Below are 56,544 nucleotides of genomic sequence, written 5' to 3'. Positions count from 1 at the left end.
AAATGGCACGCTTTTAGCATTTTATGACTTAGAAACTTATAAAACACAGGGGAATTATAGATGGAAATTACAATTATTGGTGCAGGTATGGCGGGTCTAACTACAGGCATCGCACTAAAAAAATTCGGACACCAAGTAACCATCTATGAACAGGCAGAACAAATTTTACCGGTGGGTGCTGCTATTTCGTTATGGTCTAACGGTGTGAAATGTCTAAATTATTTGGGTTTGACAGAGCAAGTTGAAAAGCTTGGCGGCAAAATGGATAACCTTGCTTATATTGATGGTCTGACGGGCGATGTGATGACCCAGTTTAGCCTTTATCCATTGATTGAAGAAGTCGGGCAACGACCATATCCGGTATCACGTGCGGAACTTCAGAATATGTTAATGGATGAATTTGGTCGTGAAGATATTCATCTAGCTAAGAAAATGATTTCTTTTGTTGAAGAAGGAGAGCGTGTAAAAATTCAATTTGCAGATGGTAGCGAAATAGAATCTGATCTATTGGTGGGTGCAGACGGTACACACTCAATTACTCGTGCCTATGTTTTAGGTGAGCAAGTTGAGCGACGCTATGCAGGCTATGTCAATTGGAATGGTCTCGTTGATGTCTCAGACGATTATGCCGCAGCAGATCAATGGACAACGTTTGTAGGTGAAGGCAAACGTGTTTCACTGATGCCAGTGGCGAATAATCGTTTCTATTTCTTTTTTGATGTGCCGTTAGCTGTTGGTCTTGAAAATGATCGTAGCCAATACAAAGCTTTATTCAAACAATACTTTAAAGGATGGTGTGAGCCTGTCCAAAAGTTAATTGATGCAGTCGATGTGCAAAAGACCAATCGTGTAGAAATTCACGATATCGAACCATTTGCCGATTTTTACAAAGGTCGAGTGGTGATTGTAGGTGATGCAGCGCACAGTACAACACCTGATATTGGTCAAGGCGGCTGCCAAGCGATGGAAGATGCTATCTATTTGGCACGTTCATTGCAAATTAATACCTTAGGTTTACAAGATTCTTTACGTCGCTATCAGAACAAGCGTAATGAACGTGCCAATGAGTTGGTACTTCGTGCCCGTAAGCGCTGTGATGTGACACATATGAAAGATGAAGCGGTGACCCGAGAGTGGTATGAAGAGTTACGTAAAGAACAAGGCAATCATATTATGAAGGGAATTATTAGTAACATTGTCGGTAATCCACTCGACTAAGCTGTAAGACACAAAAAGAAATGTAAAACTAAAAGGTTAGCTTTCAGCAGCCAGTGTGAATATTCACACTGGCTTTTTTTAGCTATTTAGAAACATTAGATTGAAGAGCAAAGGATTAAATGTTTAAGGAAGTTGCTTTAATTGCAATTTGATTTCTTCCATTTTTTCGACCAATAAATTTACCATTATTTGTGAAAGACGAGATGTTTGACGTTTTGAAGCGACGCACAGTGCAATGGTTAAACGATGCATACCTTTTTCACGAATGGGCTTAAATACGATCTTTTTCGAGTTTAAAAGTGGTAATGCATCCATATATGACATTAAGCCAATGCCTAATTGTTGTTGAATTAATGATGTTATCATTCTAATGTCATTACATTCTATCTTTTGTATAGGATTAAATTTGTGATGTTTATAGAGTGTATGTACATAATCACTGATGACTAAGGGCTCACTTGGCATGATATGACGCTCATTTAAAGTGTCAGATAAATAGATTTTATCCATGCCGGCTAAGGTGTGATGTGGTGATAAAACATAGCCTAAAGGAATTTCAATAAAGGATAAGATTTCTAATTGATTGTGACTTTTAGGATTTAAGATAATGCCAAAATCTAATTCTGCATCAATGATTTTTCTCGATATTTCTTCACTGCTATTCATACTGATATTGAGATTAATCCATGGATAGCTTTCAGCCATGCGTTGAATACAATCCACGACAAAACCATCATTTAGGGCAGAAATAAAACCCATTTCAATATTGCCGCGACTTAATCCTTGAATTTCATCAAATCGAATTCGAGTCAGCTGATATTCTTTTTGCCATTTAAGCAAATCAGCATAAAGTAATTCACCTGCTAACGTTAGCTTCAGCCCCTGCGGTAAACGCTCAAATAAAGCAACGCCTAACTCTTCTTCAGCAAGAACAATTTGCCGATGCACTGCAGAGACTGAAATAAAAAGCTGTTCTGCGGCTTTACGTAAACTGCCAGTACGGGCAACAGCCATAAAATATTCAGAAAATCGGGAAAAGGTAATCGACATACAGCTATTCAATCTCACGGGCAGTTTACAAAGTACTTATCCATGCTTAAGCGATTTTCATGCCATAACTTTTGATTTTTTCAATTCATTCTGCTTTTGTGTTCTAAAAAACAGAACATTGTATGCAAATCATTCTAATAGACAGAAATGCTATCCAAACGTATTTTTGACTTAGAAAAGAACGAATTAGCCCTAGTTACATGGCATAAAAGTTCTGCAAATAATGCGAATGTAGAGATTTAAAAATGAATGCGATTCCTGTACTGAATTTATTTACCCAACCACAATGCAGTTCATTTGATGCAAACGATTGGAATATTTTAGCGCAGCATTGGTACCCAGTTGCACGTACACAGGACGTTTCAGAACAACCGCAACAAGTACAATTACTTGATGTGAAAATGGCATTGTATAAAACTGAAAGTGGAAAAATTCATCTCGTGCGTGATATTTGCCCGCATCGTGGTGTGCCATTAACCAAAGGCTGGGTGAAAGGCGAAGAAATTATTTGCCCATACCACGGCCTACATTATAACGGTGAAGGAAAGTGTGTAAAAATTCCTGCACAGCCGGAACTTACACAAATTTCAGATCGTTTTTCACTGACCAAATTTCCAGTTGTAGAAAAATATGGACTTATTTGGACCAGTTTATTTAACCGCGATGTATCGAAAGCCAATTTTCCAGATTTAGACACGTGGGACAGTGAAGAACATCAGTCAATTCTCCCTCCATTTGTCGATATTGCTGGATCAAGTGGCCGTCAGCTTGAAGGCTTTATTGATGTTGCGCACTTTGCATGGGTACATAACCAAAGTTTTGCTGATCGTGAAAATCCTAAAGTACAAAAATATTCGACCGTTCGAACGGATTATGGCTTACATACAGAGTATGTGAGTGATGTCAGTAACTATCCGCATGGCTTACAACATTTAGCACCAGATGATTTTTTATGGAAACGTACTTTCGATGTCTATCCACCATTTTCAGCTATTTTGACTATCGACTTTCCTGAAAATGGCTTACTTAAAATTTTAAATGCGTGCTGTCCAGTTTCGCACAATAAAACGCGATTATTCGTTCCCTTAACTCGTAACTTTGATACTACAGGAGACTTACAGGCAGTTTATGATTTCAATGCACAAATCTTCGCTGAAGATCAGGACATGGTGGAAAGCCAAAAACCAGAAGAACTTCCTTTAGATATTTCAATGGAGGCACATTTTGAGGCAGATCGTTCATCAACCACTTACCGCCGAATTTTGGCAGAGTGGGGATTGAGCAAACGCTATACAGTTTAAAATGGCTTTGTTGCACAAAGATTTAAAAGATAACACTCTGCTCATTTGAACAGAATTCAAGTGACAACTTGGGTATGAGGACGACCTAATTCTGTAAATTTGTTCAATACGGCTATGCGTGCATGAATCTCATTCACCTGACTAGAAAAACTCCTTGCTGTTAATTTATCACCTAATAGTTTGATGCAATGCATCTTGGTTTCAACTAAACTTCGACGATGATAACCAGACCATTTTTTCCAAAGCGTTCTTCCTAAACGTTTAACTGTTTTCAGTAACTCATTCCGCTCTAAAGATCTCAATTTCTGATCTTTCCATGGTTTTGCATTTTTTCTTGGCGGAATGAGCGCATGTGCATCTCGATCTAGAATGACTTGTCTGCAGTGCTTCGTGTCATAAGCACCATCGGTATAGACCGAATCAATTCGTTCATCTAAGGGAATTTGAGCAAGTAAATCACCGAGTACTTGCGAATCGCTCACATTATTTGTAGTAAGCTGTACTGCACGTATTTGCAAGGTTTCAGCATCGATGCCAATATGAAGCTTACGCCATTGGCGACGATATTCAGGTCCATGTTTCTTACGTTTCCACTCACCTTCACCTAGAAACTTTGGTGGTGTTTCAAAAAGTATGCTGAAACAAAGCAGGTTGAATTTTGATAAAATAGAGAAATGCGAATAACTCTAGAAATCAAATGTCCAACCTGCCTCAGTGACAGTATAAAGAAAAATGGCATCAAAGTAGATGGGAAACAAAACTATCAGTGCAAAGACTGTAAACGTCAGTTTATTGGTGACCATGCTCTGAGCTATCTAGGATGTAATTCAGGCATTACTCGAAAAATATTACAGTTGATGGTCAGAGGTAGTGGTATACGAGATATCGCTGAAGTTGAGCGAATCAGTATCGGTAAAGTTTTACGTACTTTAACCGAATCGACCTACCAAATTCAGCCTAAACAAAGTCATTATGAGTCTCTTGAAGTTGATGAGTTTTGGACTTTTGTGGGAAATAAAAATAATAAACAATGGCTTATTTACGCCTACCATCGAGAAACAGGTGAGATTGTTGCTTATGTTTGGGGTAAAAGAGACTTAGCTACAGTTCAACGATTGAAGACAAAGCTTAAACAATTAGGTATTCACTACACCCGAATTGCAAGTGATCATTGGGACAGTTTCATAACTGCTTTTAAAAACTGCGAGCAAAGTATTGGTAAATTTTTTACTGTAGGTATTGAAGGTAATAATTGCAAAATAAGGCATCGAATTAGGCGCGGTTTTAGAAGGAGTTGTAATTTTTCAAAAAAGATTGAAAACCATTTTAAAGCTTTCGACTTAACCTTTTTTTACATCAATAATGGCTTCATTTAATGTCAGCATACTTTTTGAAACACCACCGAAACTTTAAGCCAGTTGAGTCGACGAGTAGATGTAGCCCATCACTACTTTTTTGATAGCTAATCGCAATATCAATATGTTTTTGTCTTCGACAAAGCGTACTGTAATCTGGTGCGGTCCAATTTAATCCACAAAGTTTAATCAGACTTTGAACAAAACCTGTGACCATGCGTAAAGAGAGTCTAAATAAAGATTTGATCATTTTGAAATTATAGGACTGAATAAACCTTATAGGCTAGGTTTGTGCAACAAAGCCCTGTGTATCTGATATTTATGCATCTTTCAATTTCTGAAGATACTATTCATCCAATATCCGCTGTTTTCGATTGAGAACAGCATTCAAAATCACAGCACAAAAAGCCGTTAGCAAAATTGGGCTGTTTAACAGAGGTGAAAGATAAGATGGTAGTTGTGAGAAAATAGTAGGTGAGAATACAGGCAACATACCTATGCCGGCACTGACTGCAATGATGTAGAGATTATTCACATTTTGAAAGTCGACACGCTGCAGTACTTTGATACCATTAGATGTCACCATCCCAAACATAAACAATGCGGCTCCACCTAGAACACATGAGGGTATAGACGCAACAAAGTAAGCTATTTTAGGAAATAGACCTAAAAGGATTAAAAACACACCAGCTAAAGCACATACACTGCGATTCTTAACACCTGTGATCGCTAGCAAACCGATGTTCTGAGCATAGGATGTATACGGGAAGATATTAAAAATCCCACCAATCATTGTGCCAAGGCTGTCAGCTCTAAAACCGCGAGTCAATTTTTCCTGATCCACCTCTTCTTCAACAATTTCACCTACAGCCATGAACATCCCAGCTGTTTCAATGAAAATAACCAGCATGACTACGCACATAGTCAAGACAGCCCAAAAGTTAAACTCTGGAATACCGAAGTGAAATGGCATCACCCAACCTAACCATGGGCTTTCATCTATCTTGTCTAAAGAGATGAGGCCAGAAAATGCAGCGATGATATAACCAATTCCCATCCCGATTAGAACTGAAATGTTGCCCAAAAAGCCTTTAACATAACGGCTGATGATAATAATGCTTAATAGAACACAGGCAGCGATAGATAAGTACAATGGATTTCCAAAGTCTTTTACCCCATATCCGCCAGCGGACCATGTGCCTGCAATACCAATGAGAGATAGACCAATCACAAGAATTTGAGTTCCTGTCACCACAGGAGGGAAGAATCGTATTAACTTTCCAATAAATGGTGAAATCAGGAAGCCAAAGATCCCTGCGATAATGATTGCCCCAAATACACTTAGTAGTCCCATATCTGGATTAGTCCCAATTGCAATCATTGGGCCTACTGCAGTAAAGGTAACTCCCTGAACCGTACCGGGTTTGTCGGAGACTTTTTTATTTAAGTTAGGCCACCTGACCTAACGGGTTAATCTTATCATAGTACATTGCTTCAAACTCAAAAGGTGATACATAACCCAGTGCACTGTGTACACGCTCTTTATTGAACCAATCTACCCAGTTTAGTGTCGCAAGTTGTACATCCGCTAAACCTTGCCAATCCGCTTTTAAATATTCAATCACCTCTGTTTTGTATAAGCCATTCACCGTTTCAGCCAAAGCATTATCGTATGAATCACCGGTCGTACCGACTGATGCTCGTAAATTTGCTGCTTCTAAACGATTGGTATAACGAATGGAAAGATATTGCACGCCTCTGTCACTATGATGAATCACGTTCTTTGGCATGCCTCGATCATGCAATGCTTGCTCCAGTGCATCGAGCACCATATCTGTATTCATACGTGTTGATACTTTCCATCCAACAATTGCTCGCGAGAACACATCAATAATAAAGGCGGTATAGACCCAGCCTGAATGAGTTTGAATATACGTGAAGTCAGCGACCCACAGCTGGTCAGGATGATCTGCATTAAAATTGCGTTTTACTAAGTCATCTGCTCGTTTTTGATCATCTCGGCTACGGGTGGTTTGTTTATTCTTACCACGCCAAACACCTTGTATACCTAGCTTCTGCATCAATCGAGCAACTGTACAACGTGCGATAACATAACCTTCACGTTTCAATTGTTGCCAGACCTTACGCACACCATATCGACCTAAACTTTCTTTCCAAATACGTTTGATTTGCTCTGCATGATGTAAATCATGCAGAGCACGTTTCGCTCGATGTTCTGGGTTATCAACGAGATCTAAAGCCCGATAATAGGTCGAAGCTGCAATCGGTAAAATTCTACAAATCGCTTCAACACCATATCGATCTTTATTGTTCTGGATAAAATCCACCATTATTTGTGTGGGCGGTCGAGCTCCGCCTGGGCGAAAAAAGCGGCTGCTTTACGTAGAATTTCGTTAGCACGTTGCAGTTCTTTATTTTCACGTTCGAGTTGTTTAATACGTTCTTGATCTGAAAGTTGCTGTACTTTAATTGGGTTTTGTTTATCTAAATATTTTTGATACCAAACACGTAGAGTTTCAGGAGTACAACCTATCTTGGGAGCAATAGCGGTGATTGCAGCCCAAGTAGAAGGATAATCTTTTTCAGATTCAATCAATAATTGAACCGCTCTATCTCTGATTTCAGGGGTGTATTTTACTTTTTTCATCGGGACATTCTCTCAAGAAAAGTGGTCTCCGACAAACCCGGTACGGTTCACCCATCATAATGGGAAAGCGAATACCTACATTTTTAAAACCAATAGTTTGAATGAGGGTGGCAATGCCACAAACAAATAGATCTGCAGTAATTAAGAAAGCAATTTCTGCAGTGCTTAACCCTAAAGCTCCTCCAACAATTAGGGGAATTGAAACAGCACCTGCATACATTACCAAGACGTGCTGGATACTGAGAAAAATCATGGAGCTTGGTTTTAAGTTATTGGCTGTGATTGTGTTAGTCATATATGTTTTTCTCCTTCAGCCTAAAAGGTATATTTGACGATGAAACTAGTAGCATTTTGATTAGTTTTAAAATATGGAGTGTCTTCGATTAAGAATTTGTTTTTCCAATAGTCGTATTCAATACCTGCTGCTAATTTTTTTGGGCTTAAGCCTAGATGAGGGCTAAGGTCATATTTGATTTGTGGGTTAAAGTGAAAGTCGGAAGAGTTATTACCTTTGGAATTGACTACCCAATCAATGTATCCATCAAAAATGATTGATGATTTAAGAAATGGGACGGTATATGACCAGGAAGGAGTGATTTGCCATTGTCCACTTGGGGTGTTTCCATCGTCTGGAATGCGATAGTAAAAATTAAGGGTGAAATAATCAAAGCCTTTGATATCTAGGTCAAAACCTGGACCAACTAAATAAGTCCACATATCGTCATAGCCAGGCTGATCTTGAATACTTAAGTCAAAACTCGTAGCTATTAGGACATCTTTCACTGGCCCAAAGCTCAAATTCGTATTGGTTAGTTTTCCTATTGAAAAGCGTGGGGCTATTTCTGTATAGACAGCATTATGTCCTTGGGAAGCAGTCTTTTCACCGTCAAACCAATAAGTGTCGACGAATAGAAAGAGATCTCCCCATCTCCAACTGCTCGCATGTTCAAAAGTAATCGTTTCATGTGTATCCGGCTCTACTTCGAAACCTTTACCATAAAGTGCAGAAATACTATTGGATTGCCAATATAACCAAGGTTTTTCTGCAAAAGAGTAAGTGCTGACTGCACAGGTACTTAATAGTAATGAAGTGATAATTTTTTTCATTTGAATGTCCCCGATATTTAAACGTCAGCACGATGTTTGTAAGTAGCATCAAAGCGTGACTGTAGATATTCCATGCTAGTAATTGGTGAATATTTAGGTGGATTGGATTCGCTGTAACAGTTAGGCAGGCAACGGATTACAGTTTTTGGGCTCGGCTGGATGAAGAATGGGAAAGAAAAACGTTGTTTGCCTTTAGGACTTGAAACACGATGTGGTGTAGATTTGTAGATGAACCGTACCGGGTTTGTCGGAGAGTCAATATTCTGAGAGACTATCCCGATGACAAAACCAAACTATACCCCCGAAATTAGAGAAAGAGCGGTTCAATTACTAATTGAATCTGAAAAAGATTATCCTTCTACTTGGGCAGCAATCACAGCTATTGCTCCTAAAATCGGTTGTACTCCTGAAACATTGCGTGTTTGGTATTTAAAGCATCTGGATCAACTAAATCCTGCCAAAGTACAACAGATATCTGACCAAGAAAAAATGAAGCAAATGGAACGTGAAATTAAAGAATTAAAACGTGCCAATGAAATTCTACGCAAAGCAGCCGCTTTTTTCGCCCAGGCGGAGCTCGACCGCCCACACAAATAATGGTGGATTTTATCCATAACAATAAAGATCGATATGGTGTTGAAGCGATTTGTAGAATTTTACCGATTGCACCTTCAACCTATTACCGAACTTTAGATCTCACTGAAAATCCAGAACATCGAGCGAAACGAGATCTACATGATGAGTATCATGCTGAACAAATTAAACGAATTTGGAAAGAAAGTTCAGGTCGATATGGTGTACGTAAAGTTTGGCAAAAATTGAAACGTGAGGGTTATGTTATTGCACGTTGTACAGTTGCTCGATTGATGCAAAAGCTAGGTATACAAGGTGTTTGGCGTGGTAAGAATAAACAAACCACCCGTAACCGAGATGACCAAAAACGGGCAGATGATTTAGTGAAACGTAATTTTAATGCTGATCATCCAAACCAACTATGGGTGGGTGACTTTACGTATATTCAAACTCATTCAGGCTGGGTATATACCGCATTTGTTATTGATGTGTTCTCACGAGCAATTGTTGGATGGAAAGTATCTACACGGATGAATACAGATATGGTGCTTGATGCATTAGAGCAAGCATTGCATGATCGAGGCATGCCAAAGAATGTGATTCATCATTCCGACAGAGGTGTGCAATATCTTTCCATTCGCTATACCAATCGTTTAGAAGCAGCAAATTTACGAGCATCAGTCGGTACAACGGGTGATTCATACGATAATGCTCTGGCTGAAACGGTGAATGGCTTATACAAAACAGAGGTGATTGAATATTTAAAAGCAGATTGGCAAGGTTTAGCAGATGTACAACTTGCGACACTAAACTGGGTAGATTGGTTCAATAAAAAGCGTGTACACAGTGCACTGGGTTATGTATCGCCTTTTGAGTTTGAAGCAATGTACTATGATAAGATTAACCCGTTAGGTCAGGTGGCTTAACTTAAATAAAAAAGTCTCCGACAAACCCGGTACGGTTCAAGATGTCATTGGACCAACGGGCCATCATGTCGCCGATATTGATAACATAAGTATCAGGAATAGGCGGAGCATCGATCCAATTCCCATTCACATCCTGAACCTGCAATCCCCCTACATCGTCTTGAGCAAGAATAGTCACGCAGCCATAATCAGTGTGTGCTCCAGCATTGAAACTCTCTGATTGCGTATTGTCTAATGCAGGTGGGTAATGAATGAGGCGGAGTGCACACAGACTTTCTTGTAGGCAGTAATCAAAATAATTTTGTGGAAGACCAATGGCATGAGACATGGCATTTAGAAGAACTTTTCCTAAGTCCAACATCTCTTCAAAGTAGCCATCCATTACAGTTTTCCAGTCCTCGATATTCGGATATACATTAGGACCACGTAATGGTTCTTTATTGATTACATCAGGATGATCTGCTTCTAGGTGAACACCCATGTCATATACTTCTTTAAAGTCATTGGGCAGGTCAGGATTAAGTTGTTCAACACCCAATGCACCATATCCTCTGTGAGAGGCTTTGTGTTTTTGGATGTCTATTTCTAGTTTTTCAAGCAGTGGTTTACTAAAAAACTCTTTAGCTAAACTTTGAACTTCTGCAAGGTGATTCGGTTTATAACCACTGATATAGAAGAACCCCCATTCACGACATGCTTGGTCAATTTGGTTGCATATATCTGCATAATCAGGATGGTTAACGTCATAAAGAGGTGCAATGTCGATAACTGGTAATTTTTTCATGGGAAACTCCTTATTATTAGATATATGTTTTTTTGAACATGTCACGATAATGCTGTTCAACACTGATTGGTGGATATAGCGGTTCTGAGTTTTCCTCCAAACACTCTCGAATGCATTCAATCTGATACTGGTGATTACCGCTGTAGAAGAATGGAACAGAATATCGTTCCCCACCTGAGATGTTGATGACGTGATGTGTGCTGAGAAAACAGGAGGTTTTAACTTGGTAAACTATAGACACTCATCAGGAGTTTACCATGAGCAAGAAACAGAAGACTTACACCGCAGAATTTAAAGTTGAAGCAATAAAATTGATTGAAGCCAATCAAGGCAATGTATCGGAAACAGCCAGACAACTTGGCATTTCAATGCAAACTCTTTCAAATTGGAATAATAAAGCAAAGACTGGCACCTTAGCAGGCACTAAACAATATTCACCTGATCTAAATGCCTTACTCGAAGAAAATAAAAAGCTCAAACAACAGCTCAAAACAGCTGAAATGGAACGTGAATTTCTAAAAAAGGCAGCAGCGTACTTTGCGAAAGAAAGTCAGTAAGGTACGCCTATATGAAACAGCAAAGATATTTATTCCCGATTAGCTTTATGGCTAGATTACTTCACGTTTCAGTGTCACGATTTTATGATTGGCTAAAACGAGGCATGAATAAAAGATTGGTTCAGCGAAATCAACAGACAATTTTGGTCAAAATAGCTCATGAGGAAACTAAACAAAGCTATGGCTATATTCGATTAACTAAGCATTTACAAGCGCAAGGTATCAAAATCAGTACGTATGCTGTACGTCAAATAAAAAAGCTCAACCAGCTGTATTGTAAGCGTCATAAGCGTTTCAAAAGAACTACGAAGAGTGATCATAATCGAGCGATCTACGCAAATTTACTAGAGCAACAGTTTTCAATGACTAAGCCCAATCTTGCATGGTCAAGCGATATTACATACATTTGGACTGCTGAAGGTTGGTTATACTTGGCAGCAGTAAAAGACCTGTACACGAAACAAGTGGTTGGCTATAGCTTAAATGAGCGTATGACCGCACAACTTGTTTGCAATGCACTGACTATGGCGATTCGTAATCAAAAACCAACGAAAGGCTTAATTGTTCATTCGGACAGAGGCAGCCAATATTGCAGCCATGAATATCGAAAGATACTGGAAAAATGTGATTTTCAAGGTTCAATGAGCAAACGTGGGGACTGTTACGATAATGCACCGATTGAAAGTTTCTGGGGCATACTCAAGAATGAATTAGTGCATCATTGCAACTATAAAACCAGAGATGAAGCTAAAGCAGATATTACAAAATACATTGTGTTATTTTATAATCAGCGAAGAATTCAAAAGAGTTTGGATTTTAAAACGCCAAATCAAATAGCAGAGAACTTTTATCGGTTAGCTGCCTAGCATATCCCAAGTGAAAGTCTCCTGCTAATTCAGCACATATCAACGCGATGGAGGGTGGATCTATATGTATTGTTCGTCCACATAGAGATTAGGTCACCTAGGTTAACGACATAACTATCTTCAATTGGCTCTGCCCAAATCCATTGCTTTTGAGTTTGATCCCACACTTGTAAACCGCGGTTATGATCCTGAAGTAATAGGGTTAACCCTCCAAAATCAGTATGTGCCCCGCATCCTTTTTCATTTGGTTGAGCATTAGAGGGTTGTGGAGGATAGTGCAATAAACGCAAGGTGACTAAATCTGCATCCTTGCAGAACTCTGAGAAATAATCTTCTTCCAGACCTAGTGACGAACCGATAGCATGCATGAGCCTTTCTGAGACTTTGATCATTTCTAGTTGGTATTCCTCCATAACCTCTTTGAATCCATCAATATCTGGCCATTGGTTTGGGCCTTGGTTAAAAGCTTTATGGATGACAACAGGATCTGAAGCTGAGCGTTCCTTCCCGATATAAAAGCCTTCCTTGATATCAGGTGGAGAATCAGGTTCAAGGGTTTGTGCTCTTAATTGTTCATAACCTCGGTTTGCTTCAGAAAGCTCGATGGTCCATTGCATTTTCTGTTCTAGGGGAAGACTGAAAAATAATTTGGAATATTCAAAAACCTTATCTTGTAATGCTTTAGAAACTCCATGTCCCGTAATGTAAAAAAAACCTTTATCTAAGCATGCTTTCCGAATATGTGAGGCAATGTTTTGGTGCGTTTGTATGTCATTATCCAAAAGTCCAGAAATATCGATGATGGGTATAGAGGTAATGTTTTGATTGTTTTCCAGCGCAGTCATGTAGCAATCTCTCAAAAATAATGTTTTCTTTTTTTATAAAATAATCATGAGACCGCATAGCAATGAATATCGAGCAAGCTGATGCCAAAAAGAGAGCTATTCTTAATTAATTAAATAAAAACAATTGCTTAAACTTTTTTAAATGAGTGGTGATGCTGAAAAAGCAACGGGATGCACTGAAAATAATGCTTTAGGTCCAAAAAATGGCTGCTACTTAATGGCAAGTTTTTTGCTTCTATTTCAATAGCTCATTCAAATTTATAAATGGATTGGGGCTTTAAAATTGGAATAGGATGTGATGTTAAAATGAGTACACGTGGTCTTCGCTTTCACTCAGCAGCAATTCATTATTTTGATGCTGTACGCCGGTGCGGTTCAATCAGGGAAGCAGCCAGACAATTAAATGTCGTATCTTCTGCTGTAAACAGGCAAATTTTAAAACTCGAAGATGAAGTTGGAGCACCATTATTCAATCGGGTGCCTTCGGGTATGGTACTTACTCATGCAGGTGAGTTATTTTCAAGACATATCAGTTTAGTACTGAGAGATACTAAGCGATTGCAGAATGAATTGGATGCACTGAAAGGGCTTTATAAAGGTCATGTTGAAATTGCGAGTGTTGAAACACTAGCGATTAATTTCCTGCCAGAGATTATTGAAAAATTCCAGGTCAAATATCCTAATATAACTGTAGGGGTTACAATTTTAGGCTCAAAAGATATCCCTAATGAAATCATTGAAAATCGGGTGGATCTAGGCTTGGCTTTTGCCTTGCCAAAGCATAATGATTTGCACCAAATAGCAATATCCCATTTTAAATTAGGTGCAATTGTATCGACTGACCATCCGCTGGCTTCTCAAAAGACGGTGTCATTCCATCAGTGCCTCGACTATGATGTGATTATGCCAAAACCTAATTTGTCTATTTATCAACAGTTGGCGCCATTATTTGCGGGTGCACAACATGCTATTCCAAATTTTAAAATACAAACGAGTTCTTTGGAATTAATGAAACAGTTAATACTCAGGAATAAGGGAATTGGTTTTCAGACATTCTTTGGGTTGGAAAATGAAATAATTAATAATCGCCTTCGCTATATTCCGCTTAATGATAACAATGGTATCTACTGTGATTTAGGTCTGTATGCACGTAAAGGTCATTATCTTTCTACAGCAACAGACGCTCTCTCCAGGCTTATTACAGATGAAATCCTACAAAGAGGCGAAGCTGGACAATAAACATAACCTGAAAAGTACAACTAAAAAGCTAAGCCCTTATCGAAATCCCTCAATAAAGGCTTAGCTTTGTTTATTTTGGATAAGCAGCATCCACGCCTTTAACGAAATAATTCATACTCATCAATTGCGTATTTGAGAGATGTTTACCTTTTCCCAAAAGTAATGTTCCATCTTGTTTGTAAAGTGGTCCACTAAACACAATATATTGACCGTTACGAATTTTATCTCGGACTGCCAAAACCTTCATTTTTTCATTGTTAGAGACCATTGGACCAAAACCTGCTATATCGATGGCACCTTCCTTGACACCATACCATGTCGATCCCGACTTCCATATTTTGTTATGCACTTGCTGCAAAACAGGAGTATAGATTTTTTCCCAATATAACACTGATGCAGCTAGGTGACCTTTAGGAGCAAACTTACTCATATCTGAGTTCCAGCCAAAGCCAAATTTCCCTTTTTCCTGAGCAGCTTTAACTACAGCGGGTGAGTTGGTGACTTGTGATAATATATCAGCATTTTGCGATATTAATGCAAGTGCAGCCTCATGCTCTTTTCCTGAATCAAACCAAGTGTTAATCCAGACTATCTTGGTCTTAATTTTTGGATTTACAGATTGAGCCCCAAGTGTATAGGCATTGATGTCTCTAATGACTTCAGGAATTGGGAATGGTGCTACAACACCCAAACATTACTTTTAGTCTTATAGCCTGCCAATACCCCTTGCAAGTAAGAGCCTTCATAGGTTCGGATATCATAGACTCCCACATTTTTTGCAGTTTTATATCCGTTCGCATGCATAAAAATGGTGTTCGGGAACTGTTTAGCTACCTTTTCAATGGCATTCATATACCCGAAGGTAGTAGCAAATATAACCTTATTTCCTTGTTGTGCGAGTCTCCGAAATGTACGTTCAGAGTCGGCATTATCTAGAATATTCTCGATATAAGAGGTCTTAAATTTACCCTGTAAGGACTTTTCTGCTTTCAGACGACCTATATCGTGTGAATAAGACCAACCATAATCGTTTTTATGAGCGACATAGACAAAAGCCGCTTGATCAGCGGCCAATGCTGGATTGGCCCCACTGATGAGTAAAAGTCCTAAAAGACTGGCATTTACGAAAATATTTTTTAAATTAAGTAGGTTATTCATGCTGATTCTCTTTGAAGAGTATCAGTTGAATTTTGTTTTGCCATAAATATTGCCAGTCGCTCCTCATAAATCTCACGAATATAATGGGCAACACTGCAACTGTCGGCAAACATGTTGTATTTCCAATTTAAACCATACGACTCTAAATTGATATTATCAACAGTCATAAGTTGAACTTTAGAATTTGGATTGTTCAAGTAGCTATCAATGATTTTACGAATGACTTCTTTGGTTGGTGCAAGCTTATATGCATGCCAGAAGTCTGTATGCCATTCACCTTCCGTAGGTTGATTAAATGGATACTGAATTCCTCGGCCAGGACGATTTGTTCCTAAGCCATTATATGGTCCTGTTTCAAATGCTAACCAGTTAACTGGATTATTCGGGACTGCAGGACGGATCTGCCCCCATGTAACTAAATTTCGATTCAGCCAATCATCTGCAAAACTATCATTATTAAAAGGATCTAACTTTCTGATAGCTTCAGGATCATCACGCATTTGTGATACAGCAAGCTCAATTTCATTTTCAATTTTAAAAATACAATGGCTGTAATCCATTGCAAACTCAAACGGCACACCTTCTTTTTCTATAAGATCTGCCACCGGAATTACTCGACGATAATCTTCAGACCAGTTATCAACGTGGCACTCTAAGGTAACCGTTATTCCTTTACTTTGAGCGTAGGTGTAGAAATCGATATAAGTTTTAGCAACTTCTTCGTTCGTTACATAATGACCATCTGCATGTTTTGCCCAAATCATCATGTTGTGGAATTTGGCCCCTACAGCGGCACTACGATTAATATCCTGTTTGAATGCTTCCTCATCCTTGCCAATGACATATAAGCCACAACCAGAATAAATAGGGATATTTGTTTTCTGACTTGCCTTGATGTAAGCATCTATTTGACTATCTTCAAGAGGGATACGATCCAGAAAATCAAAGACCTCCGCAGCTTTTAGCATTTCGAACTGTTCGAGAATAGTAGGCTCATTCAGGCTTACTGGTCGTTCTTTTGATGAGTTTTGAATGCCTAAACCAGCACAACCTAGAGGAAACATTTTTTTCATAATTTTGATACCAACTGTTGAATAAATTAAACGGCTTCTTTTTTCGATGCGTAAGTTTTTTGATACATATAGGCTAGGTATTCACCTACAGTCATTTCTTTAGGTTCAGCCTTAAATTGATCACCTAAATTTTGCAGCGTTTTGATTTTGTATTCGTAATCCAAGTCAAAGAAGGTTGGAACCGAATAACGTGAGACACCTGCTTTACTATTGAAAACACGGTGCATATTTGAGAGGTAGAGTCCATTAGTCATGAATTGGACTAAATCACCGAGGTTTACGATAAAAGTATCTGGTATGTGAGGTGCACGTATCCATTCACCCTCACTATTGCGTACTTCTAGTCCACCTACTTCATCTTGCAATAAGAGCGTCAGTAACCCCCAATCAGTGTGCGCACCGCACCCTAGCTGATTGTTTACAATTTTTTCAGATTGAGGAGGATAGTGAAGCATACGGGTAATAATGACAGTTTCATCATAGCCTGCCTCGAAGTAGTTTTCTTCAAGCCCAAGAGAAAGTGCCAATAGGCCAGCTAGATGCTTACCCAGTTTTAAAGTCTGTTGAATATAGGTTTCGGTCTGGGTCTTCATTTCAGGAAGATCTTCAGGCCACTGATTCTGCCCATGTTGTGGATAGCCTTTTTGGACATATGGGTGACTTGAATCTAGATTTTTCCCTGACATGAACCCTTCTTTTAAGTCAGGAGGAGAGCCTTCATCAAGTGTTTGAGCTGCCATTGGTTCATAACCACGAAGGCATTTGGAGTTTTTGAAATCAATTTCTAGTTTCTTTTCAATCGGAAGGTCAAAAAACTGTTTTGCAATGTCTAATTGTTTTTGGAGAACTTCAGAAGCGATACCATGATTTTTAATATAGAAGAAACCTGTTGTTCTGCATGCTTTATGGATTTCCCACGCAACAGATTTCCGTTTTTCTAGGTTATCGGAAAAACTGTCGCTTAAGTCGATTACTGGAATACTTTTAGCCGTAGAAGGTGGTGTGTATATCAACATTTTTGTGGCTCTTTGAACTTTGTTGTTATCAACTTAATGACAATTTAATTCCGTGCATAGCAGAGAATCTCGCTCAACTCGTTGCCAAAAAGGCAACACTAAATAAAGTCAGAGTAGTAATAGGAGTCCAAGTAATTCAGCATCAATTAAGAATTGTGATGAGTTATAAAATGCTAGTTATTCGTTAAGTTTAGATAAGAAGAACAATAATAAGAAAAGTGTTCTAAAAATTAGAAATACCATTCCTAAAGTCTTTAATAGACAGATAGAAAAGAAAAAGTCATGATGAAGCAATGCTAAGAAGTTTGAATTAATCAATAACTTATAAGAGGGGCAGCGCTAAAATGAATGCAATACCAGTTCTCAATTTATTCACTCAGCCACAATGTAGTCAATTTGACCCAAATGACTGGAATATTCTAGCGCAGCATTGGTATCCGGTAGTTCAAATCCAGGATGTAACGACTCAACCGCAACAAGTTCAGCTTCTTGATGTCAAAATGGCTATTTATAAAACTGAAAGTGGAGAAATTCATCTGGTCAGAGATATCTGTCCACATCGAGGAGTGCCATTAAGTAAAGGATGGGTAGAAGGTGAAAATATTGTTTGTCCCTATCATGGGCTCAACTATAACGCACAAGGTAAGTGCGTAAAAATCCCTGCTCAACCAGAACTTACCCAAATTTCAGATCGGTTCACCTTAACTAAATTCCCTGTAGTTGAGAAATATGGACTAGTTTGGACCAGCTTATTTAGCCGTGATGAAAGTGAAGCTAATTTTCCAGTTCTTGAAACTTGGGATTCGGATGAACATCAATCAATACTCCCACCATTTGTTGATATAGCAGGTTCTAGTGGTCGTCAGCTTGAAGGTTTTATCGATGTGGCACATTTTGCCTGGGTGCATAACAAGGCATTCGCTGATCGTGATAATCCAGTAGTGCCAAAATATGAAACTGAAAGAACAGATTATGGACTTAAAACGATTTATATCTCTACAGTAAGTAACTTTCCTCATAGTTTGAGACATTTAGAGCCAGAGAATTTCTTATGGAAACGAGAATTTGATGTATATCCTCCATTCTCGGCAACACTTACTGTCTATTTTCCTAACAATGGGATTTTAAAAATTTTGAATGCTTGTTGTCCTGTTTCGCATAATCAAACCAGGCTATTTGTTCCGTTGACACGTAATTTTGATACGACGGGTGACCTACAGGCTGTATATGACTTCAATGCACAAATTTTTGCAGAGGATCAGGATATTGTTGAGAGTCAAAAACCGGAAGAACTTCCATTAGATGTTTCAATGGAGGCGCACTTTGCAGCAGACAAATCTTCAACGACATATAGACGGATATTGGCAGAATGGGGATTAAGTAAAAGATATGTGGTCTAGAGATATAAGATAACCGATTATCTCGATTGGTTGAAATATAAGGGAGGTAGTCTCCCTTATATTTTTAGAGATTGATTTCGCAGAAATACTAATATAAAAGTGACTAACCATTTATCGTAATTTCATTGTCTTAGCTTCTTCTAATTAATAAACTTGATTTTGTTACAATATCAAGTTTATACAGGGAGAGACATAGATGGTAAACCAGTATGGTGGAAGTAGAGAAGGGGCAGGACGTAAAGCTCTTTATGATGAACCTACAAAAGTTTTGCGTGTTCCAGAATCTCGTGTAGTTGAAATCAAGAACTATCTCGCAAACTCAAAGAAAGCCAAGTGAACCGTACCGGGTTTGTCGGAGACTTTTTTATTTAAGTTAGGCCACCTGACCTAACGGGTTAATCTTATCATAGTACATTGCTTCAAACTCAAAAGGCGATACATAACCCAGTGCACTGTGTACACGCTTTTTATTGAACCAATCTACCCAGTTTAGTGTCGCAAGTTGTACATCTGCTAAACCTTGCCAATCTGCTTTTAAATATTCAATCACCTCTGTTTTGTATAAGCCATTCACCGTTTCAGCCAGAGCATTATCGTATGAATCACCAGTTGTACCGACTGATGCTCGTAAATTTGCAGCTTCTAAACGATTGGTATAGCGAATAGAAAGATATTGAACACCTCTATCGGAATGATGAATCACATTCTTTGGCATGCCTCGATCGTGCAATGCTTGCTCCAATGCATCGAGTACCATATCTGTATTCATCCGTGTAGATACTTTCCATCCAACAATTGCTCGTGAGAACACGTCAATAACAAATGTACTATGATAAGATTAACCCGTTAGGTCAGGTGGCCTAACTTAAATAAAAAAGTCTCCGACAAACCCGGTACGGTTCAATCGTTTTCAACATACAGAACTGCTCCACTTTGAGCTGCGGTAATAAAGCTTTCTCGAAGTGCACAAGCTGCCTGAGAAGCAATTTCTCTCTCATCGTCATTTTCATTAATTACATTTACTGCTGACATTGACGTAATCCTGAGTAAAGCCTACGTAAATCATATTCTAAGTCAGGTAGACAGGATAAAGAACTAGAGACCTTTCTAATGCTTTGATCGACACACACAATAGCTTCTTTTCAAATCAAGGTAGGCATTATGTGTGATCTGAATTTTATATTAAATTTCAATAACTTATAAATATTAATATTTGAGTTTTATTTTTACTACATAAATACAATAACATTTAAAATCAAATACTTATATTATGTGCAAAATTTAGAGCTTAACATCACACATAATACCTACCTAACTACCTTAGTTACAGTCAGGACTCTGATCCCACATGATGAAAATTAAAAATATGGACTCGTTTAAGCTGTCCTATATGTACTTCTTTCCAGTGGTGTTTTTCCCATTTTTAAATATCTACCAATTTAGAAACAATCCAGACCTTCAATCATGGCTATTCAGTAACTTACTGATCAGCATTACAGTAATTTTGGTCCCACTTTGCCTTAGTTTAAGCATGCTTATCACTAAGTTTTTATACCAAGATCACAACAAAAAAATGGAATACAACGCCATGGGGCTTGGGTTGTTGTGCCTAATTTTTCTCATGGGCAGCAACTACTACCAGTTCCATAAATTTACAGCAGGAACGTACCTCAGCATTGACCATTATCGCATGGCGTTAATGCTGAGTTTCCTCATCGGATGCTTTGTATCAAGCCTCTGCTTTGCCTTGAAATATAAGCAATATTCAAAAAAATATGACACCGACTTCAACCTCAAAACCCAAAGATTCATGCTGAGTGCATCCCCACTGTTATTGATCGCCATCACAGCCATCTTTGTGGTTTAAACCTACTTTTGAAGATCCTCAAAAAATGCCGTCATTTCATGAAAACTATTTACAAGACGTTTAGATTTTCGCTCATACGAAGGGACCGTCAGTTCTACTTTGGACTTCCGGTTCAAATACTTGAAGTACAGCGGAAAAACTTGCTTATTGAACTTAAACACATCCTCCCGAACGCCCCTAAACGGACACACCAGAAGCTAAACATGACGGATTGACTACTCCAGAACAGACAGAAAATAAGCGTATTCCAGTGCCGGAGCACGTTGAACCGGACCAGCCGAAAAGAGGCTTTTGGAGCCGTTTTTTTAGACCCTATGATTAACCACGATTGTTTAACTGATATGAACAAAGTTGTGAAACATTGATTAAATAATAGGCGTGGAACGTGAAAAATCATAAAAAAAGCCCACCTTGGGGAAGATGGGCTATAAACTAGAAACTACAGCATTGATTTCTAAGGAAAATTATAAAGCATTTCGTATAAGGTGTATTATGTTAATTTTAGGGAAATTAATCAGTTGATGAAAAATGAAAATAGGAATTTTTTGGTTTTTGCAAAAGCAAGTTATCGGCATAGCTCATCCATTCAATTTAAATGATGCAGATTCAATAGGCTTAATTGATAGTCCATATACACATGTCGATTATTGGAAAAATATGCAAAGTGTATACGCAGAACTACGTCATTATGAATATGAACAGATTCCAAGGGGTAGGGTAATTTTCGACGCAAATAAAGGAAAAGCAATCGTGTATATGGACAAAAAATTATTTAACACAGTAACAGCCACTAAAATTTATGATTTCTTTGATATAGATTCAGAAAATGCTATTCCAAGAAAAGATCCTCACTATCGTACTTATGAACCGTACCGGGTTTGTCGGAGACTTTTTTATTTAAGTTAGGCCACCTGACCTAACGGGTTAATCTTATCATAGTACATTGCTTCAAACTCAAAAGGTGATACATAACCCAGTGCACTGTGTACACGCTCTTTATTGAACCAATCTACCCAGTTTAGTGTCGCAAGTTGTACATCCGCTAAACCTTGCCAATCCGCTTTTAAATATTCAATCACCTCTGTTTTGTATAAGCCATTCACCGTTTCAGCCAAAGCATTATCGTATGAATCACCGGTCGTACCGACTGATGCTCGTAAATTTGCTGCTTCTAAACGATTGGTATAACGAATGGAAAGATATTGCACGCCTCTGTCACTATGATGAATCACGTTCTTTGGCATGCCTCGATCATGCAATGCTTGCTCCAGTGCATCGAGCACCATATCTGTATTCATACGTGTTGATACTTTCCATCCAACAATTGCTCGCGAGAACACATCAATAATAAAGGCGGTATAGACCCAGCCTGAATGAGTTTGAATATACGTGAAGTCAGCGACCCACAGCTGGTCAGGATGATCTGCATTAAAATTGCGTTTTACTAAGTCATCTGCTCGTTTTTGATCATCTCGGCTACGGGTGGTTTGTTTATTCTTACCACGCCAAACACCTTGTATACCTAGCTTCTGCATCAATCGAGCAACTGTACAACGTGCGATAACATAACCTTCACGTTTCAATTGTTGCCAGACCTTACGCACACCATATCGACCTAAACTTTCTTTCCAAATACGTTTGATTTGCTCTGCATGATGTAAATCATGCAGAGCACGTTTCGCTCGATGTTCTGGGTTATCAACGAGATCTAAAGCCCGATAATAGGTCGAAGCTGCAATCGGTAAAATTCTACAAATCGCTTCAACACCATATCGATCTTTATTGTTCTGGATAAAATCCACCATTATTTGTGTGGGCGGTCGAGCTCCGCCTGGGCGAAAAAAGCGGCTGCTTTACGTAGAATTTCGTTAGCACGTTGCAGTTCTTTATTTTCACGTTCGAGTTGTTTAATACGTTCTTGATCTGAAAGTTGCTGTACTTTAATTGGGTTTTGTTTATCTAAATATTTTTGATACCAAACACGTAGAGTTTCAGGAGTACAACCTATCTTGGGAGCAATAGCGGTGATTGCAGCCCAAGTAGAAGGATAATCTTTTTCAGATTCAATCAATAATTGAACCGCTCTATCTCTGATTTCAGGGGTGTATTTTACTTTTTTCATCGGGACATTCTCTCAAGAAAAGTGGTCTCCGACAAACCCGGTACGGTTCATTAATTGTTTAATTTAGGCTAAAATGAAATTCTCTTTTAATAGGGGTATGAAGATGAGAAAGCGTTTAAAAGACTATAGCCTTGATCAAGTTTCAAATCGCCAAAAGGTTTCAGGTCAAGTATTACCAATTCAATTTAGCAATGATGAAGCAACAAAACGTGTTGTGATGCACAGTGCTAAACGAGTTATTAAGCAGCATAAAGCAGAACTTCAAGAGCTTGCTTATAAATGAGTTTGATTAGCTCAACATTCGTGATCGCTGTACATGATGAGATCCTATTACAAACTGGCGTGGGGCGAACAGGCTGTCATATTGAAAAGCTAGAAAGCGTATTAAGCCGTATAGATCAGCAGATGTATTACAGCAATGTAAGCGACATTTTTGAGATCGCAGCATGGTTTGGTATTGCTATCTCAAAAGGTCATGCTTTTGTTGATGGTAATAAAAGAACTGGTTTAGCTGTAATGCTGACTTATCTAGAAATTCAAGGTGTTACCATTCAGGAACAAACAGGTTTAGATGATTTGATGGTCGATATTGTTGAATCACAAGAAGAACATGAATTGTTAGCCAAAATTGTGGCTGAATTCTTATACGAGCTTTCGATAATTTAAACTAAGAAATCAGAATCTGAATATTTGGATCATCGATATTCGATAAAATATTCTTATAAATTAAATAATTTTCATCCTCTCGGCAGATAAAAAATACTTCTGCAACATGATCATATTGAGGCAACATAGAGAGTATGGTGCCAATCGCAATTTCAGCAGCCTTTTGAGGTGGAAAACCATAAACACCTGTACTAATACATGGAAAAGAAACAGTGAGTGCATGAATTTCATTAGCTTTGAATAGTGCATTACTATAAGCATCACAAAGCAATTGTGGCTCATTGTGTTCGCCATCTAACCATCGTGGTCCAACCGCATGAATAAGGTATTTAGCAGGCAGATTACCTGCTGTTGTTACTTCTGCTTGACCTGTAGGGCATCCACCTTTTTCTTGATTTAGACGGTAATCCCCCCTAAAAATAATAGGATCTAAAAGTAGAATTTTCTCTTAAGATACGAGCAGGAGATTCTGCATGAAAACATCTAAATTTACTGACAGTCAGATCATGTCCATCTTGAAACAGGCAGAATCTGGCACACCTGTAGCGACCCTTTGCCGTGAACACGGCATGAGTAATGCTACCTTTTATAAATGGCGTGCCAAATATGGTGGTATGGATACATCATTAATGGCTCGACTGAAAGAGCTAGAAGCCGAAAATACCAGACTTAAAAAGATGTATGCGGAAGAGCGATTAAAGGCCGAAATCATCCAGGAAGCGATGGCAAAAAAGGGCACTGTTGCAAATAGAGATTTGAGTCGATGATGTTCCCTTTAAAAAGTACTTAGAGACCGAAAACCCTGTTGATTAGACACACTTCACCCTGAGGCTGACCATAATAAAATGACGATGCTTGTCCTTTACGTAGTGCACGCATGACTTCAATACCTTTAATTGTGGCATAAGCCGTCTTCATAGATTTGAATCCTAATGTGGCCCTGATGATCCGCTTTAACTTACCATGATCACATTCAATGACATTATTTTTATACTTAATCTGCCTGTGCTCAATATCTACTGGACATTTTCCTTCTCGCTTTAATCGTGATAAAGCATGGCCATAGGTCGCTGCTTTATCTGTATTGATGACCCGTGGAATTTGCCATTTTTTCACCGTATTGAAGATCTTTCCTAGAAAACTATAGGCTGATTTACTGTTCCGTCTAGCGGAAAGGTAAAAGTCAATCGTATGACCCCGTTGATCAACTGCACGATACAGGTAAGTCCATCGCCCCTTCACTTTGATATAAGTCTCATCCATATGCCATGAATGTAAATCTGTAGGATTACGCCAATACCAGCGTAACCGTTTTTCCATTTCTGGAGCATAACGCTGAACCCAACGATAAATTGTACTGTGATCCACATTTATGCCTCGTTCAGCGAGCATTTCTTTAAGTTCACGATAGCTGATGCCATATTTACAATACCAACGAACAGCCCAAAGAATGATTTCACCTTGAAAGTGCCGACCGTGGAAGGGATTCATCTGCTGTATCTCGAAATAAATAAGATATTTAGCTTATCATGTCAGCCTATTTGCAACAGTGCCCTGGATTCTTATACGAACTATCCATTATTTAATTTATCCCACTACGGAAAACTACTCAACCGATGATATCTTGATTTGAATTTTTGGATCATCAAGCATCGAAAGAATTTCTTTATAAATTAAGTAATTTTCTGCATCTCGACATACAAAGAATACTTCTGCGATTTGATCATGCTGCGGCAATATAGAACAGATTGTACCAATTGCGATCTCAGCAGCAAGTTGTTGAGGAAAACGATACACACCTGTACTAATATTTGGAAAAGAAACTGTTTTAGCACCAATCTCATTGGCTCTCATAAGCGCATTGCTATAGGCATCACAAAGTAATTGTGGCTCCTTACTTTCGCCACCTAACCATCTTGGACCTACCGCATGTATCAGATATTTGGCAGGTAGATCACCAGCAGTTGTTACTTCGGCTTGTCCAGTAGAGCATCCTCCTTTTTCCTGATTAAGCCGCACACACTCAGCTTTCATCAATGGGCCTGCTTTTTTATGAATGATATAATCAAGTCCACCACCACCGAGCAATGATTTATTTGCAGAATTAACTAGGGTCTGTTGAGAATTACCGAGAGTTAATTACACTCGCGCACAATTGAATCATGGCTTCAAAACTCGTATCTGTTTTACAACTACGCATCGCTATACGTTTAAATTCTTTTAACTTACAGAAATAGTTTTCAATGAGATGACGCCATTTATACATAGTCGTATCAAATGCTCTCATTACTTTTCGATTAGATTTGGGTGGGATCACCACTTTCACTTTACGTTCATTGAGTTCTTGGATGAGCCAATCTGCATCAAATGCTTTATCAGCTAGTAATGCTTGAAAATCAACATCTTCAATTAAAGGTTTGGTTTCTACTAAATCGTGATATTGACCAGGCATTAATCGAAACTTAATGAGGTTGCCTAGACTATCCACTAAGGCAAGAATTTTACAGGTCATTCCACCTCGAGATTTACCTATAGACTGTTTGAAAGTCCCCCTTTTGCACCTTGCCCATGTCGATGAACTTTAACAATCGTTCCATCAATCATGGCGTATTCCAAATCAACATCTTCATTTACAGATGCAAAAATAGTTTCAAATACACCAGCTTTAACCCAGTCACGGTATCTTTTAAAGACGGTATTCCATTTACCAAAATGAGCAGGTAGATCACGCCATGGACTGCCTGTACGGGCAATCCATAGGACTGCTTCTAAAAATAATCGATTATCTTTTCCACTACGACCTCGATCGGTCACTTTACCTAGGCAAAAAGGTTCCATTTTTGCCCATTGGGCATCAGTAAGTATGTATCTATCCATAGTACTATTATAAATTAATCAGTAGTCTTTGTTAATTCTCAACAAGCCCTAGAGCATCTACAGGAAAATTTGTAATGTCTCCATGAATCAAAGTTACTTTTTTTTTCATAAAAGTCATTGGTTATGATAAAAGATACATCATCACATATTTAAATTGAGGGTGTTATGGAAAAGGGAGCAATAATTTCAGATTGCAGTAAATATCGTTAATCTCTATGGCGTATCTGGGATAAAGAGAAACCAATGTTTTCTTTTATTGGTTTGAATCCCTCAACTGCAGATCATATTCAAGATGATCCCACTATCACTCGTTGTATCAACCTTGCCAAAAGTTGGGGTGGCGGTGGTATTTATATGGCTAATCTCTTTGCATATAGAGCAACTGATCCACAAGAAATGATGTCTCAAGAAGATCCCATTGGCTCTGATAATGATTTTTACTTAAGCGAAATAGCTTCCAAATCCCAAAGAATTATTGCTTGTTGGGGTAATAATGGGGGGTATCAACAAAGGTCCTCTACTGTAAAAGAACTATTAAAGGGTAAACTTTATTATCTAGAATTGAATAAAACAGGTGAACCAAAACATCCTCTTTACATTCATTCTGAAACTCAAATTAAGCCCTATTTAACATAATGGCGCTTATACGAAATGCAGCAACACTTGTATATTAACATTTAAATCAATAACTTAAAAAATTCATCCTGATCATAAAAACCGCAAAAAGCCGATTTTGAAACAAGTCGGCTTTTTTATGATCATTTTTGATAGTTCTTGCCAATAATTTTGTTTAAAAAGTAACCAATTTTGGCATTTTCCCAATGTTATCAAATCTTCCAGGGTGAAAACTATCCCCAATTTCTGTGGATGAAATTTAGGCTATTTTGTAAGCCCTGGCTCATACCAATCTCGGCCCTTTGCTGCTATCCGCAATACTGGAAATTTCCTATCATGAAGACATAGAGAGCAGGATGCTCCAGATAAAAAGAATAAGATGAACAACAAGGAACGTGAGATCAGACAGGAGTCAGATCTAAGCGCCAAATATGGAAAAGCCCGACAGGATGTCGGGCTTTTTTATTACCTATCATTTCTCATTTGCAAAACAAGCATAATGCCCCTAAAATATAGACTATAGTCTATATTTTGGTTGTGGTATGTGGACAGTCATTACGACAGATCTATTTAATCAGTGGCTTGAACAGCAAGATGAATCTACACAAGAGAAGGTCCTAGCTGCTCTGGTCGTTCTACAACAGCAAGGTCCGAGTTTAGGCCGCCCTTTAGTAGATACTGTGTATGAGTCTAAATTTACCAATATGAAAGAACTGCGCGTTTAACACCGCGGTAGACCCTTAAGAGCTTTCTTCGCATTTGATCCCTTACGACAGGCTATTGTTCTATGTATTGCTGATAAAGGCGGTAAAAAGCGTTTTTATAAAGACATGCTGGATATTGCAGATGAACAATACCAACTTCATCTCACTACCCTAGGAGATAAATCTAATGGCTAAGACTCTGCAAGAATTGTTAGCTAGCCGCTCTCCAGAGAGCCAAGCCCGTATTCAAAAAATGGCTGATGAATTACTGCTAGAAAATCAGCTTCATCTTATTCGTGAAGAACTCGAAATTTCTCAAAAAGAGCTTGCTGAAACTTTGGGAATAAAACAGCCATCGCTTTCAGCAATAGAAAATCGTGGCAATGATCTTAAGATTTCAACCATGAAAAAGTATGTTGAGGCAATGGGTGGGAAGCTCCGTATTGATGTAGAGCTTCCAACAGGAAAACATATAGGATTCAACGTTTAACAATAAAAATGGGAGCTATAGGCTCCCATTTTTAGATTCGTATAACGTTGAACCCAACGGTAAATAGTCGTGTGATCAACATTCACACCCCGTTCGGCCAGCATTTCCTGCAGTTCACGATAGCTAATGCCATATTTACAATACCAGCGCACAGCCCAAAGAATGATTTCGCCCTGAAAATGCCGACCATGGAAAGGATTCATATGCTGCACCTTTAGCTAAAACAGTCTTCAGCTTACCATTCGTGGTTATTTGCAACAATGCCGATTTTTTGAAAAAAGCATAGGTCTAGATAATCAAGCTAGATTTTTTAAAACTCCACATTGGTCAATTGTACATAAACCATCACAAGTACCTCTTAAATCAGATAGTTGTTCAATAAGCTTTTGTTGCTTGATTATATTTTCTCTGATAGCACTGACATGTAAGTCAATTAATTCATTCACATCTGAACAATTTTTCTCAGGTTTGTCTTTATAGGTAAGTAATTGACGAATTTCATTCAAACTCATATTTAAAGTTCGGCAATTCAAAATAAATTTAATTCGCTCAACATAGCCTACATCGTAAAGGCGGTAATTTCCTTCCGTTCTTTCCGGTTCCGGAATTAAACCTTCCTTTTCATAAAACCTAATTGTTAATACTGAACATGAGGTTTTTTTAGAGAGTTCACCAATTTTTAAATGCATTGAGTTAGTATTTCCAAAGATTCTTGACTCTATAGTAACTATAGGGATTCTAATATTCAAAGTTTATAATTTTTTAATGGGTATAATTATGAGTGGTTGTGGATGTAGTAAAGAAACACCATGCGAAGATAAGAAATCTCAACAAGAAAATCATCCATCAATTGCAGAAGCAAACAATTCAAAGAATTGTGATAATACGCTTAGCTGTTGTGGTGAAGAGGAAGAAAAAAAATCTTCATCTCCTTGCTGTAACACTTCAAACAGTTGTGAAGATACCGCTCAATCCTGTTGTGGTTCTGATCCCAAAGAAAATTTAAGCACTGAAGACGTTTTAAAAGATTCGCACTACATGAGTGAATACTTAGTTCCCAAAATGGATTGTTCTGCGGAAGAACAGATGGTTCGTATGGCGCTATCTTCAATTGATGGTGTTCAAAAACTCATCTTTGATTTACCTAACCGTTCTTTAAAGGTTCTACATAATCAAAAAGATGAAAATATAACCACCAAACTTGAAGCTTTGGGTTTTGGTGCAAAGCTTGTGAAGACTGAAACTTATATAAGCAATCAACAGGCTAAGCAAACAAGTACCTACACCATTCCTAAAATGGATTGCTCTGCTGAAGAGCAAATGGTCCGTATGGCTCTTGCAGATATTGAAGCAGTTAAAGGTCTTACTTTTGATCTTCCCAATCGAAAACTGAAAGTCTTCCATAATGAAGGGATTCAGCAAATTACGGCTAAACTCGAAGGACTGGGTTTTGGGGCGAAACTTGATGAAATACAGCTTTCTTCAGGCGATATACCTAATGAACCTGATCCTGTGAGACAAGCTAAAGTACTTAAACTGTTATTAGGTATTAATGCTCTACTTTTCTTTATAGAATTCATCAGCGGTATTATTGCTGCGTCTACAGGATTGATTGCTGATTCTCTAGATATGTTTGCCGATGCAGCCGTTTATGGTATTGCACTATATGCCGTCGGAAAAGCTGCGAAATATCAAATAAAAGCAGCCCATTTCGCAGGTTGGATTCAGTTATTACTTGCTGTTATCGTGATTGTTGATGTCATTAGACGATTCATGTTTGGAAGCGAGCCAGAATCAACGCTCATGATTGTTATTGGCCTGCTCGCACTTATAGCTAACGTGACATGCTTATATCTTATTTCTGGTCATCGAGAAGATGGCGCACATATGAAAGCCAGTTGGATTTTCTCGGCGAATGACGTTGTCGTAAATATGGGCGTTATATTTGCCGGTGTACTCGTGGCGTGGACCGGATCAGCTTATCCAGACTTAATCATTGGCATACTGGTTTCTTTATTCGTACTTAATGGTGCCCGAAAAATTTTGGCTTTGAAGTAAGGGCACTGTTGCAAATAACCACGAATGGTAAGCTGAAGACTGTTTTAGCTAAAGGTGCAGCATATGAATCCTTTCCATGGTCGGCATTTTCAGGGCGAAATCATTCTTTGGGCTGTGCGCTGGTATTGTAAATATGGCATTAGCTATCGTGAACTGCAGGAAATGCTGGCCGAACGGGGTGTGAATGTTGATCACACGACTATTTACCGTTGGGTTCAACGTTATGCTCCTGAAATAGAAAAACGTTTACGCTGGTATTGGCGTAATCCTACAGATCTGAGCTCGTGGCATATTGATGAAACCTATGTAAAAGTGAATGGACGATGGTCTTATCTGTATCGTGCAGTCGATCAACGTGGCGATACCATTGATTTTTATCTTTCTTCTAGACGTAATACCAAATCAGCATATTGTTTTCTTGGAAAAATTTTAAATAATGTGAAGAAGTGGCAAATTCCACAAGTGATCAACACGGATAAAGCACCCACATATGGACGTTTATCACGGTTAAAACGGGAAGGTAAATGTCCACCAGACCTTGAGCACAGGCAGATTAAGTATAAAAATAACGTGATTGAATGTGATCATGGCAAGCTAAAGCGGATCATCAGGGCCACATTAGGATTCAAATCTATGAAGACGGCTTATGCCACAATTAAAGGTATTGAAGTCATGCGTGCACTACGTAAAGGACAAGCATCGTCATTTTATTATGGTCAGCCTCAGGGTGAAGTGTGTCTAATCAACAGGGTTTTCGGTCTCTAAGTACTTTTTAAAGGAAACATCATCGACTCAAATCTCTATTTGCAACAGTGCCCAGTTTCCCCGGTATTCATCCTCATCCGAGCCAACTCAGTCGAGTAGCTCGGATTATGATGCCTACTTTTAAAGAGCCCCCCCACGATCAGTAAGCAGTTCTAGGGAACTTATGACGATGTGGGGTGGACTGAGTCCGTTTTACCCAATCTTCCGGATATTCTTGACTGTAAGAATCATAGTAATGACCTGACCAATATTCCTGATTGTCTTCTTGGCATTCGTGATCTTGAGAAAAGTTGTGGGTGCTTTGTTGCGCTACAGCATGTTGCTGAAGTGTCTTTTCAGCTGTTTTTTCCGCCTGATCTAAAGTCATGAAAATATCGAGCAAGGCTTGGCGTTGTTGATGATTCAGAAGTTTAGCGCTTTCGACAATCAGTTGTTTAGCGAGGTTTTTTGGCATGCATGGGTTTGCATCATTGAATTTAGTATGCATAGCAGTTTCCTAGATAAGAGTTTAATTATCTCCATCGCTTCTCACGGCAATGGAGGCAACTTAACAGGGGTGAGAATACTGAATCTAGGATCAGCCAGCACGAAGCTGCCCTGCTAAGCTACCATAGGGACTGCTTAACAGTAGGCAAAAAAATAGCCGCAAGTGCGACATTTAATTGCACCTAGATATTTTATCAGGTTCTCACGCCTGCACACAGATTTTGCTGCGTTGAAATAAGATTATCCAGTAAAAAGCAGGGTGTCAAGGTCCTAATCAGTAGTTCTTATAAAAACTGAAAAATCTAACTAAAAGGTATCTATAAAATCAGTGGCTATTCAAGGCACTGTTGCAAATAGGCTGACATGATAAGCTAAATATCTTATTTATTTCGAGATACAGCAGATGAATCCCTTCCACGGTCGGCACTTTCAAGGTGAAATCATTCTTTGGGCTGTTCGTTGGTATTGTAAATATGGCATCAGCTATCGTGAACTTAAAGAAATGCTCGCTGAACGAGGCATAAATGTGGATCACAGTACAATTTATCGTTGGGTTCAGCGTTATGCTCCAGAAATGGAAAAACGGTTACGCTGGTATTGGCGTAATCCTACAGATTTACATTCATGGCATATGGATGAGACTTATATCAAAGTGAAGGGGCGATGGACTTACCTGTATCGTGCAGTTGATCAACGGGGTCATACGATTGACTTTTACCTTTCCGCTAGACGGAACAGTAAATCAGCCTATAGTTTTCTAGGAAAGATCTTCAATACGGTGAAAAAATGGCAAATTCCACGGGTCATCAATACAGATAAAGCAGCGACCTATGGCCATGCTTTATCACGATTAAAGCGAGAAGGAAAATGTCCAGTAGATATTGAGCACAGGCAGATTAAGTATAAAAATAATGTCATTGAATGTGATCATGGTAAGTTAAAGCGAATCATCAGGGCCACATTAGGATTCAAATCTATGAAGACTGCTTATGCCACAATTAAAGGTATTGAAGTCATGCGTGCACTACGTAAAGGACAAGCATCGTCATTTTATTATGGTCAGCCTCAGGGTGAAGTGTGTCTAATCAACAGGGTTTTCGGTCTCTAAGTACTTTTTAAAGGGAACATCATCGACTCAAATCTCTATTTGCAACAGTGCCGATTCGAGATCGAAGCTTTGAGCAACAGCGTTATCGAGCCAGTGGCTTGAATCTAGTGACCGCCGCCATTGTATTGTGGAACACGGTTTATTTAGAGAGAGCGACTAACGCCCTACGAGGGCATGGTCGCACAGTCGATGATACCTTGCTGCAATATCTGTCACCGCTGGGGTGGGAGCACATCAATTTAACTGGGGATTATCTATGGCGAAGCAAAGCCAAGATAGGTGGTGGAAAATTTAGGCCATTGCGCGCAATTGAAAAACCTTAGCGTGCTATATTTTCCGTTTCCTGAGACGACCCCTATCATTACGACGAACTTGAGCTTCTCGGAATGGAGCAATGTATTTGGTGATGCTAAGTTGACGACTGCACTGCTGGATCGACTGACTCATCATTGCCATATCATCGAAACGGGTAATGAATCCTATCGTTTTAAGCAAAGCACGGAGGAAGCCAAGCAGCGTATAAAGAAACGAGAAGCAGAGAAAGGAGAGTTATTTTAACCGTCGATCAGTGAAGAAAAAGCAACAGCAATTGATCGATTTATCCACAGCAGTGTAGTACGCTACATTGCTTAAATGCCTGGTCAATATTCAACGAGCATCGCTGGTCAATATTAAGTGAGCGTCAACAATCTTGGGCATTTCGGGGTATCTCTGGTGGCACAAACAGGTTTGCAGTTTGACCTTTCCACATCTCAGGGAAAGCTCATGGCTTCTGTGATGTCTGCATTAGCAGAGTTTGAGGGAGATTTACTACGTGAACGTGTGCGCTCTGGTGTAGCAGCGGCACAAGCGCGTGGCGTTGTGTTTGGTCGTCGTCCTGGTCAACGTACCAAGTCAGATCGTCTGGCACCTAAAGTGTTGGAGTTGGTGTCTGCTGGACACTCTTATCGACAAGTCGGTCGGCTGGTCAATCTAAGCAAAAATACCGTGTTGGATATCGTTAAAAGAAGTCGGAGTGAAAATCCTTAGCGTGCTATATTTTCCGTTTCCTGAGACGACCCCTAACTGAAGACATTGACGGTGGATGGGCTGCAATGGGAATTAAAACCTCTACAGAGTTCACAGCGGGTTGCAAGCGTTGGGTTGAGTTGAGGTTATCGGATTGGAAGTGGAGGGCTGCCATATGATTGCCATCTCTGACATAGCGTTTTAAGGTATTTTTCTAGGGCGTATTGATGTTTCAACGTATTAACAATCATACGAACAACCTCATTCTCTCAGGTCATTTTCTTCTTGCCGATGGGTGATTTTTCGCCGATAAGCACTTGGTGATACACCAAACCAGCGTTTAAACGCGCGCCGAAAATTAGCAGAGTCGTGGTAATTCAGTAAGCTGGCAATTGCCTCGACCGATATTTGAGGGTCATGTAAATAACTACTGGCTTTCTCAGATAAAATCCGATCTCGAATCAGCCGGTAACTCGTGTTCTCTTTGACCAGACGTCTGGCCAGCGTACGCTTATTCATAAACAAGGCTGCAGCCAGATCCTCTTCACTCAGTTGCCCGAGCGGATAGGACAGCATGGCTTTTTGCACTTGGTAGGTGGTGCTGTGTTGTTGGGTCTTGAGCCGGTTGAGGATCATTTCGCATTGTTGCATCGCCAGCAGATAGCTATCGTGCTGCGCGGATGCATTGGCAATCAAGCACAACTCGGTCGGCACTCGGATCGACAGTTGTGGCTGATCAAACTGATAGGTACCGGCAAGATAATCCGCGTAACAGGCATGATGATCGGGGGCGGGATGGCTAAACTGAATCACCGCCTCGGTCAGCGGTCGTCCAACAATAAATTCGGCACATTCCGAAAAAATCACCGCAACAGTTTCGGACAGTAGCCGATGTACTGCATGACTCAAGGTCTGCTCAAAGAAAATCAAGCAGGTCGTCCACTCAGCATTGGTGTGTGTTTCGAGCCTAATCAAACTCATACGGGTCGGCAAAAAAGTTTGAAACGCTTGTAACACGGCCAATAAGTTCGGGCTGCTATTGATTAAAAAGCCCATCGAGCCATGTGTTGACGGCGTGAGCCGCTGCCCTAAACGCAAGCCAAACTGATCGGATGCGGACAACTCCAAGCTATTTTGTAAGATTTGAATCTGTTGGCTGGCCGTGATCATGGTGTCATCACGCATCAGTTGCTCAGTGGTCAGCGCAGTGAATTTTAATAATTTCGGCAGATCGCGCGCTTGTAAGTCCAGTTCTCGACCGATCAAACGGGTATAGCTACACGGAATGATCGCGGGTTCTTTGCCTGAGTGAGTCTGATACATGGAATATGCTTTATTGGCTGACGAGGTAATATTGTCTTTTTATGACCTCTATTTGTCAAATAATAACCTCTACAGAACCGCAGAGAGTGCGTAATCTTGAGCTTGAACAGTGAAATTAAGCCAAATCGGAGTCGTAGCCATGAGCCAAATTACATTTATTGCCCACGATGGTGCACAAACCAGCGTTGCAATCGAAGCGGGTAAGTCACTAATGCAGTTGGCGGTTGAAAACGGTGTTGCCGGAATTGATGGGGATTGCGGTGGCGAATGCGCCTGTGGTACCTGCCACGTGATTGTCAGTGCTGAGTGGTCGGATGTTGCGGGTACGGCACAAGCGAATGAGCAGCAGATGTTGGAAATGACCCCAGAGCGTGCTGCCACCTCACGTTTGGCGTGTTGTATCCAAGTGACCGATGCAATGGATGGCATGACGGTACATCTGCCTGAGTTTCAGATGTAACACGTCAGCTGTAACCCAGCGGATCAACCGCCTTAACAAACACACCTCGTCAACGATGCTCAGTCAGGAGACCATCATGAACTCAGTCGCAGAAATTTTTGAGAAAATAACCCAAACTGTCACCAGCACCGCTGCAGACGTAGCAACCACGGTTACGGATAAAGTCAAGTCTAATGAGCAGTTTCAAACGGGCAAGCAGTTTTTGCATGGTCAAGTGACCCGTTTTGTCCCATTGCACACGCAGGTTCGCGGCATTCAGTGGATGCAAAAAGCCAAATTCCGTGTGTTTAACGTGCAAGAATTTCCTGCATTTATCGAGCAACCGATTCCAGAAGTTGCAACACTGGCACTTGCTGAGATTGATGTTAGCAACCCATTTTTATACAAGCAAAAAAAATGGCAGTCTTACTTTAAGCGGCTGCGTGATGAAGCACCGGTACATTATCAAGCCAACAGTCCGTTTGGGGCATTTTGGTCGGTCACGCGTTACGATGATATTGTCTATGTCGATAAAAATCATGAGATTTTTTCAGCTGAACCTGTGATCGCGATTGGCAACACCCCTCCTGGGTTAGATGCTGAAATGTTTATTGCAATGGACCCACCCAAGCACGATGTGCAGCGGCAGGCCGTACAGGATGTAGTCGCACCAAAAAATCTCAAAGAGCTAGAGGGTTTGATTCGGCTACGCGTGCAAGAGGTTTTGGATCAGTTGCCAACGGATCAGCCGTTTGATTGGGTGCAGAATGTTTCGATTGAGCTGACAGCCCGTATGTTGGCAACATTATTTGATTTCCCATACGAAAAGCGGCACAAATTGGTTGAATGGTCAGACTTGATGGCTGGCACTGCGGAGGCCACAGGTGGGACAGTGACAAATTTGGATGAGATTTTTGATGCAGCAGTCGATGCAGCAAAGCATTTTGCGGAGTTATGGCATAGAAAAGCCGCACAAAAATCTGCAGGCGCTGAAATGGGCTATGATTTGATCAGCTTGATGCAGTCAAACGAAGCGACTAAAGACCTGATTTATCGGCCGATGGAGTTTATGGGCAATTTGGTCTTGCTAATTGTCGGCGGCAACGATACCACACGCAACTCGATGACGGGTGGGGTATACGCACTTAACCTGTTTCCAAATGAGTTCGTCAAACTCAAAAACAATCCGAGCTTGATCCCGAACATGGTATCCGAAATTATTCGCTGGCAAACCCCGCTGGCCTATATGCGTCGGATTGCCAAGCAAGATGTAGAGCTTAACGGTCAGACCATCAAAAAAGGCGACAAGGTGGTGATGTGGTACGTTTCTGGCAACCGCGATGAGCGAGTGATTGAGCGACCTGATGAATTGATCATTGATCGTAAAGGTGCGCGTAATCATCTGTCATTTGGTTTTGGTGTGCATCGCTGTATGGGTAATCGCTTGGCCGAGATGCAGTTGCGAATCTTATGGGAAGAGCTGCTTCAGCGTTTTGAAAATATTGAGGTTTTGGGTGAGCCAGAAATTGTGCAATCTAACTTTGTGCGCGGCTATGCCAAGATGATGGTCAAACTGACTGCCAAAGCGTAGGTATCAAAATAGGCGACAGAGGCATTTTGCAACTGTCGTCGGCAACAATTGATGCTGTGCATCAACCATGAACTGAGTGAATTCATATGCAAACAATCGTCATCATTGGCGCAAGTCATGCTGCGGCGCAGTTGGCGGCAAGTCTGCGGCCAGATGGCTGGCAGGGCGAGATTGTGGTGATCGGCGATGAGCCGTATTTGCCGTATCATCGACCGCCGTTGTCCAAGACCTTTTTATGCGGTGCACAACTGGTCGATGAGTTATTGATTCGGCCAGCCGCTTTTTATCAAAAAAATCAGATCGAATTTCGGCACGGGCGGGTGGTTGCGATTGATCGGGCAGCGCGCAGCGTGACACTACAAGATGGCAGTACGCTTGCGTATGACCAGTTGGCGCTGTGTACCGGTGCACGAGTCAGGACGGTGTCGCTGGCTGGGTCTGATTTGGCAGGTGTGCATTATCTTAGAAATATCAGCGATGTACAGGCTATCCAGCCATTTGTACAACCCAACGGCAAAGCAGTGGTGATCGGTGGTGGCTATATCGGTCTTGAAACAGCCGCCGCATTGACCGAGCAGGGCATGCAGGTGGTGGTCTTGGAAGCCGCCGAGCGGATTTTGCAGCGGGTAACTGCACCGGAAGTGTCGGACTTTTATACGCGGATTCATCGCGAACAGGGTGTGACGATTCATACCGGTGTGTCGGTCACGGCGATCACGGGTGAGGGGCGGGCGCAAGCGGTGCTGTGTGCCGATGGTTCGATGTTCGATGCAGATCTGGTGATCATCGGGGTCGGGGTTGTACCGAATATCGAGTTGGCGCTGGACGCGGGCTTGCAGGTGGACAATGGTATTGTGATTGATGAGTATTGCCGTACCAGTGCGCCAGAGATTGTGGCCATCGGGGATTGTGCCAATGCGTTTAATCCGATTTATCAGCGGCGGATGCGCTTGGAGTCGGTACCAAACGCCAATGAACAGGCCAAAATTGCCTCGGCGACCTTGTGTGGCTTACAGCGGACCTCGAAGAGTTTGCCTTGGTTTTGGTCAGATCAGTATGATCTAAAGTTGCAGATTGCGGGACTCAGTCAGGGGTATGATCAGATCGTGATTCGGGGTGATGTGCAGCAAAGGCGTAGCTTTGCAGCGTTTTATTTGCAGGCGGGTCGCCTGATTGCGGCGGATTGTGTGAATCGTCCGCAGGAGTTTATGCTAAGCAAAAAGCTGATCACGGCTGGTACGGCGGTCGATCCACTGCGGTTGGCGGATGAGTCGATTGCGGTACAGGCGTTGATGGGGTAGCTTAAAACTACATCAGGCTAGATTTGCATTACGCTGATTCAGATGTTAATCAGAATGGCATCGATAGATACCTGTGAGAGCAAGTCAGGTGCAGCTTTGGCTTTGTGTAATTCACCACCCGTGATCGCAAACACGATGGGTAATCCATACCCATCTACGGCAAGATGGATCTTACTTGTCTTGCTACCTCGACTTAAGCCAATCGCCTCCTGATCGTGAGTTGCAGCACGTGCATTATGTTGATGTGCCTTGACGTAATTGCTATCCATAACCCCTACTCTATATCAGAGTCAGTAGATAAAACCCTGAGTATGCTTTGGAAAAAACCTTTTGCTGACCAGTCGTTGTATCTTTTGTAGAGATTAGGCTGCTGACCAAACTCAGTCAGGAGGTAGGTCTAGCCATGGACATTTCACCCACATTCTGTAGAGCATGGCTTCTACGGTGAGCCGTAAATTTGGTTTGTGATCAATGTCCTGTTGCTTGAGCATAGGAGAAATCTTTGCTCAATGTTGGTCGTTCAGCATAAAGCGTGGCATGGTGGACTCGGATGGGGAGAGCTTTAATTCTCTGAGTCTGCCTCCAATTTGCAATCAATATTTTCAAACGTCAACACACTCTAATGTAAAAAAACTAACATTAAAAAAACACCTCTGCCAAAAGGTCTGGTAGCTATATTCGATGTCAAAGATGATCTGGCTCACCTGCTGCGTTGTTAACTCATTCTATCAAATTTTGAGGACAGGCTTGACATTTGGTCAATCGACCAATATATTCAAAATATGCATTTGGTCATTTGACCAATACCCGTTGAATTCTTGTGTGATATTTGCTGTGCCTGACCAAGGTGAAAAATATTGCTCAAGGTCAAATGTGATAGCAGGTTTACAGACATTCGATGCCTTTACAAGGAAACTCTCGCCATGACTCATATGATCAATATCCAGCCACGTAAGCCGCGGTTTGATTTAAGTGATGTTCCAGTTTTTTGGAACGACGGTGACCCGGTGTTAACACGCTTCTTTGATGCACTTTCTATTCACTTCCCCGATGGAGAGCGTTTTTTTATTCAGTCGGTGCGTAACTATCAGGATCTGGTCACAGATCCTAAACTGAGAGAAGATATCAAAAACTTTTTTCGCCAAGAAGCGCAACATGGCATTGTGCATGACCAGTATAATGCGGTGATGCAGTCGCAAGGCATTCATGTCGAAAAGGTCATCGCAAGATTCAAATTATTTATTCGGCTCTCCCAAAAACACCTGCCCGCCAAGTATCTGTTGGCCATGACAGCTGCCTTTGAACATATTACTGCTGTACTAGGCGAGGGTGCTATGGAGGGTGAGGGTGAGATGTTCAAGAATGCTCATCCCGCAATGCGTGCCATGTTCATGTGGCATGGGGTAGAAGAAGTCGAACACAAAACAGTAGCCTTTGATGTTTACGAAACAGCGGCAGGTGGGGGGTATTTCACCCGCGCATCTGCTTTGATTATCGGAACGCTACTGGTACATGCGGTGGTTGGCTCAGTTCTTTGGCATATGTTGAAAATTGACAAACTACAAGGTCAGCCATTGGTGCTTGCTAAGGGATTTTATCGCCTCTATGGACCACGTGGCCTGATTACCAGACTTATTCCACGCTATCTGGACTGGTTTAAGCCAGGTTTCCATCCTAGCGACACCGAAATCCCAGAAAAGGTTAATTCTTGGCTGGCTGAATATGATAAGCATCAAGACCCTATGGAAGCGTCACGAATTGTTTTTAATGTCCCCATTGCAAAAGCTGTATAGATCAGGAGAGACCGTGAAAGACTCGACTCGACTTGACCAAGTCGAGTAACCTGTCTTATTGATATAATGTTATGAGTCAAACTATGTTGAGTAGTGAATCTACGCGAGTCGAAGTTGCTGACCGCGAGAGAGTATTAGCCGCTTCTGCCAAGCTGTTTCGAGAAAAGGGTTTTGAGCGTACCAGTGTGCGAGAAATTGCCAGTGCTTGTGGTATTCTTCCAGGCAGTCTGCATTACCGCTATCGTAGTAAAGACGATATTTTGGTTGATATGATGCGGCTTGCTATTGAGAGAACTATTTACAGGATTGTTGAGGCGACTTCCGCGATTCAAGATCCACTCAAAAAAATGCAATCGGCACTGCAGACACATGTCGATATCCTTATGTCGGGTGACGATATGGTTTATGTGTTGTTGTTTGAGTGGCGCTCGGTACATGGAGTCGCACGTGAGCAGATTATTGCTGAGAGAGACAGATACGAGCGATATTGGCAGACAATTCTTGATGATCTGCAGTCTTATGGTTGTATCCGAAACGATGTGGATGCAGATCTGTTAAGACTGATTGGGCTAGGAGCAATAAACTGGGCTGCCACTTGGTATAAAGAAAATGGTAAGTACAATCTTGAACAGATCGCGGATGCGATATGGCAGATGATGACAAGAGGCATCCTTAATCCAGATTTTCACGAAGAGGCAAAAAACCTGTGACCAACTATAAGACTCCATCCCGTATCACGCACGCCATCGGGAGGCATTGTGGCAGCTCCGCAATTCGTGATTTGCTCGAGTTTAATGGGCTGAATATTTCCGAGGCCATGTGCTTTGGATTAGGCTCAGGGCTTGGCGTGACCTATTTGGAAATGGCTGACGCCCCTGTGCCATTTTTAGTGCATGTGCGGTCTTTGGGGTTTGAAGCGCGCGTATTTGAAAGTATCGGTATACCCTTTGAGTGGCAAACCTTCGAGTCACCCGAATCGGCAGCCACCGCGCTGGAGAAATGTTTGGATGCGGGTCACCCCACCCTGTTGCTGACGGATATTTTTTATTTACCTTACTTCAACAGCAGCACGCACTTTCCCGGTCACGCCATAGCCGCTTGGTCGAGAAATCCAGAGACAGGTGCGGTATTTGTCACCGATACCGAGCGTCCGAGTGTTTTGTCGGTGACGCGAGAGGCACTGACCCGCGCACGTTTTTCTACACAGCCCCCATTTATTCACTATGGCAATATGTTCACGCCCACCGCGTTTCAAGGCGAAATTACCCCCGAGATGATTACCGGTGTCATCCATGACAACGCCAAGTCATTAGCTGTGAGTGGCATATCGGCACTGGAAACATGGCTGGCCGAACTGAGTCGTTGGGGAGCCACAGGCGATTGGCACTGGACGACCCGATTTGCCTACCAAATTATTGAAAAGCGTGGCACAGGTGGCGGCGGCTTCCGCAAAATGTACGCTGAATTCCTTGATGAAGCGGTTCACTATGACGCAAGTGTACAGCAATATCGACTGCCCCTGTTAATGAGGGCTTGCGAAAAAGCATGGACGGCATTAGCCATGTGTTTGAAGTCTGCCTCGGAAAGCACAAACTTTCCATATGCCGCCATTGAAGAGGCCATTGTGGCGGTGATGCAGGCCGAACGTAATTATACAGATGCCGCCCTTGCACTTTGAGACGTGCCGCTAATTTTTTCGCAATAAAATCAGCCAGCAATGGCGGGAGTTCAAAAATGGACAGTAATAACACGGCACACCTGACCATGGCTAAGGCGTTTTTTGGTACTAATCACCCTTTATTCAATATGTTCAATATTAGTGTTGGTGCAGTGAGCGATGGTCATGCCGAGATGACGATGCCCTTCTCTGAGCAACTCTCTGACCGTAAAGGCTCACTGCATCGAGGGGCTTTGGTGACGCTGCTGGATACGACTTGCGGCTTATCTATTTTTTCGTCATTGCGGTCGTTAGAGCCGATTGCCACTATTGATTTGCGTGTCGATTTTTTGCGACGTATTCCCTCTGCGGTAGGTTTAAAGGCGATAGTGGATTGCATTGGTAGAACCGATACGGTGGCCTTTATCACGGGCCGAGCGGTTGCAGAAGACAGTGGTGAGCTACTGGCTACTGTCACTGGTTCTTTCGCAATCGGCACGATGGGACCCTCTTTTGACAGCAATGAAGCGCGAGGCGAGTGATATGAGTATAGTAAATCAGATGAGCGCGGAAACACCCCCACTAAAATTGTGTGACGAGCCTTTTGTCGATTTTCTAGGTTTTCGTGAGGAAATGCAACATGGAGAAATACAGTACTTTATGGACTTTCGTGATTCGCATATCGGCAACCCGATGATTGGCACGTTTCATGGCGGCATTCTCGCGAGTTTTGGTGAAGTGGCCGCCGCCGCCTATCTTGCCCGTCAGCGTGGTGATAATGAGCTGCCCTTATGCTCCACGATGACCTTTGATTACCTGCGGCCAGCATTTATAGGTACGTTACAGGCAGTCCCCAGTATTGTTCGTGCGGGTCGGCGCATTACGACAGTATCGGTTCAGTTACTACTTGATGGCAAGTTGGTTTGTATCGGTCGATTCCTGTTTACGGTTAGCAGCAAATAAAATTGGAGCAAGCTCAGTTCAGGATGCCGACCCTGTTTTACTCAGAAAAATTTTCAATAGATAGACAAATAATATCAAATAGCTGGAACTACTACTGATACCGATACAGCGTTGGCGCAGAAATCCCAAACTCCTTCGCCAATGCTCGCTTGGTTTTGTAGTCGCCAGATTCAAGACGTTGATGCAGCAGAGCCACTTGTTCAGGAGTCAGTGACGGCTTACGGCCCTTGTAGGGGTCGTCTCAGGAAACGGAAAATATAGCACGCTAAGGTTTTTCAATTGCGCGCAATGGCCTAAATTTTCCACCACCTATCTTGGCTTTGCTTCGCCATAGATAATCCCCAGTTAAATTGATGTGCTCCCACCCCAGCGGTGACAGATATTGCAGCAAGGTATCATCGACTGTGCGACCATGCCCTCGTAGGGCGTTAGTCGCTCTCTCTAAATAAACCGTGTTCCACAATACAATGGCGGCGGTCACTAGATTCAAGCCACTGGCTCGATAACGCTGTTGCTCAAAGCTTCGATCTCGAATCTCACCCAATCGATAAAAGAAAACGGCGCGCGCTAATGCATTACGGGCTTCACCTTTATTTAATCCAGCTTGAACCCGACGGCGTAGTTCTACGCTTTGCAACCAATCCAAGATAAACAGTGTGCGCTCAATACGCCCCAGCTCTCGTAATGCCAATGCCAAACCATTCTGTCGTGGATAACTACCGAGTTTACGTAGCATTAGCGACGCTGTGACAGTCCCTTGCTTGATTGATGCGGCCAGACGCAAAATATCGTCCCAATGAGTACGAATCTGTTTGATATTCAGTGTGCCGCCAATCATGGGTTTAAGTGCGGCATAGTCTATGTCTGACTTTGGAATATAGAGTTTCGTATCGCCCAGATCACGAATTCGTGGTGCAAATCGAAACCCTAGCATGTGCATGAGTGCAAAAACATGGTCGGTGAATCCAGCCGTATCGGTGTAGTGTTCCTCGATGCGTAAATCAGACTCGTGATACAGCAGCCCATCAAGAACATAGGTTGAATCACGAACGCCCACATTGATCAGCTTACTGCTAAATGGTGCGTATTGATCAGAAATGTGTGTATAAAATAACCTTCCAGGCTCTGCGCCATATTTTGGATTGATATGTCCTGTACTTTCAGCTCTGCCACCTGCGCGGAAGCGTTGGCCATCTGATGAGGAGGTAGTGCCATCTCCCCAGTTTTCAGCGAAAGGTTGTTTCAATTGAGCATTCACCAATTCGGCCAATGCCGTTGAATAAGTTTCATCACGGATATGCCAAGCCTGTAGCCATGAGAGTTTGGCATAAGTTGTACCAGGACATGATTCGGCCATTTTCGTCAGCCCTAAATTAATTGCATCAGCCAGTATGGTCGTGAGCAATAACGCTTTATCCTTCGCAGTGTCATCCGTTTTCAAATGAGTGAAGTGTCGAGTAAAGCCTGTCCATTCATCGACCTCCATTAATAATTCGGTGATCTTGATATGTGGTAACAGCATTGCTGTTTGGTCAATTAAAGTTTGGGCTGTATCAGGAGCCACGGCATCGAGAGGTGTTATTTTTAGACCAGATTGATTGATCATCGCATCAGGCAAATCGTTGGTCGCTGCCATGCGATTAATGATTGCTAATTTCTGCTCCAATAGTGAAAGGCGACTTTGCAAATATAGATCACAATCAGTAGTAATGGTTAGAGGTAACTCATTGGACTGTTTTAGCTGATTAAATTTATCAGCAGTCACTAAATACTCATCGAAGTCTTTGAATTGGCGAGAGCCTTGTACCCAGAGATCCCCAGCCCGTAGCGAGTTTTTAAGTTCAGATAACACACATATTTCGTAATAGCGGCGATCAATACCATCATCGGTAAAGACTAGTCTTGCCCACCGTTTTTTGATAAACGCTATTGGAGCATTAGAGGGGATTTTTCGTGTATTATCAACATTCATGCTGCGGAGCAACTCTACAGCGGCAAGCATATCTTTTGCTGCTGGGGCAGCACGCAATTTAAGTATGGCAAGAAGTTCTGGCGCGTAACGGCGTAAAGTTGCATAGCTCTCGCCAATTCGTGGTAAAAAATCAAAGTCTTCGGGTTGCGCCAGTTTTTCTGCCTCAGTAATACTTGCTGCAAAAGCATCCCATGAAATAACAGTTTCGATGGCGGCAAACGGATCACTGCCATTTTGCTTGGCATCTAGCAAGGCTTTCCCGATAAGCCCATACAAACGCACTTTGTCGTTGATCGCTTTACCTGATGATTGAAATTGTTGCTGGTGTTTATTTTTTGCGATAGCAAATAGCTTTCCAATAATGCGATCATGCAGGTCAATAATTTCGTCGGTGATCGTGGCCATACTCTCCACAACGATTGCTACCAAAGTGGCATATCGACGTTGAGATTCAAATCTGGCCAAATCAGCAGGAGTCATTTGCCCACCTTCGCGAGCAATTTTCAGTAAGCGATTTTGATGAACGTGTTTTCCAATGTCTTCAGGTAGATCGATGGCTTGTAAGCACTTCAGCCGCTCAATGTGCTCAAGCATGTACTTTGAGTTTGGTTTAGCTGGTGACTGTCTAAGCCACCCCAATATTGTCAGTTTGCTGCCCTCTTTACGGTTCAGCAAAGCATCTATATTTTGACGATGAGTTTCTGAAAGTGAGCTCGTCAAAGCAGTATAAATTATGCGGTTGGCAGATGTGATTGCTTCTGCGCAAATACTATCAATTGCATTTATAGCTGGCAAAAGGACTGATTTTTGTCGTAAATTTTCAACGAGAGTTGTGGCTAAAATAAGACCTTTATCTGTCTGAAGGGACAAATCCACCATCATATTGACCGATTGCCGATAGTCACTCAAGGTGAATAGTTTGAACCCAAAAACTTTTTTCAATTCGGCAATATGTTCTCGTCTTGTTTGCTCGCGCTGACCATAATCATTCCAGCAGTCCACTGATATACTAAGTTGAGCAGCCATCATGAAAAGTAAGGGTTTGAATGGTTCGTCGTTAATACCCAATATCACTCCAGGGTAACGCATGTAGCAAAGTTGAATTGCAAAGCCTAGCTTGTTGGATGCCCCTCGATGTTGATGGACTATGGATTTATCAGAATCACTCAGAGTGTAATGCTGAAGCATAAAAGCTCTATCATCTGGAATTTCGAACAGGCTTCCCAATTCCGTGGACGACAAAATAGAATGGCGCGGCATGGCTCATTAGTCCCAAATAAACTAAACTATTAAAGGTACATTATTTTGTACCGCCACGCTTAGCTTTGCGCTGCAATTTCGCAAGGAGGTTCAATTGGGACAGAATGCGGCCATTTATTGCCGAGTATCAACGAACGATCAGTCCTGCGAACGACAGGAATATGACCTACGTGCCTACGCCAATCGTTGCGGCTACGATGTTGTCGGTGTTTGGAAAGAAACTGCATCAGGCAGTAAGGATGAGAGATTGCAAAGAAAATACTTGATGACCATGGCGCAATCTCGTGAAATCGATGCCATCTTGGTGACGGAATTGACACGCTGGGGCAGAAGCACCGTGGATCTCGTACAGTCATTACAAGATCTTGGGCATTTCGGGGTATCTCTGGTGGCACAAACAGGTTTGCAGTTTGACCTTTCCACATCTCAGGGAAAGCTCATGGCTTCTGTGATGTCTGCATTAGCAGAGTTTGAGGGAGATTTACTACGTGAACGTGTGCGCTCTGGTGTAGCAGCGGCACAAGCGCGTGGCGTTGTGTTTGGTCGTCGTCCTGGTCAACGTACCAAGTCAGATCGTCTGGCACCTAAAGTGTTGGAGTTGGTGTCTGCTGGACACTCTTATCGACAAGTCGGTCGGCTGGTCAATCTAAGCAAAAATACCGTGTTGGATATCGTTAAAAGAAGTCGGAGTGAAAATCCTTAGCGTGCTATATTTTCCGTTTCCTGAGACGACCCCTATCAGTAAAAAGAGCGATGTAATTTTAGTACGAGTGAGTGATAGAGCAGGAACTTATGCTTCATATATTCAGTAAATGGTATGTTTTTGAATTAATAGGTATTTTTAAATAAAGCTTTCTTTGATTTAGTGCTTTTTATTTAATAAATTAATTTTAAAAACAACTTAGGCTAATTGATAAACACTATCTGGAAAGATTAAAAGAAAATATTTTTTAATTTCTGCTAATTCATTTAAGGCAGGTTCCCTTTCAAGCAGTTGAAATGTCCAAATAAGTACAGCCTGATGATTATCATAGCAAGTATTTACTCCAAGAAAATTAGCCATTCCATAACTTCTATTGATGTTCATTTCTTTAATTAATTGATTTCCTAAGTCACGAGCTTGCTGGCTGATCAATAACTCATTTGGTAACACGGCGGTCATCTCCACAAAATAATCTAATGCAGGTTCAATCCTTATATTTAAAAAGTTATAATTTAGTTGAAATGGATAAAATATACTTTCTATAAGTTGTAATAACCTGCTGTAGGTTGATTTTAGCAAAGTATTACTCAGTCAACAACTTCAAATAACCCACAGCAAGTTATTTTTTGTAAATTAATTTAAATATGATTACTTGTAAGTTATCTAGCCTCATGGGCGATAGAAAAATTTTAAAATTAAGTGAAGTGGTGCATGCAACAGGTATCAATCGCAACACGCTCACAAGTATGTATTATGACCGTGCTGTACGTATTGAATTACCAGTCGCCGATAAGTTGTGTAAGTACTTTAACTGTACGATGAATGATTTGTTTGAGTTTAAGGAAGAAGTTGAAGAAAAAGATTAACTTAATACGGCACTGTTGCAAATAGAGATTTGAGTCGATGATGTTCCCTTTAAAAAGTACTTAGAGACCGAAAACCCTGTTGATTAGACACACTTCACCCTGAGGCTGACCATAATAAAATGACGATGCTTGTCCTTTACGTAGTGCACGCATGACTTCAATACCTTTAATTGTGGCATAAGCCGTCTTCATAGATTTGAATCCTAATGTGGCCCTGATGATCCGCTTTAGCTTGCCATGATCACATTCAATCACGTTATTTTTATACTTAATCTGCCTGTGCTCAAGGTCTGGTGGACATTTACCTTCCCGTTTTAACCGTGATAAAGCACGTCCATATGTGGGTGCTTTATCCGTGTTGATCACTTGTGGAATTTGCCACTTCTTCACATTATTTAAAATTTTTCCAAGAAAACAATATGCTGATTTGGTATTACGTCTAGAAGAAAGATAAAAATCAATGGTATCGCCACGTTGATCGACTGCACGATACAGATAAGACCATCGTCCATTCACTTTTACATAGGTTTCATCAATATGCCACGAGCTCAGATCTGTAGGATTACGCCAATACCAGCGTAAACGTTTTTCTATTTCAGGAGCATAACGTTGAACCCAACGGTAAATAGTCGTGTGATCAACATTCACACCCCGTTCGGCCAGCATTTCCTGCAGTTCACGATAGCTAATGCCATATTTACAATACCAGCGCACAGCCCAAAGAATGATTTCGCCCTGAAAATGCCGACCATGGAAAGTTTAGCTGGTCAGTTAGGACATTTAATTCATCCTATATTTGCGCCTATTGGGTTTACATGGGAAATATGTATTGCACTCATTCCTGCTATGGCAGCAAGGGAAGTTGTAATTGCTGCTCTTGGGGTGATTTATGCGATGTCAGGTGATGAAGATACAGTAACTCAAAGTCTGTTAAGTCAAATTTCAGGCCCGGATGGATGGGGGTTAGCCACAGGTTTATCATTATTGGTATGGTTTATTTTTGCTCCCCATTGTCTTGCTACGTTAACAACAATTAGACGAGAAACTGGCAGCTGGAAACAGCCCATCATTATGGCAACTTATTTGTTTGCATTAGCCTACATCTTTTCATTCATCACATATCAAGTTGCGAGTAAGTTTTAATTAGCAAATGAATAAAAGAGGGGGGGAGCTAGCTCCCCCCCCTTTATTAAATTACTCGATGTAAGCGTGGGCTTCTGAATACTTTTATCTAACTATAACAACTACTTAAATGTTTAAATCTCTAGGTTTTGAATAATCGAGGTATCAGACGAATATAGATTGGTAAAAAGCATAGTTCAACGATAGTCTGAGTCAAGATTACAGCAGGAATTATGGGCATACTTCCCGGAATTGCAAAAGCTAATGGAAGAATAACAAATGAATTTCTATATGATGCTGAAAAGGACACAGCACTAGCAGAGCCAGATTCTAATCGAAAAATACGAGCAATTATCCAACCCACGAATGGAGCAATAATGGCAAAAGAAATATAAATTGGTAAAGCTTGAAGAGCTGCACTTTTTGCAAGCCCAATTTGAGGCATAACTGATGCTAGGACGATAAACAAAACTAGGGCTGTGGCAGGTACAGGAAATAAGTTTAGGCTTTCAGCCACTTTTTCTGCTTGTTCATTTCTATTCCCAATGAACTGAACTATAGCTGCCATTGCTAAGGGTGCAACAATGAACCATACAAACGCATGGACAAAAGGACCAATTTCAACAAGCTGAGCTACCTCTTCTCCGAGGAGTACACCAAGATAAATTGGTAATAAGATCATTTGGATAAGTAATAATACAGGTGTCATCGCAAGTAATAATCTTGCATTACCTTTCCCAACATGGGTGAAAGTAATCACATAATCAATACACGGTGCTAGTAGAACAAAAAGTACAGCTAAACGAATAAGTGGGTTTTCAGGTAAAAATTGTATTAGACCTGCCGTAATTAAAGGTAAGGCAATAAAGTTAGTAATAAGTAATGCAGAAATAAAACGTAAATTTTTTAATGCCTTGCCAATTTCTGCAATAGGTACTTGTAAAAAAGTAGCAAATAACATTAATGCCAGTGCAGGGTTAATCAAACTTTCTAAAATCGTCGCTCCACTGATGGTTAATCCAAAAATAACTCCGATAAAGATGGTACAGAAGTAGATTTTGACTTGATTATCTTCAAGAAAATTTCGAATATTTTCCATTTTAATTGAGTTACTCACTTGCTTTTAAATAGCGGTATACCGCCTGGTGAACCGTACCGGGTTTGTCGGAGAGTCAATATTCTGAGAGACTATCCCGATGACAAAACCAAACTATACCCCCGAAATTAGAGAAAGAGCGGTTCAATTACTAATTGAATCTGAAAAAGATTATCCTTCTACTTGGGCAGCAATCACAGCTATTGCTCCTAAAATCGGTTGTACTCCTGAAACATTGCGTGTTTGGTATTTAAAGCATCTGGATCAACTAAATCCTGCCAAAGTACAACAGATATCTGACCAAGAAAAAATGAAGCAAATGGAACGTGAAATTAAAGAATTAAAACGTGCCAATGAAATTCTACGCAAAGCAGCCGCTTTTTTCGCCCAGGCGGAGCTCGACCGCCCACACAAATAATGGTGGATTTTATCCATAACAATAAAGATCGATATGGTGTTGAAGCGATTTGTAGAATTTTACCGATTGCACCTTCAACCTATTACCGAACTTTAGATCTCACTGAAAATCCAGAACATCGAGCGAAACGAGATCTACATGATGAGTATCATGCTGAACAAATTAAACGAATTTGGAAAGAAAGTTCAGGTCGATATGGTGTACGTAAAGTTTGGCAAAAATTGAAACGTGAGGGTTATGTTATTGCACGTTGTACAGTTGCTAGATTGATGCAAAAGCTAGGTATACAAGGTGTTTGGCGTGGTAAGAATAAACAAACCACCCGTAACCGAGATGACCAAAAACGGGCAGATGATTTAGTGAAACGTAATTTTAATGCTGATCATCCAAACCAACTATGGGTGGGTGACTTTACGTATATTCAAACTCATTCAGGCTGGGTATATACCGCATTTGTTATTGATGTGTTCTCACGAGCAATTGTTGGATGGAAAGTATCTACACGGATGAATACAGATATGGTGCTTGATGCATTAGAGCAAGCATTGCATGATCGAGGCATGCCAAAGAATGTGATTCATCATTCCGACAGAGGTGTGCAATATCTTTCCATTCGCTATACCAATCGTTTAGAAGCAGCAAATTTACGAGCATCAGTCGGTACAACGGGTGATTCATACGATAATGCTCTGGCTGAAACGGTGAATGGCTTATACAAAACAGAGGTGATTGAATATTTAAAAGCAGATTGGCAAGGTTTAGCAGATGTACAACTTGCGACACTAAACTGGGTAGATTGGTTCAATAAAAAGCGTGTACACAGTGCACTGGGTTATGTATCGCCTTTTGAGTTTGAAGCAATGTACTATGATAAGATTAACCCGTTAGGTCAGGTGGCTTAACTTAAATAAAAAAGTCTCCGACAAACCCGGTACGGTTCATTGACCATAGACTAGAGAAAAACAGATCACACCTATCGGCCATCTCACCCTGCGAGATAGCTTTTCTTTATAAAATTTCATATTTTTAGCTCTAAAATGATATACACGCGCACGCGCAGAACATCCATAAAAAATGCTATGAATGACGAAGAATTATCAAATTAGTTAGAGCGTGGGGGCTTCCATAAACCTGAAGGGTATGGAGCAGGAAGATTTTGATCTGGAAAATAAAAGACTGATCGCTCTACGGGTGAGAATACCGTTGAGTGCAAAATGCTTTGAGGATCACTGGCGTACGCAATTTTGGCAAAAGACATAATGCAATCTTGCTCAGACATACAGGAAGGATCATGTAGCGTTTTTTTGACCTTTGCTTCAACTTTCATACAGTCGGTATGCATCATATCCTGGTTTTGAGATGCTTCCATTTGCATGGATTTCATCTGTTCAGATGGCATTAAACACCGCTTATGTACAGACGAAGCAGCAGCAGCCGATCCTACTAAAAGGATAGCAAACGATAAAAACAGCGATAGGCATGTTTTTAACCACTGCATAAAAATAGACCAAAAATTAAGCTTTTTTAGTTTTACAGATTCGAAAATAAATAGTAATAATTCATGAATAGTAGCCGAAGCTACCATTCATGAATCCAAATCATACTATTTTAAAAAACTAATTCGATGCCTGCACCATATTTCCATCCCTTTTCAGACTCTGTTGCCTCTTGCATAGAAGTGGCTTTCTGTCCTTTTTCATATTGGTAAGCAACATCAATGAAAGGTTTAATTCGCTTAGTAATCTCATATCGGGTTTTGATACCAGTTTTTAGTTCTGATAAACCTGATTTTGCAGCATAGTTAGAATCATCGCTAAATATTACATCTGCTTCGATATAAGGTTGAGTAATAAGTTTCTGAGTTAAAAGCAAATCACGTTCTAATTCAAAACTTGCTCCCCAAAAATTATTCTCACCGCCATAAAGATATGCTTGTGTTTCAAAGAAATAAGGAGCTAGACCTAATATACCAATAACCCCATCCACTCGATCGCTGCTGCTGTTATTTTTATCTTCACTATATCTTACCCCAGCTTGTACATCCCAAAATGGGGCTACATTACGACTATAGAGTGCAGATATATCATAATTAATATCACTGCTTTCTGACTTTTCCGAATTGGCTTCAATAAATAGACGATTTTCATCTGTCCCAATTAAAGTATCAAACTTTGTTCCTAGGTTGCCCTTACCGTCTTCATCAACTATCCATGCATTTTCAAGTCTTGTTACTTGATAAATTTGTCCGCCATGTTCTTTAAGATGCTTATCATGATTCTGACCATTGGGAATTACAGTTTCAAACCCTGTACTATTATCTCCATCATTACCAGAAGTTGTTTTTTGATAAGTATTCCTTTCAGCATAACCTAACCCACCTGGTTCTTTTAACAGCACTCTCATACTTTCTGATTGAGAGCTATTTACTAGATTTCCGGTAGATGGATCATTGGCAAAGGCAACACTTGTTAATCCTAACAAGGCTAAAGATACAAGTGTTTTAGAATAGAGTTTTTTAGTGGTGTGCATGTTGATTTACCCCCTTATCATTATTAATAGGTTGAGCAACAACATCTTTTGAATCAGAACTATTGCTATCGACATTTGCAACAATAAGCTTATTCATCATCCCAGCAGACATGTGATAGAGCAAATGACAATGGATAGCCCATTCACCTAACTCATCTGCCGTTAATAAGGTTGTAACTGTTTTACCTGGTGGGACAATTACAGTATGTTTATTTGGCATATTACTAGCATCCTGGCCATTTTCTAGTTGCATAAACATGCCATGTAAGTGCATTGGGTGAGCCATCATACTGTCATTGACAAATTTTAAGCGAATACGTTCACCATACTTCACCACTAGTGGGTCGGCTTCATTAAATTTTTTACCATTGATTGTCCAAATATAACGCTCCATGTTTCCACCAAGACGGATCTCTATTTCACGTTCAGCTGCACGAGTGTCTTTTTGAGGATCTAACGATTGCAAATCACTATATTGCAATGCTTTATTACCTTCAGGTGTTGAAGCATTTGCCCATCCAAATACGGTATTATCATTCTTGTCTGAAGCCGCCTTAACAGTAGCGCTATTCATCGGCATATCATGATCCATACCTTTCATAGAAGACATATCATGATCCATACCTTTCATAGAAGACATATCGTGATTCATGCCTTTCATAGAAGACATATCGTGATTCATGCCTTTCATAGAAGACATATCATGATTCATATCTTTCATTGAAGACATATCATGATTCATATCTTTCATAGATGACATGTCATGCTTCATACCTTTCATAGAAGACATATCGTGATTCATACCATGCATCGAATGGTCTTCAGATGTCTTATTTGGCATTGAAGACATATCATGGTTCATACCAGATGAAGAGCCATGATCCATCCCCATATCCTCCATAGTCAATAAAGCACGAGGACGAGGCTTAGGCATCTCAATTTGTTTGACTGCTGGTCTGCTTTCTTCATGTAAGGTTCCAACCGAAAATCCAGTACGATCAATAGATTCAGCTTCAATTTGGTAATGGGCTTGTTTCGGTTCAACAATGACATCATAAGTTTCAGCAGTACCAATACGGAACTCATCTACAGGAACGGGCTTTACAGGTTGACCATCGGCACTTACCACTGTCATTTTTAGGTTTGGAATGCGTACATCAAAGAATGACATAGCGGAAGCATTAATAAAACGAAGGCGAACTTTTTCACCAGCTTTGAAGTTGCCCGTCCAATTTTGCTGAGGTGTCTTGCCATTCATTAAAAATGTATAACCTGTGACATCGGACATATCTGTTTTCAGCATTCGCATCTGATTCCACATAGAACGGTCTTGCCAAGTCGCTTTTAGCCCATCACGTTTAACTTGTTTTAATACATCGAATACTGTTTCGCGGCGGTTCTGATAGTAGTCTGCTTCTTTTTTAATATTTTTCATAATTTGATCACTTGTTGAATTATGAAAATCAGAAAGCAAAACAACGTAATCTTTATCGGTTTTTTCAGCAGCTGTTAGTGGAGTTTTATCTTTAGGATAAATAACAAAAGCACCATATAAACCGTCTTGTTCTTGTCCTTTACTATGTGAATGATACCAATAAGTACCATTTTGGCGGACTTTAAACTTATATTCATAAGTTGTATTAGGGGCAATGCCATGAAATTTGTTAAATCCAGGTACACCATCCATAATTCCAGGTAATAATAAGCCATGCCAATGGATTGAAGAGTCCTGATTTTTTAACTTATTGTGAACACGGATAACGGCCTCATCACCTTCTTCAAATTCAAGAAGTGGTGCAACGAATTTACCATTTACAGTAATTCTCTCAACTGGTTTTCCTGTGATATTTACAGTTTGTTCAGCGATTGTTAAATCATATTCTTTAACTGCCGCCATTACCCAAGTTGATGAAAATAAACCAACTGAACCGTACCGGGTTTGTCGGAGACCACTTTTCTTGAGAGAATGTCCCGATGAAAAAAGTAAAATACACCCCTGAAATCAGAGATAGAGCGGTTCAATTATTGATTGAATCTGAAAAAGATTATCCTTCTACTTGGGCTGCAATCACCGCTATTGCTCCCAAGATAGGTTGTACTCCTGAAACTCTACGTGTTTGGTATCAAAAATATTTAGATAAACAAAACCCAATTAAAGTACAGCAACTTTCAGATCAAGAACGTATTAAACAACTCGAACGTGAAAATAAAGAACTGCAACGTGCTAACGAAATTCTACGTAAAGCAGCCGCTTTTTTCGCCCAGGCGGAGCTCGACCGCCCACACAAATAATGGTGGATTTTATCCAGAACAATAAAGATCGATATGGTGTTGAAGCGATTTGTAGAATTTTACCGATTGCAGCTTCGACCTATTATCGGGCTTTAGATCTCGTTGATAACCCAGAACATCGAGCGAAACGTGCTCTGCATGATTTACATCATGCAGAGCAAATCAAACGTATTTGGAAAGAAAGTTTAGGTCGATATGGTGTGCGTAAGGTCTGGCAACAATTGAAACGTGAAGGTTATGTTATCGCACGTTGTACAGTTGCTCGATTGATGCAGAAGCTAGGTATACAAGGTGTTTGGCGTGGTAAGAATAAACAAACCACCCGTAGCCGAGATGATCAAAAACGAGCAGATGACTTAGTAAAACGCAATTTTAATGCAGATCATCCTGACCAGCTGTGGGTCGCTGACTTCACGTATATTCAAACTCATTCAGGCTGGGTCTATACCGCCTTTATTATTGATGTGTTCTCGCGAGCAATTGTTGGATGGAAAGTATCAACACGTATGAATACAGATATGGTGCTCGATGCACTGGAGCAAGCATTGCATGATCGAGGCATGCCAAAGAACGTGATTCATCATAGTGACAGAGGCGTGCAATATCTTTCCATTCGTTATACCAATCGTTTAGAAGCAGCAAATTTACGAGCATCAGTCGGTACGACCGGTGATTCATACGATAATGCTTTGGCTGAAACGGTGAATGGCTTATACAAAACAGAGGTGATTGAATATTTAAAAGCGGATTGGCAAGGTTTAGCGGATGTACAACTTGCGACACTAAACTGGGTAGATTGGTTCAATAAAGAGCGTGTACACAGTGCACTGGGTTATGTATCACCTTTTGAGTTTGAAGCAATGTACTATGATAAGATTAACCCGTTAGGTCAGGTGGCCTAACTTAAATAAAAAAGTCTCCGACAAACCCGGTACGGTTCAAACTCCAATTAAGAGTATATGACTTAACTTTTTTGACATTCTATCTCACCTTTAGATTTTTTGACATTCTATCTCACCTTTAGAAAGGTCAAGATTGAAGTAATAAAGCAAATATTTAGTATAAACTTTAATACTTCTTTCTCGCTATTTATAAAATTATTTATTGCTACCAGGCATATTCATCTTTGAATGATCCATTTTAGAATGGTCCATATTCATCATAGAATGATCCATTTTTGACATGTCAGATGAGTTAGGAGACTGATGTTGACTATGATCTTGCTGAGTCTTGTCATCTTTTTCCATTTTACAAGGTTTTGTACAAGGTTCCTGTGCTTTTACCGTTTTAGTGGCACTTGAGGTTGATACATCTTTT

47 protein-coding genes, 24 pseudogenes and 5 other annotated features (1 of these 76 running past the window's edge) are annotated in these 56,544 nt (G+C 40.6%); of the genes and pseudogenes, 36 read left to right on the top strand and 35 right to left on the bottom strand.

The features are described 5' to 3' along the window. The first annotated feature begins 60 nt into the window (after positions 1-60). Complete coding sequence (gene hpxO, locus Q9Q86_RS17250; protein WP_005403788.1) at positions 61-1,218, top strand: FAD-dependent urate hydroxylase HpxO; 1,158 nt, start codon at positions 61-63, stop codon at positions 1,216-1,218. A gap of 123 nt (positions 1,219-1,341) precedes the next feature. Here the strand turns inward: hpxO and Q9Q86_RS17245 are convergent, their stop codons facing one another. After that, positions 1,342-2,268, bottom strand: a complete 927-nt coding sequence (locus tag Q9Q86_RS17245; protein WP_005265716.1) for a LysR family transcriptional regulator — start codon at positions 2,266-2,268, stop codon at positions 1,342-1,344. A gap of 245 nt (positions 2,269-2,513) precedes the next feature. On the opposite strand from Q9Q86_RS17245, the gene Q9Q86_RS17240 reads away from it, so the two are divergent. Beyond that, on the top strand, positions 2,514-3,569 hold the full coding sequence (locus Q9Q86_RS17240; protein ID WP_005090794.1) for an aromatic ring-hydroxylating dioxygenase subunit alpha: 1,056 nt from the start codon (positions 2,514-2,516) through the stop codon (positions 3,567-3,569). Positions 3,570-3,625: 56 nt separating this feature from the next. Here Q9Q86_RS17240 and Q9Q86_RS17235 read toward each other — a convergent pair. Further along, positions 3,626-4,183 (bottom strand): annotated as a pseudogene (locus tag Q9Q86_RS17235) (IS5-like element ISAha2 family transposase); the annotation flags it as partial. Between the two features lie 60 nt (positions 4,184-4,243). Here Q9Q86_RS17235 and Q9Q86_RS17230 point away from each other — a divergent pair. After that, the gene (locus Q9Q86_RS17230) at positions 4,244-4,945 is read left to right on the top strand and encodes an IS1-like element ISPa14 family transposase (RefSeq protein WP_004678526.1); all 702 of its coding nucleotides are present in this window, start codon (positions 4,244-4,246) and stop codon (positions 4,943-4,945) included. A gap of 7 nt (positions 4,946-4,952) precedes the next feature. Here Q9Q86_RS17230 and Q9Q86_RS17225 read toward each other — a convergent pair. The 6 genes and pseudogenes from Q9Q86_RS17225 to Q9Q86_RS17200 all read right to left on the bottom strand — a co-directional run. Then, positions 4,953-5,174, bottom strand: a pseudogene (locus Q9Q86_RS17225) (transposase); the annotation flags it as partial. 96 nt (positions 5,175-5,270) lie between these two features. Next, positions 5,271-6,335 (bottom strand): annotated as a pseudogene (locus tag Q9Q86_RS17220) (nucleobase:cation symporter-2 family protein); the annotation flags it as partial. A 37-nt stretch (positions 6,336-6,372) separates the two neighbouring features. Beyond that, positions 6,373-7,592, bottom strand: a protein-coding gene (locus tag Q9Q86_RS17215; protein ID WP_100833221.1) for an IS3 family transposase whose coding sequence is annotated in 2 segments (ribosomal slippage) — positions 6,373-7,316 and positions 7,316-7,592 — 1,221 coding nt in all. Because the reading frame shifts where the segments join, the coding sequence is not laid out codon by codon here. Then, positions 7,201-7,317 (bottom strand) — a sequence feature (AL1L pseudoknot). (Overlaps the previous gene by 117 nt.) Then, positions 7,591-7,887: pseudogene (locus tag Q9Q86_RS17210) on the bottom strand (solute carrier family 23 protein); the annotation flags it as partial. The gene Q9Q86_RS17215 and the pseudogene Q9Q86_RS17210, both read right to left, overlap by 2 nt. Before the next feature lie 20 nt (positions 7,888-7,907). Beyond that, positions 7,908-8,699 (bottom strand): outer membrane protein OmpK, encoded by a 792-nt coding sequence (locus tag Q9Q86_RS17205; RefSeq protein ID WP_005265715.1) that lies wholly within the window; start codon positions 8,697-8,699, stop codon positions 7,908-7,910. A gap of 17 nt (positions 8,700-8,716) precedes the next feature. Next, positions 8,717-8,929: pseudogene (locus tag Q9Q86_RS17200) on the bottom strand (2OG-Fe(II) oxygenase); the annotation flags it as partial. Positions 8,930-8,978: 49 nt separating this feature from the next. Between Q9Q86_RS17200 and Q9Q86_RS17195 the strand changes: the two are divergent. Further along, positions 8,979-10,198 (top strand): IS3-like element ISAba19 family transposase gene (locus Q9Q86_RS17195; RefSeq protein WP_096902497.1). Its coding sequence is split into 2 segments (ribosomal slippage): positions 8,979-9,255 and positions 9,255-10,198, totalling 1,221 coding nucleotides; the frame shifts between segments, so codons are not numbered across the junction. Further along, positions 9,254-9,370: a sequence feature (AL1L pseudoknot), on the top strand. Its footprint overlaps the gene before it by 117 nt. 28 nt (positions 10,199-10,226) lie before the next feature. Here Q9Q86_RS17195 and Q9Q86_RS17190 read toward each other — a convergent pair. Then, positions 10,227-10,982, bottom strand: a pseudogene (locus Q9Q86_RS17190) (isopenicillin N synthase family dioxygenase); the annotation flags it as partial. Positions 10,983-10,998: 16 nt separating this feature from the next. Beyond that, positions 10,999-11,178: pseudogene (locus Q9Q86_RS17185) on the bottom strand (isopenicillin N synthase family oxygenase); the annotation flags it as partial. 61 nt (positions 11,179-11,239) lie between these two features. Between Q9Q86_RS17185 and Q9Q86_RS17180 the strand changes: the two are divergent. Beyond that, positions 11,240-12,405 (top strand): IS3-like element ISAba21 family transposase gene (locus Q9Q86_RS17180; protein ID WP_089024808.1). Its coding sequence is split into 2 segments (ribosomal slippage): positions 11,240-11,498 and positions 11,498-12,405, totalling 1,167 coding nucleotides; the frame shifts between segments, so codons are not numbered across the junction. Between the two features lie 41 nt (positions 12,406-12,446). Here the strand turns inward: Q9Q86_RS17180 and Q9Q86_RS17175 are convergent. Beyond that, a pseudogene (locus Q9Q86_RS17175) lies at positions 12,447-13,250 on the bottom strand (isopenicillin N synthase family dioxygenase); the annotation flags it as partial. 306 nt (positions 13,251-13,556) lie between these two features. Here Q9Q86_RS17175 and Q9Q86_RS17170 point away from each other — a divergent pair. Beyond that, positions 13,557-14,489: a LysR family transcriptional regulator gene (locus Q9Q86_RS17170; RefSeq protein ID WP_112987697.1), complete on the top strand. Its 933-nt coding sequence runs from the start codon at positions 13,557-13,559 to the stop codon at positions 14,487-14,489. Positions 14,490-14,559: 70 nt separating this feature from the next. Here Q9Q86_RS17170 and Q9Q86_RS17165 read toward each other — a convergent pair. The 3 genes and pseudogenes from Q9Q86_RS17165 to Q9Q86_RS17155 all read right to left on the bottom strand — a co-directional run bounded on the left by Q9Q86_RS17165 (position 14,560) and on the right by Q9Q86_RS17155 (position 17,736). Beyond that, a pseudogene (locus Q9Q86_RS17165) lies at positions 14,560-15,647 on the bottom strand (BMP family ABC transporter substrate-binding protein). Beyond that, entirely contained in the window at positions 15,644-16,720 is a 1,077-nt protein-coding gene (locus Q9Q86_RS17160; RefSeq protein WP_000738084.1) for a hypothetical protein, read from the bottom strand. Before Q9Q86_RS17160 ends, Q9Q86_RS17165 begins: the two are co-directional and overlap by 4 nt. A gap of 26 nt (positions 16,721-16,746) precedes the next feature. Further along, positions 16,747-17,736 (bottom strand): isopenicillin N synthase family oxygenase, encoded by a 990-nt coding sequence (locus Q9Q86_RS17155; protein ID WP_112987696.1) that lies wholly within the window; start codon positions 17,734-17,736, stop codon positions 16,747-16,749. A gap of 344 nt (positions 17,737-18,080) precedes the next feature. On the opposite strand from Q9Q86_RS17155, the gene Q9Q86_RS17150 reads away from it, so the two are divergent. Next, complete coding sequence (locus tag Q9Q86_RS17150) at positions 18,081-19,136, top strand: aromatic ring-hydroxylating dioxygenase subunit alpha (protein WP_000991568.1); 1,056 nt, start codon at positions 18,081-18,083, stop codon at positions 19,134-19,136. 196 nt (positions 19,137-19,332) lie between these two features. After that, positions 19,333-19,470, top strand: a pseudogene (locus tag Q9Q86_RS17145) (hypothetical protein); the annotation flags it as partial. Positions 19,471-19,509: 39 nt separating this feature from the next. On the opposite strand, the pseudogene Q9Q86_RS17140 reads toward Q9Q86_RS17145, so the two are convergent. Next, positions 19,510-19,968: pseudogene (locus Q9Q86_RS17140) on the bottom strand (IS3 family transposase); the annotation flags it as partial. 68 nt (positions 19,969-20,036) lie between these two features. Beyond that, a complete protein-coding gene (locus tag Q9Q86_RS17135; RefSeq protein ID WP_260390456.1) occupies positions 20,037-20,168 on the bottom strand; it encodes a hypothetical protein in 132 nt (43 codons plus the stop codon). A 316-nt stretch (positions 20,169-20,484) separates the two neighbouring features. Here Q9Q86_RS17135 and Q9Q86_RS17130 point away from each other — a divergent pair, with 316 nt between their 5' ends. From Q9Q86_RS17130 to Q9Q86_RS17120, 3 genes and pseudogenes are all read left to right on the top strand, one after another. Continuing rightward, complete coding sequence (locus tag Q9Q86_RS17130) at positions 20,485-21,003, top strand: hypothetical protein (RefSeq protein WP_112987710.1); 519 nt, start codon at positions 20,485-20,487, stop codon at positions 21,001-21,003. 190 nt (positions 21,004-21,193) lie between these two features. After that, a pseudogene (locus Q9Q86_RS17125) lies at positions 21,194-21,325 on the top strand (DNA-binding protein); the annotation flags it as partial. Between the two features lie 206 nt (positions 21,326-21,531). Beyond that, on the top strand, positions 21,532-21,909 hold the full coding sequence (locus Q9Q86_RS17120) for a hypothetical protein (protein ID WP_112997708.1): 378 nt from the start codon (positions 21,532-21,534) through the stop codon (positions 21,907-21,909). Here the strand turns inward: Q9Q86_RS17120 and Q9Q86_RS17115 are convergent. Beyond that, a protein-coding gene (locus tag Q9Q86_RS17115; protein WP_100833221.1) for an IS3 family transposase occupies positions 21,906-23,125 on the bottom strand; the annotation gives its coding sequence in 2 pieces (ribosomal slippage) (positions 21,906-22,849 and positions 22,849-23,125; 1,221 coding nt in all). The two genes, Q9Q86_RS17120 and Q9Q86_RS17115, sit on opposite strands and share 4 nt — an antisense overlap. Beyond that, positions 22,734-22,850: a sequence feature (AL1L pseudoknot), on the bottom strand. Its footprint overlaps the gene before it by 117 nt. Before the next feature lie 103 nt (positions 23,126-23,228). Here Q9Q86_RS17115 and Q9Q86_RS17110 point away from each other — a divergent pair. Next, positions 23,229-23,408, top strand: coding sequence for a hypothetical protein (locus Q9Q86_RS17110; protein ID WP_016658770.1), 180 nt, complete (start codon positions 23,229-23,231; stop codon positions 23,406-23,408). Beyond that, entirely contained in the window at positions 23,405-23,791 is a 387-nt protein-coding gene (locus Q9Q86_RS17105) for a type II toxin-antitoxin system death-on-curing family toxin (RefSeq protein ID WP_004769969.1), read from the top strand. Before Q9Q86_RS17110 ends, Q9Q86_RS17105 begins: the two co-directional genes overlap by 4 nt. Before the next feature lies 1 nt (position 23,792). Here Q9Q86_RS17105 and Q9Q86_RS17100 read toward each other — a convergent pair. Next, positions 23,793-24,197 (bottom strand): annotated as a pseudogene (locus Q9Q86_RS17100) (macro domain-containing protein); the annotation flags it as partial. A 67-nt stretch (positions 24,198-24,264) separates the two neighbouring features. Between Q9Q86_RS17100 and Q9Q86_RS17095 the strand changes: the two are divergent. After that, positions 24,265-24,525 (top strand): annotated as a pseudogene (locus tag Q9Q86_RS17095) (transposase); the annotation flags it as partial. A gap of 52 nt (positions 24,526-24,577) precedes the next feature. On the opposite strand, the gene Q9Q86_RS17090 reads toward Q9Q86_RS17095, so the two are convergent. From Q9Q86_RS17090 to Q9Q86_RS17080, 3 genes and pseudogenes are all read right to left on the bottom strand, one after another. Continuing rightward, complete coding sequence (locus tag Q9Q86_RS17090; protein ID WP_032073143.1) at positions 24,578-25,282, bottom strand: IS6-like element IS1008 family transposase; 705 nt, start codon at positions 25,280-25,282, stop codon at positions 24,578-24,580. Positions 25,283-25,396: 114 nt separating this feature from the next. Then, positions 25,397-25,903: pseudogene (locus tag Q9Q86_RS17085) on the bottom strand (macro domain-containing protein); the annotation flags it as partial. Positions 25,904-25,916: 13 nt separating this feature from the next. Further along, positions 25,917-26,629 (bottom strand): annotated as a pseudogene (locus tag Q9Q86_RS17080) (IS5 family transposase). A gap of 261 nt (positions 26,630-26,890) precedes the next feature. Here Q9Q86_RS17080 and Q9Q86_RS17075 point away from each other — a divergent pair. From Q9Q86_RS17075 to Q9Q86_RS17065, 3 genes and pseudogenes are all read left to right on the top strand, one after another. Then, complete coding sequence (locus tag Q9Q86_RS17075; RefSeq protein ID WP_227540309.1) at positions 26,891-27,304, top strand: DUF1643 domain-containing protein; 414 nt, start codon at positions 26,891-26,893, stop codon at positions 27,302-27,304. A gap of 521 nt (positions 27,305-27,825) precedes the next feature. Then, positions 27,826-28,182: pseudogene (locus tag Q9Q86_RS17070) on the top strand (type II toxin-antitoxin system RelE/ParE family toxin). Then, on the top strand, positions 28,175-28,477 hold the full coding sequence (locus Q9Q86_RS17065; protein ID WP_001140620.1) for a helix-turn-helix domain-containing protein: 303 nt from the start codon (positions 28,175-28,177) through the stop codon (positions 28,475-28,477). Before Q9Q86_RS17070 ends, Q9Q86_RS17065 begins: the two are co-directional and overlap by 8 nt. Before the next feature lie 41 nt (positions 28,478-28,518). Here Q9Q86_RS17065 and Q9Q86_RS17060 read toward each other — a convergent pair. Both Q9Q86_RS17060 and cadR read right to left on the bottom strand, forming a co-directional pair. Continuing rightward, a pseudogene (locus tag Q9Q86_RS17060) lies at positions 28,519-28,680 on the bottom strand (IS6 family transposase); the annotation flags it as partial. Between the two features lie 93 nt (positions 28,681-28,773). Then, complete coding sequence (gene cadR / locus Q9Q86_RS17055) at positions 28,774-29,166, bottom strand: Cd(II)/Pb(II)-responsive transcriptional regulator (RefSeq protein ID WP_000550240.1); 393 nt, start codon at positions 29,164-29,166, stop codon at positions 28,774-28,776. 88 nt (positions 29,167-29,254) lie between these two features. Here cadR and Q9Q86_RS17050 point away from each other — a divergent pair, with 88 nt between their 5' ends. Beyond that, positions 29,255-30,535, top strand: coding sequence for a cation transporter (locus tag Q9Q86_RS17050; protein WP_005093338.1), 1,281 nt, complete (start codon positions 29,255-29,257; stop codon positions 30,533-30,535). 63 nt (positions 30,536-30,598) lie between these two features. Then, positions 30,599-31,300 carry an IS6-like element IS1006 family transposase gene (locus Q9Q86_RS17045; RefSeq protein ID WP_249571653.1) on the top strand — a complete coding sequence of 234 codons (702 nt, stop codon included), beginning with the start codon at positions 30,599-30,601 and terminating at the stop codon, positions 31,298-31,300. A 139-nt stretch (positions 31,301-31,439) separates the two neighbouring features. On the opposite strand, the gene Q9Q86_RS17040 is transcribed toward Q9Q86_RS17045, so the two are convergent. After that, positions 31,440-31,787: a hypothetical protein gene (locus Q9Q86_RS17040; RefSeq protein WP_016165163.1), complete on the bottom strand. Its 348-nt coding sequence runs from the start codon at positions 31,785-31,787 to the stop codon at positions 31,440-31,442. A 402-nt stretch (positions 31,788-32,189) separates the two neighbouring features. Between Q9Q86_RS17040 and Q9Q86_RS17035 the strand changes: the two genes are divergently transcribed. From Q9Q86_RS17035 to Q9Q86_RS17020, 4 genes and pseudogenes are all read left to right on the top strand, one after another. Further along, entirely contained in the window at positions 32,190-32,894 is a 705-nt protein-coding gene (locus tag Q9Q86_RS17035) for an IS6-like element IS1008 family transposase (protein ID WP_032073143.1), read from the top strand. Positions 32,895-32,947: 53 nt separating this feature from the next. Continuing rightward, positions 32,948-33,217 (top strand): annotated as a pseudogene (locus Q9Q86_RS17030) (Tn3 family transposase); the annotation flags it as partial. Positions 33,218-33,233: 16 nt separating this feature from the next. Beyond that, a pseudogene (locus tag Q9Q86_RS17025) lies at positions 33,234-33,452 on the top strand (ATP-binding protein); the annotation flags it as partial. A gap of 120 nt (positions 33,453-33,572) precedes the next feature. Continuing rightward, positions 33,573-33,923, top strand: a pseudogene (locus Q9Q86_RS17020) (recombinase family protein); the annotation flags it as partial. A 240-nt stretch (positions 33,924-34,163) separates the two neighbouring features. On the opposite strand, the gene Q9Q86_RS17015 reads toward Q9Q86_RS17020, so the two are convergent. Next, positions 34,164-35,225, bottom strand: a complete 1,062-nt coding sequence (locus tag Q9Q86_RS17015) for an AraC family transcriptional regulator (protein ID WP_004656993.1) — start codon at positions 35,223-35,225, stop codon at positions 34,164-34,166. 139 nt (positions 35,226-35,364) lie between these two features. On the opposite strand from Q9Q86_RS17015, the gene Q9Q86_RS17010 reads away from it, so the two are divergent. From Q9Q86_RS17010 to Q9Q86_RS17000, 3 genes are all read left to right on the top strand, one after another. Further along, positions 35,365-35,685 carry a 2Fe-2S iron-sulfur cluster-binding protein gene (locus tag Q9Q86_RS17010; protein ID WP_000078398.1) on the top strand — a complete coding sequence of 107 codons (321 nt, stop codon included), beginning with the start codon at positions 35,365-35,367 and terminating at the stop codon, positions 35,683-35,685. Between the two features lie 76 nt (positions 35,686-35,761). Beyond that, positions 35,762-37,255 (top strand): cytochrome P450, encoded by a 1,494-nt coding sequence (locus Q9Q86_RS17005; RefSeq protein WP_001089493.1) that lies wholly within the window; start codon positions 35,762-35,764, stop codon positions 37,253-37,255. Positions 37,256-37,341: 86 nt separating this feature from the next. Continuing rightward, positions 37,342-38,556: an NAD(P)/FAD-dependent oxidoreductase gene (locus Q9Q86_RS17000; protein WP_001193555.1), complete on the top strand. Its 1,215-nt coding sequence runs from the start codon at positions 37,342-37,344 to the stop codon at positions 38,554-38,556. A 38-nt stretch (positions 38,557-38,594) separates the two neighbouring features. On the opposite strand, the gene Q9Q86_RS16995 is transcribed toward Q9Q86_RS17000, so the two are convergent. Next, the gene (locus Q9Q86_RS16995) at positions 38,595-38,825 is read right to left on the bottom strand and encodes an IS5 family transposase (RefSeq protein ID WP_004656998.1); all 231 of its coding nucleotides are present in this window, start codon (positions 38,823-38,825) and stop codon (positions 38,595-38,597) included. Positions 38,826-39,479: 654 nt separating this feature from the next. Between Q9Q86_RS16995 and Q9Q86_RS16990 the strand changes: the two genes are divergently transcribed. The 5 genes from Q9Q86_RS16990 (at position 39,480) to Q9Q86_RS16970 (ending at position 42,969) form a co-directional block, all read left to right on the top strand. Further along, positions 39,480-40,349, top strand: a complete 870-nt coding sequence (locus tag Q9Q86_RS16990) for a metal-dependent hydrolase (RefSeq protein WP_000149466.1) — start codon at positions 39,480-39,482, stop codon at positions 40,347-40,349. A gap of 83 nt (positions 40,350-40,432) precedes the next feature. Further along, entirely contained in the window at positions 40,433-41,059 is a 627-nt protein-coding gene (locus tag Q9Q86_RS16985; RefSeq protein WP_000952904.1) for a TetR/AcrR family transcriptional regulator, read from the top strand. Beyond that, positions 41,056-42,027: a BtrH N-terminal domain-containing protein gene (locus Q9Q86_RS16980; protein WP_000186299.1), complete on the top strand. Its 972-nt coding sequence runs from the start codon at positions 41,056-41,058 to the stop codon at positions 42,025-42,027. The genes Q9Q86_RS16985 and Q9Q86_RS16980 overlap by 4 nt, the downstream gene beginning before the upstream one ends. Positions 42,028-42,083: 56 nt before the next feature. Beyond that, positions 42,084-42,548, top strand: a complete 465-nt coding sequence (locus Q9Q86_RS16975) for a PaaI family thioesterase (protein ID WP_000378064.1) — start codon at positions 42,084-42,086, stop codon at positions 42,546-42,548. Position 42,549: 1 nt separating this feature from the next. Next, entirely contained in the window at positions 42,550-42,969 is a 420-nt protein-coding gene (locus Q9Q86_RS16970) for a PaaI family thioesterase (protein WP_000029507.1), read from the top strand. Between the two features lie 91 nt (positions 42,970-43,060). On the opposite strand, the pseudogene Q9Q86_RS16965 reads toward Q9Q86_RS16970, so the two are convergent. Next, positions 43,061-43,183, bottom strand: a pseudogene (locus tag Q9Q86_RS16965) (helix-turn-helix domain-containing protein); the annotation flags it as partial. Between the two features lie 51 nt (positions 43,184-43,234). After that, on the bottom strand, positions 43,235-46,201 hold the full coding sequence (locus Q9Q86_RS16960) for a Tn3-like element ISAcsp1 family transposase (protein WP_004726714.1): 2,967 nt from the start codon (positions 46,199-46,201) through the stop codon (positions 43,235-43,237). A gap of 94 nt (positions 46,202-46,295) precedes the next feature. Between Q9Q86_RS16960 and Q9Q86_RS16955 the strand changes: the two genes are divergently transcribed. After that, a complete protein-coding gene (locus Q9Q86_RS16955) occupies positions 46,296-46,904 on the top strand; it encodes a recombinase family protein (RefSeq protein WP_004726718.1) in 609 nt (202 codons plus the stop codon). Positions 46,905-47,102: 198 nt separating this feature from the next. Here the strand turns inward: Q9Q86_RS16955 and Q9Q86_RS16950 are convergent, their stop codons facing one another. Next, positions 47,103-47,354: a hypothetical protein gene (locus tag Q9Q86_RS16950; RefSeq protein ID WP_004658363.1), complete on the bottom strand. Its 252-nt coding sequence runs from the start codon at positions 47,352-47,354 to the stop codon at positions 47,103-47,105. 194 nt (positions 47,355-47,548) lie between these two features. Between Q9Q86_RS16950 and Q9Q86_RS16945 the strand changes: the two genes are divergently transcribed. Further along, entirely contained in the window at positions 47,549-47,770 is a 222-nt protein-coding gene (locus Q9Q86_RS16945; RefSeq protein WP_004658364.1) for a helix-turn-helix transcriptional regulator, read from the top strand. A gap of 60 nt (positions 47,771-47,830) precedes the next feature. Here Q9Q86_RS16945 and Q9Q86_RS16940 read toward each other — a convergent pair whose 3' ends face one another. Continuing rightward, complete coding sequence (locus tag Q9Q86_RS16940; protein WP_228136337.1) at positions 47,831-48,499, bottom strand: IS6 family transposase; 669 nt, start codon at positions 48,497-48,499, stop codon at positions 47,831-47,833. Between the two features lie 12 nt (positions 48,500-48,511). On the opposite strand from Q9Q86_RS16940, the pseudogene Q9Q86_RS16935 reads away from it, so the two are divergent. After that, positions 48,512-48,913, top strand: a pseudogene (locus tag Q9Q86_RS16935) (nucleoside recognition domain-containing protein); the annotation flags it as partial. Between the two features lie 121 nt (positions 48,914-49,034). Here Q9Q86_RS16935 and Q9Q86_RS16930 read toward each other — a convergent pair. Further along, positions 49,035-49,991, bottom strand: a complete 957-nt coding sequence (locus Q9Q86_RS16930) for an arsenic resistance protein (RefSeq protein ID WP_004665958.1) — start codon at positions 49,989-49,991, stop codon at positions 49,035-49,037. Between the two features lie 97 nt (positions 49,992-50,088). Here Q9Q86_RS16930 and Q9Q86_RS16925 point away from each other — a divergent pair. After that, positions 50,089-51,308 (top strand): IS3-like element ISAba19 family transposase gene (locus tag Q9Q86_RS16925; RefSeq protein ID WP_096902497.1). Its coding sequence is split into 2 segments (ribosomal slippage): positions 50,089-50,365 and positions 50,365-51,308, totalling 1,221 coding nucleotides; the frame shifts between segments, so codons are not numbered across the junction. Further along, positions 50,364-50,480 (top strand) — a sequence feature (AL1L pseudoknot). Its footprint overlaps the gene before it by 117 nt. Before the next feature lie 200 nt (positions 51,309-51,508). Here Q9Q86_RS16925 and Q9Q86_RS16920 read toward each other — a convergent pair. The 3 genes and pseudogenes from Q9Q86_RS16920 to Q9Q86_RS16910 form a co-directional block, all read right to left on the bottom strand. Further along, complete coding sequence (locus Q9Q86_RS16920; protein WP_004726741.1) at positions 51,509-51,991, bottom strand: hypothetical protein; 483 nt, start codon at positions 51,989-51,991, stop codon at positions 51,509-51,511. Positions 51,992-52,014: 23 nt separating this feature from the next. After that, positions 52,015-52,935 carry a copper resistance protein B gene (locus tag Q9Q86_RS16915; RefSeq protein WP_305156085.1) on the bottom strand — a complete coding sequence of 307 codons (921 nt, stop codon included), beginning with the start codon at positions 52,933-52,935 and terminating at the stop codon, positions 52,015-52,017. Then, positions 52,922-54,859: pseudogene (locus Q9Q86_RS16910) on the bottom strand (multicopper oxidase domain-containing protein); the annotation flags it as partial. The gene Q9Q86_RS16915 and the pseudogene Q9Q86_RS16910, both read right to left, overlap by 14 nt. Before the next feature lie 50 nt (positions 54,860-54,909). On the opposite strand from Q9Q86_RS16910, the gene Q9Q86_RS16905 reads away from it, so the two are divergent. Continuing rightward, a protein-coding gene (locus Q9Q86_RS16905; protein WP_100833221.1) for an IS3 family transposase occupies positions 54,910-56,129 on the top strand; the annotation gives its coding sequence in 2 pieces (ribosomal slippage) (positions 54,910-55,186 and positions 55,186-56,129; 1,221 coding nt in all). Then, positions 55,185-55,301, top strand: a sequence feature (AL1L pseudoknot). (Overlaps the previous gene by 117 nt.) A gap of 195 nt (positions 56,130-56,324) precedes the next feature. On the opposite strand, the gene Q9Q86_RS16900 is transcribed toward Q9Q86_RS16905, so the two are convergent. Continuing rightward, positions 56,325-56,544: the 3' portion of a hypothetical protein gene (locus tag Q9Q86_RS16900; RefSeq protein ID WP_005006338.1), read on the bottom strand. The gene runs 77 nt beyond the window's last position; 220 of the gene's 297 nt are visible here — the last part of the coding sequence; its start codon lies beyond the right edge, outside the window; the stop codon is at positions 56,325-56,327.

This window comes from Acinetobacter sp. A22 (genome assembly GCF_030913345.1).
Taxonomy (GTDB): Bacteria; Pseudomonadota; Gammaproteobacteria; order Pseudomonadales; family Moraxellaceae; genus Acinetobacter; species Acinetobacter junii.
Note: the sequence above shows the minus strand (reverse complement) of the source record. Positions and strands in the feature narration are given on the sequence as shown.

What these genes read in the sequence shown, in the direction of transcription:
- hpxO (WP_005403788.1), top strand. Translation starts at nt 61, where the DNA reads ATGGAAATTACAATTATTGGTGCAGGTATGGCGGGTCTAACTACAGGC.
- Q9Q86_RS17245 (WP_005265716.1), bottom strand. Translation starts at nt 2,268, where the DNA reads ATGTCGATTACCTTTTCCCGATTTTCTGAATATTTTATGGCTGTTGCC.
- Q9Q86_RS17240 (WP_005090794.1), top strand. Translation starts at nt 2,514, where the DNA reads ATGAATGCGATTCCTGTACTGAATTTATTTACCCAACCACAATGCAGT.
- Q9Q86_RS17230 (WP_004678526.1), top strand. Translation starts at nt 4,244, where the DNA reads ATGCGAATAACTCTAGAAATCAAATGTCCAACCTGCCTCAGTGACAGT.
- Q9Q86_RS17205 (WP_005265715.1), bottom strand. Translation starts at nt 8,699, where the DNA reads ATGAAAAAAATTATCACTTCATTACTATTAAGTACCTGTGCAGTCAGC.
- Q9Q86_RS17170 (WP_112987697.1), top strand. Translation starts at nt 13,557, where the DNA reads ATGAGTACACGTGGTCTTCGCTTTCACTCAGCAGCAATTCATTATTTT.
- Q9Q86_RS17160 (WP_000738084.1), bottom strand. Translation starts at nt 16,720, where the DNA reads ATGAAAAAAATGTTTCCTCTAGGTTGTGCTGGTTTAGGCATTCAAAAC.
- Q9Q86_RS17155 (WP_112987696.1), bottom strand. Translation starts at nt 17,736, where the DNA reads ATGTTGATATACACACCACCTTCTACGGCTAAAAGTATTCCAGTAATC.
- Q9Q86_RS17150 (WP_000991568.1), top strand. Translation starts at nt 18,081, where the DNA reads ATGAATGCAATACCAGTTCTCAATTTATTCACTCAGCCACAATGTAGT.
- Q9Q86_RS17135 (WP_260390456.1), bottom strand. Translation starts at nt 20,168, where the DNA reads ATGTCAGCAGTAAATGTAATTAATGAAAATGACGATGAGAGAGAAATT.
- Q9Q86_RS17130 (WP_112987710.1), top strand. Translation starts at nt 20,485, where the DNA reads ATGATGAAAATTAAAAATATGGACTCGTTTAAGCTGTCCTATATGTAC.
- Q9Q86_RS17120 (WP_112997708.1), top strand. Translation starts at nt 21,532, where the DNA reads ATGAAAATAGGAATTTTTTGGTTTTTGCAAAAGCAAGTTATCGGCATA.
- Q9Q86_RS17110 (WP_016658770.1), top strand. Translation starts at nt 23,229, where the DNA reads ATGAGAAAGCGTTTAAAAGACTATAGCCTTGATCAAGTTTCAAATCGC.
- Q9Q86_RS17105 (WP_004769969.1), top strand. Translation starts at nt 23,405, where the DNA reads ATGAGTTTGATTAGCTCAACATTCGTGATCGCTGTACATGATGAGATC.
- Q9Q86_RS17090 (WP_032073143.1), bottom strand. Translation starts at nt 25,282, where the DNA reads ATGAATCCCTTCCACGGTCGGCACTTTCAAGGTGAAATCATTCTTTGG.
- Q9Q86_RS17065 (WP_001140620.1), top strand. Translation starts at nt 28,175, where the DNA reads ATGGCTAAGACTCTGCAAGAATTGTTAGCTAGCCGCTCTCCAGAGAGC.
- cadR (WP_000550240.1), bottom strand. Translation starts at nt 29,166, where the DNA reads ATGCATTTAAAAATTGGTGAACTCTCTAAAAAAACCTCATGTTCAGTA.
- Q9Q86_RS17050 (WP_005093338.1), top strand. Translation starts at nt 29,255, where the DNA reads ATGAGTGGTTGTGGATGTAGTAAAGAAACACCATGCGAAGATAAGAAA.
- Q9Q86_RS17045 (WP_249571653.1), top strand. Translation starts at nt 30,599, where the DNA reads ATGAATCCTTTCCATGGTCGGCATTTTCAGGGCGAAATCATTCTTTGG.
- Q9Q86_RS17040 (WP_016165163.1), bottom strand. Translation starts at nt 31,787, where the DNA reads ATGCATACTAAATTCAATGATGCAAACCCATGCATGCCAAAAAACCTC.
- Q9Q86_RS17035 (WP_032073143.1), top strand. Translation starts at nt 32,190, where the DNA reads ATGAATCCCTTCCACGGTCGGCACTTTCAAGGTGAAATCATTCTTTGG.
- Q9Q86_RS17015 (WP_004656993.1), bottom strand. Translation starts at nt 35,225, where the DNA reads ATGTATCAGACTCACTCAGGCAAAGAACCCGCGATCATTCCGTGTAGC.
- Q9Q86_RS17010 (WP_000078398.1), top strand. Translation starts at nt 35,365, where the DNA reads ATGAGCCAAATTACATTTATTGCCCACGATGGTGCACAAACCAGCGTT.
- Q9Q86_RS17005 (WP_001089493.1), top strand. Translation starts at nt 35,762, where the DNA reads ATGAACTCAGTCGCAGAAATTTTTGAGAAAATAACCCAAACTGTCACC.
- Q9Q86_RS17000 (WP_001193555.1), top strand. Translation starts at nt 37,342, where the DNA reads ATGCAAACAATCGTCATCATTGGCGCAAGTCATGCTGCGGCGCAGTTG.
- Q9Q86_RS16995 (WP_004656998.1), bottom strand. Translation starts at nt 38,825, where the DNA reads ATGGATAGCAATTACGTCAAGGCACATCAACATAATGCACGTGCTGCA.
- Q9Q86_RS16990 (WP_000149466.1), top strand. Translation starts at nt 39,480, where the DNA reads ATGACTCATATGATCAATATCCAGCCACGTAAGCCGCGGTTTGATTTA.
- Q9Q86_RS16985 (WP_000952904.1), top strand. Translation starts at nt 40,433, where the DNA reads ATGTTGAGTAGTGAATCTACGCGAGTCGAAGTTGCTGACCGCGAGAGA.
- Q9Q86_RS16975 (WP_000378064.1), top strand. Translation starts at nt 42,084, where the DNA reads ATGGACAGTAATAACACGGCACACCTGACCATGGCTAAGGCGTTTTTT.
- Q9Q86_RS16970 (WP_000029507.1), top strand. Translation starts at nt 42,550, where the DNA reads ATGAGTATAGTAAATCAGATGAGCGCGGAAACACCCCCACTAAAATTG.
- Q9Q86_RS16960 (WP_004726714.1), bottom strand. Translation starts at nt 46,201, where the DNA reads ATGCCGCGCCATTCTATTTTGTCGTCCACGGAATTGGGAAGCCTGTTC.
- Q9Q86_RS16945 (WP_004658364.1), top strand. Translation starts at nt 47,549, where the DNA reads ATGATTACTTGTAAGTTATCTAGCCTCATGGGCGATAGAAAAATTTTA.
- Q9Q86_RS16930 (WP_004665958.1), bottom strand. Translation starts at nt 49,991, where the DNA reads ATGGAAAATATTCGAAATTTTCTTGAAGATAATCAAGTCAAAATCTAC.
- Q9Q86_RS16920 (WP_004726741.1), bottom strand. Translation starts at nt 51,991, where the DNA reads ATGGTAGCTTCGGCTACTATTCATGAATTATTACTATTTATTTTCGAA.
- Q9Q86_RS16915 (WP_305156085.1), bottom strand. Translation starts at nt 52,935, where the DNA reads ATGCACACCACTAAAAAACTCTATTCTAAAACACTTGTATCTTTAGCC.